At 53.6% G+C, this 57,546-nt stretch carries 53 protein-coding genes, 6 tRNA genes and 1 other RNA gene (2 of these 60 cut by a window edge); 38 read left to right on the top strand and 22 right to left on the bottom strand.

Annotated features, from left to right (window positions below):
- The 5 genes from cysT to pdxK all read left to right on the top strand — a co-directional run.
- Positions 1–110 carry the end of a sulfate/thiosulfate ABC transporter permease CysT gene (cysT, locus tag AC0TNG_RS10100; protein WP_004123378.1) on the top strand. 724 nt of this gene lie to the left of the window's left edge, so only the last 110 of its 834 coding nucleotides appear in the window; its start codon lies beyond the left edge, outside the window; its stop codon occupies positions 108–110.
- Positions 110–985 (top strand): sulfate/thiosulfate ABC transporter permease CysW, encoded by an 876-nt coding sequence (cysW, locus tag AC0TNG_RS10095; protein WP_024907608.1) that lies wholly within the window; start codon positions 110–112, stop codon positions 983–985. The genes cysT and cysW overlap by 1 nt, the downstream gene beginning before the upstream one ends.
- Positions 975–2,069, top strand: a complete 1,095-nt coding sequence (gene cysA / locus AC0TNG_RS10090) for a sulfate/thiosulfate ABC transporter ATP-binding protein CysA (RefSeq protein ID WP_008501607.1) — start codon at positions 975–977, stop codon at positions 2,067–2,069. The genes cysW and cysA overlap by 11 nt, the downstream gene beginning before the upstream one ends.
- Positions 2,070–2,186: 117 nt before the next feature.
- Positions 2,187–3,098, top strand: coding sequence for a cysteine synthase CysM (gene cysM, locus AC0TNG_RS10085; RefSeq protein ID WP_370883420.1), 912 nt, complete (start codon positions 2,187–2,189; stop codon positions 3,096–3,098).
- A 5-nt stretch (positions 3,099–3,103) separates the two neighbouring features.
- Positions 3,104–3,940, top strand: coding sequence for a pyridoxine/pyridoxal/pyridoxamine kinase (gene pdxK, locus AC0TNG_RS10080; RefSeq protein ID WP_417927651.1), 837 nt, complete (start codon positions 3,104–3,106; stop codon positions 3,938–3,940).
- A 44-nt stretch (positions 3,941–3,984) separates the two neighbouring features.
- Here pdxK and crr read toward each other — a convergent pair whose 3' ends face one another.
- The 5 genes from crr to cysZ form a co-directional block, all read right to left on the bottom strand.
- Positions 3,985–4,494 carry a PTS glucose transporter subunit IIA gene (gene crr / locus AC0TNG_RS10075; RefSeq protein ID WP_003861316.1) on the bottom strand — a complete coding sequence of 170 codons (510 nt, stop codon included), beginning with the start codon at positions 4,492–4,494 and terminating at the stop codon, positions 3,985–3,987.
- 40 nt (positions 4,495–4,534) lie between these two features.
- Positions 4,535–6,262 (bottom strand): phosphoenolpyruvate-protein phosphotransferase PtsI, encoded by a 1,728-nt coding sequence (ptsI, locus tag AC0TNG_RS10070; protein WP_032646702.1) that lies wholly within the window; start codon positions 6,260–6,262, stop codon positions 4,535–4,537.
- A gap of 44 nt (positions 6,263–6,306) precedes the next feature.
- On the bottom strand, positions 6,307–6,564 hold the full coding sequence (gene ptsH / locus AC0TNG_RS10065) for a phosphocarrier protein Hpr (RefSeq protein WP_000487600.1): 258 nt from the start codon (positions 6,562–6,564) through the stop codon (positions 6,307–6,309).
- 317 nt (positions 6,565–6,881) lie between these two features.
- Complete coding sequence (gene cysK / locus AC0TNG_RS10060) at positions 6,882–7,853, bottom strand: cysteine synthase A (protein ID WP_014884739.1); 972 nt, start codon at positions 7,851–7,853, stop codon at positions 6,882–6,884.
- 163 nt (positions 7,854–8,016) lie between these two features.
- The gene (gene cysZ / locus AC0TNG_RS10055; RefSeq protein WP_473713442.1) at positions 8,017–8,778 is read right to left on the bottom strand and encodes a sulfate transporter CysZ; all 762 of its coding nucleotides are present in this window, start codon (positions 8,776–8,778) and stop codon (positions 8,017–8,019) included.
- A 230-nt stretch (positions 8,779–9,008) separates the two neighbouring features.
- Here cysZ and zipA point away from each other — a divergent pair, with 230 nt between their 5' ends.
- The 3 genes from zipA (at position 9,009) to AC0TNG_RS10040 (ending at position 12,288) form a co-directional block, all read left to right on the top strand.
- Positions 9,009–9,986 carry a cell division protein ZipA gene (gene zipA, locus AC0TNG_RS10050; protein WP_032646698.1) on the top strand — a complete coding sequence of 326 codons (978 nt, stop codon included), beginning with the start codon at positions 9,009–9,011 and terminating at the stop codon, positions 9,984–9,986.
- A 69-nt stretch (positions 9,987–10,055) separates the two neighbouring features.
- Complete coding sequence (gene ligA / locus AC0TNG_RS10045; RefSeq protein ID WP_473713441.1) at positions 10,056–12,071, top strand: NAD-dependent DNA ligase LigA; 2,016 nt, start codon at positions 10,056–10,058, stop codon at positions 12,069–12,071.
- A gap of 1 nt (position 12,072) precedes the next feature.
- Positions 12,073–12,288 (top strand): DUF3820 family protein, encoded by a 216-nt coding sequence (locus AC0TNG_RS10040; protein ID WP_003861328.1) that lies wholly within the window; start codon positions 12,073–12,075, stop codon positions 12,286–12,288.
- On the opposite strand, the gene AC0TNG_RS10035 is transcribed toward AC0TNG_RS10040, so the two are convergent.
- Positions 12,285–13,280 (bottom strand): bile acid:sodium symporter family protein, encoded by a 996-nt coding sequence (locus tag AC0TNG_RS10035; protein WP_024907615.1) that lies wholly within the window; start codon positions 13,278–13,280, stop codon positions 12,285–12,287. The two genes, AC0TNG_RS10040 and AC0TNG_RS10035, sit on opposite strands and share 4 nt — an antisense overlap.
- Positions 13,281–13,369: 89 nt before the next feature.
- Here AC0TNG_RS10035 and AC0TNG_RS10030 point away from each other — a divergent pair, with 89 nt between their 5' ends.
- Entirely contained in the window at positions 13,370–14,305 is a 936-nt protein-coding gene (locus AC0TNG_RS10030; protein WP_024907616.1) for a LysR family transcriptional regulator, read from the top strand.
- On the opposite strand, the gene AC0TNG_RS10025 is transcribed toward AC0TNG_RS10030, so the two are convergent.
- A complete protein-coding gene (locus tag AC0TNG_RS10025; protein ID WP_024907617.1) occupies positions 14,302–14,640 on the bottom strand; it encodes a FlxA-like family protein in 339 nt (112 codons plus the stop codon). The genes AC0TNG_RS10030 and AC0TNG_RS10025 overlap by 4 nt on opposite strands.
- A gap of 207 nt (positions 14,641–14,847) precedes the next feature.
- On the opposite strand from AC0TNG_RS10025, the gene xapA reads away from it, so the two are divergent.
- From xapA to AC0TNG_RS10010, 3 genes are all read left to right on the top strand, one after another.
- Positions 14,848–15,672 carry a xanthosine phosphorylase gene (gene xapA, locus AC0TNG_RS10020; protein WP_024907618.1) on the top strand — a complete coding sequence of 275 codons (825 nt, stop codon included), beginning with the start codon at positions 14,848–14,850 and terminating at the stop codon, positions 15,670–15,672.
- A gap of 51 nt (positions 15,673–15,723) precedes the next feature.
- A complete protein-coding gene (locus tag AC0TNG_RS10015) occupies positions 15,724–16,980 on the top strand; it encodes a nucleoside permease (protein WP_024907619.1) in 1,257 nt (418 codons plus the stop codon).
- Between the two features lie 67 nt (positions 16,981–17,047).
- Positions 17,048–17,938, top strand: a complete 891-nt coding sequence (locus tag AC0TNG_RS10010; protein ID WP_061714688.1) for a LysR family transcriptional regulator — start codon at positions 17,048–17,050, stop codon at positions 17,936–17,938.
- A 47-nt stretch (positions 17,939–17,985) separates the two neighbouring features.
- On the opposite strand, the gene AC0TNG_RS10005 is transcribed toward AC0TNG_RS10010, so the two are convergent.
- From AC0TNG_RS10005 to AC0TNG_RS09985, 5 genes are all read right to left on the bottom strand, one after another.
- A non-coding RNA gene (locus AC0TNG_RS10005) (RtT sRNA) lies at positions 17,986–18,116 on the bottom strand.
- 24 nt (positions 18,117–18,140) lie between these two features.
- Positions 18,141–18,216, bottom strand: a tRNA-Lys gene (locus AC0TNG_RS10000).
- A 4-nt stretch (positions 18,217–18,220) separates the two neighbouring features.
- A tRNA-Val gene (locus AC0TNG_RS09995) sits at positions 18,221–18,296 on the bottom strand.
- Positions 18,297–18,325: 29 nt separating this feature from the next.
- Positions 18,326–18,401 (bottom strand) — tRNA-Val (locus AC0TNG_RS09990).
- Between the two features lie 41 nt (positions 18,402–18,442).
- Positions 18,443–18,518 (bottom strand) — tRNA-Val (locus AC0TNG_RS09985).
- 258 nt (positions 18,519–18,776) lie between these two features.
- On the opposite strand from AC0TNG_RS09985, the gene gltX reads away from it, so the two are divergent.
- Positions 18,777–20,192: a glutamate--tRNA ligase gene (gene gltX, locus AC0TNG_RS09980; RefSeq protein ID WP_024907621.1), complete on the top strand. Its 1,416-nt coding sequence runs from the start codon at positions 18,777–18,779 to the stop codon at positions 20,190–20,192.
- 38 nt (positions 20,193–20,230) lie between these two features.
- Here gltX and AC0TNG_RS09975 read toward each other — a convergent pair whose 3' ends face one another.
- Complete coding sequence (locus AC0TNG_RS09975; RefSeq protein ID WP_032645222.1) at positions 20,231–20,623, bottom strand: YfeC-like transcriptional regulator; 393 nt, start codon at positions 20,621–20,623, stop codon at positions 20,231–20,233.
- 1 nt (position 20,624) lies between these two features.
- Positions 20,625–20,987, bottom strand: a complete 363-nt coding sequence (locus AC0TNG_RS09970) for a YfeC-like transcriptional regulator (protein ID WP_024907623.1) — start codon at positions 20,985–20,987, stop codon at positions 20,625–20,627.
- A 217-nt stretch (positions 20,988–21,204) separates the two neighbouring features.
- Between AC0TNG_RS09970 and AC0TNG_RS09965 the strand changes: the two genes are divergently transcribed.
- The 3 genes from AC0TNG_RS09965 to AC0TNG_RS09955 all read left to right on the top strand — a co-directional run bounded on the left by AC0TNG_RS09965 (position 21,205) and on the right by AC0TNG_RS09955 (position 23,802).
- Positions 21,205–21,280: transfer RNA gene (locus AC0TNG_RS09965), tRNA-Ala, on the top strand.
- A 41-nt stretch (positions 21,281–21,321) separates the two neighbouring features.
- Positions 21,322–21,397, top strand: a tRNA-Ala gene (locus AC0TNG_RS09960).
- Between the two features lie 215 nt (positions 21,398–21,612).
- Positions 21,613–23,802 (top strand): sensor domain-containing phosphodiesterase, encoded by a 2,190-nt coding sequence (locus tag AC0TNG_RS09955; protein WP_473713440.1) that lies wholly within the window; start codon positions 21,613–21,615, stop codon positions 23,800–23,802.
- Positions 23,803–23,847: 45 nt separating this feature from the next.
- On the opposite strand, the gene AC0TNG_RS09950 is transcribed toward AC0TNG_RS09955, so the two are convergent.
- A complete protein-coding gene (locus AC0TNG_RS09950; RefSeq protein ID WP_024907625.1) occupies positions 23,848–25,035 on the bottom strand; it encodes a NupC/NupG family nucleoside CNT transporter in 1,188 nt (395 codons plus the stop codon).
- Between the two features lie 348 nt (positions 25,036–25,383).
- Between AC0TNG_RS09950 and AC0TNG_RS09945 the strand changes: the two genes are divergently transcribed.
- The gene (locus AC0TNG_RS09945) at positions 25,384–26,622 is read left to right on the top strand and encodes an Nramp family divalent metal transporter (RefSeq protein WP_024907626.1); all 1,239 of its coding nucleotides are present in this window, start codon (positions 25,384–25,386) and stop codon (positions 26,620–26,622) included.
- Between the two features lie 33 nt (positions 26,623–26,655).
- On the opposite strand, the gene AC0TNG_RS09940 is transcribed toward AC0TNG_RS09945, so the two are convergent.
- The gene (locus tag AC0TNG_RS09940; protein WP_024907627.1) at positions 26,656–27,006 is read right to left on the bottom strand and encodes a DUF2502 domain-containing protein; all 351 of its coding nucleotides are present in this window, start codon (positions 27,004–27,006) and stop codon (positions 26,656–26,658) included.
- A 127-nt stretch (positions 27,007–27,133) separates the two neighbouring features.
- Positions 27,134–28,132: an L-glyceraldehyde 3-phosphate reductase gene (mgrA, locus tag AC0TNG_RS09935; RefSeq protein WP_473713439.1), complete on the bottom strand. Its 999-nt coding sequence runs from the start codon at positions 28,130–28,132 to the stop codon at positions 27,134–27,136.
- 187 nt (positions 28,133–28,319) lie between these two features.
- Between mgrA and ipdC the strand changes: the two genes are divergently transcribed.
- Positions 28,320–29,978 carry an indolepyruvate decarboxylase gene (ipdC, locus tag AC0TNG_RS09930; protein ID WP_048990061.1) on the top strand — a complete coding sequence of 553 codons (1,659 nt, stop codon included), beginning with the start codon at positions 28,320–28,322 and terminating at the stop codon, positions 29,976–29,978.
- Here the strand turns inward: ipdC and AC0TNG_RS09925 are convergent, their stop codons facing one another.
- On the bottom strand, positions 29,979–31,214 hold the full coding sequence (locus AC0TNG_RS09925; RefSeq protein ID WP_048990063.1) for an ion channel protein: 1,236 nt from the start codon (positions 31,212–31,214) through the stop codon (positions 29,979–29,981).
- 205 nt (positions 31,215–31,419) lie between these two features.
- Between AC0TNG_RS09925 and glk the strand changes: the two genes are divergently transcribed.
- Complete coding sequence (gene glk, locus AC0TNG_RS09920; RefSeq protein ID WP_048029635.1) at positions 31,420–32,385, top strand: glucokinase; 966 nt, start codon at positions 31,420–31,422, stop codon at positions 32,383–32,385.
- Positions 32,386–32,420: 35 nt separating this feature from the next.
- Here glk and AC0TNG_RS09915 read toward each other — a convergent pair whose 3' ends face one another.
- Positions 32,421–33,152: a LytR/AlgR family response regulator transcription factor gene (locus AC0TNG_RS09915; RefSeq protein ID WP_048990067.1), complete on the bottom strand. Its 732-nt coding sequence runs from the start codon at positions 33,150–33,152 to the stop codon at positions 32,421–32,423.
- A 3-nt stretch (positions 33,153–33,155) separates the two neighbouring features.
- A complete protein-coding gene (locus tag AC0TNG_RS09910) occupies positions 33,156–34,862 on the bottom strand; it encodes a LytS/YhcK type 5TM receptor domain-containing protein (RefSeq protein WP_267215125.1) in 1,707 nt (568 codons plus the stop codon).
- Positions 34,863–35,248: 386 nt separating this feature from the next.
- Here AC0TNG_RS09910 and alaC point away from each other — a divergent pair, with 386 nt between their 5' ends.
- Positions 35,249–36,487, top strand: a complete 1,239-nt coding sequence (gene alaC / locus AC0TNG_RS09905) for an alanine transaminase (protein ID WP_023308710.1) — start codon at positions 35,249–35,251, stop codon at positions 36,485–36,487.
- A 52-nt stretch (positions 36,488–36,539) separates the two neighbouring features.
- Here the strand turns inward: alaC and ypdK are convergent, their stop codons facing one another.
- Both ypdK and lpxP read right to left on the bottom strand, forming a co-directional pair.
- Positions 36,540–36,611 carry a membrane protein YpdK gene (ypdK, locus tag AC0TNG_RS09900; protein WP_099458937.1) on the bottom strand — a complete coding sequence of 24 codons (72 nt, stop codon included), beginning with the start codon at positions 36,609–36,611 and terminating at the stop codon, positions 36,540–36,542.
- Between the two features lie 358 nt (positions 36,612–36,969).
- Positions 36,970–37,890: a kdo(2)-lipid IV(A) palmitoleoyltransferase gene (lpxP, locus tag AC0TNG_RS09895; RefSeq protein ID WP_024907634.1), complete on the bottom strand. Its 921-nt coding sequence runs from the start codon at positions 37,888–37,890 to the stop codon at positions 36,970–36,972.
- Between the two features lie 12 nt (positions 37,891–37,902).
- Between lpxP and AC0TNG_RS09890 the strand changes: the two genes are divergently transcribed.
- The 18 genes from AC0TNG_RS09890 to AC0TNG_RS09805 form a co-directional block, all read left to right on the top strand.
- Entirely contained in the window at positions 37,903–38,040 is a 138-nt protein-coding gene (locus AC0TNG_RS09890; protein WP_159427010.1) for a hypothetical protein, read from the top strand.
- Positions 38,041–38,681: 641 nt separating this feature from the next.
- Positions 38,682–39,179: a type VI secretion system contractile sheath small subunit gene (gene tssB, locus AC0TNG_RS09885; RefSeq protein ID WP_090420038.1), complete on the top strand. Its 498-nt coding sequence runs from the start codon at positions 38,682–38,684 to the stop codon at positions 39,177–39,179.
- A gap of 32 nt (positions 39,180–39,211) precedes the next feature.
- Entirely contained in the window at positions 39,212–40,756 is a 1,545-nt protein-coding gene (gene tssC, locus AC0TNG_RS09880) for a type VI secretion system contractile sheath large subunit (RefSeq protein WP_248165307.1), read from the top strand.
- Between the two features lie 18 nt (positions 40,757–40,774).
- Positions 40,775–42,112 carry a type VI secretion system baseplate subunit TssK gene (gene tssK, locus AC0TNG_RS09875; protein ID WP_090420035.1) on the top strand — a complete coding sequence of 446 codons (1,338 nt, stop codon included), beginning with the start codon at positions 40,775–40,777 and terminating at the stop codon, positions 42,110–42,112.
- A complete protein-coding gene (tssL, locus tag AC0TNG_RS09870; RefSeq protein ID WP_473713438.1) occupies positions 42,109–42,762 on the top strand; it encodes a type VI secretion system protein TssL, short form in 654 nt (217 codons plus the stop codon). Before tssK ends, tssL begins: the two co-directional genes overlap by 4 nt.
- A 3-nt stretch (positions 42,763–42,765) precedes the next feature.
- Positions 42,766–44,490, top strand: coding sequence for an OmpA family protein (locus tag AC0TNG_RS09865; protein WP_473713437.1), 1,725 nt, complete (start codon positions 42,766–42,768; stop codon positions 44,488–44,490).
- A 4-nt stretch (positions 44,491–44,494) separates the two neighbouring features.
- Complete coding sequence (gene hcp / locus AC0TNG_RS09860; RefSeq protein WP_023325816.1) at positions 44,495–44,986, top strand: type VI secretion system effector Hcp; 492 nt, start codon at positions 44,495–44,497, stop codon at positions 44,984–44,986.
- 158 nt (positions 44,987–45,144) lie between these two features.
- Positions 45,145–47,778: a type VI secretion system ATPase TssH gene (gene tssH, locus AC0TNG_RS09855; protein ID WP_473713436.1), complete on the top strand. Its 2,634-nt coding sequence runs from the start codon at positions 45,145–45,147 to the stop codon at positions 47,776–47,778.
- 25 nt (positions 47,779–47,803) lie between these two features.
- A complete protein-coding gene (locus AC0TNG_RS09850; RefSeq protein WP_473713435.1) occupies positions 47,804–48,445 on the top strand; it encodes a hypothetical protein in 642 nt (213 codons plus the stop codon).
- Between the two features lie 291 nt (positions 48,446–48,736).
- Entirely contained in the window at positions 48,737–51,259 is a 2,523-nt protein-coding gene (locus tag AC0TNG_RS09845) for a type VI secretion system Vgr family protein (RefSeq protein WP_417927643.1), read from the top strand.
- On the top strand, positions 51,256–52,839 hold the full coding sequence (locus tag AC0TNG_RS09840; RefSeq protein WP_417927642.1) for a T6SS phospholipase effector Tle1-like catalytic domain-containing protein: 1,584 nt from the start codon (positions 51,256–51,258) through the stop codon (positions 52,837–52,839). The genes AC0TNG_RS09845 and AC0TNG_RS09840 overlap by 4 nt, the downstream gene beginning before the upstream one ends.
- The gene (locus tag AC0TNG_RS09835) at positions 52,836–53,483 is read left to right on the top strand and encodes a DUF2931 family protein (RefSeq protein WP_048990081.1); all 648 of its coding nucleotides are present in this window, start codon (positions 52,836–52,838) and stop codon (positions 53,481–53,483) included. Before AC0TNG_RS09840 ends, AC0TNG_RS09835 begins: the two co-directional genes overlap by 4 nt.
- A 69-nt stretch (positions 53,484–53,552) precedes the next feature.
- Positions 53,553–53,912 (top strand): DUF2931 family protein, encoded by a 360-nt coding sequence (locus tag AC0TNG_RS09830; protein ID WP_275042135.1) that lies wholly within the window; start codon positions 53,553–53,555, stop codon positions 53,910–53,912.
- Between the two features lie 13 nt (positions 53,913–53,925).
- The gene (locus tag AC0TNG_RS09825; protein ID WP_275042136.1) at positions 53,926–54,198 is read left to right on the top strand and encodes a DUF2931 family protein; all 273 of its coding nucleotides are present in this window, start codon (positions 53,926–53,928) and stop codon (positions 54,196–54,198) included.
- A 132-nt stretch (positions 54,199–54,330) separates the two neighbouring features.
- Positions 54,331–54,744 (top strand): hypothetical protein, encoded by a 414-nt coding sequence (locus AC0TNG_RS09820; RefSeq protein ID WP_049127391.1) that lies wholly within the window; start codon positions 54,331–54,333, stop codon positions 54,742–54,744.
- A 90-nt stretch (positions 54,745–54,834) separates the two neighbouring features.
- The gene (locus AC0TNG_RS09815) at positions 54,835–55,101 is read left to right on the top strand and encodes a PAAR domain-containing protein (protein WP_075201561.1); all 267 of its coding nucleotides are present in this window, start codon (positions 54,835–54,837) and stop codon (positions 55,099–55,101) included.
- 3 nt (positions 55,102–55,104) lie between these two features.
- Complete coding sequence (locus tag AC0TNG_RS09810) at positions 55,105–56,259, top strand: hypothetical protein (protein WP_417927641.1); 1,155 nt, start codon at positions 55,105–55,107, stop codon at positions 56,257–56,259.
- Positions 56,246–57,546: the start of an ImcF-related family protein gene (locus AC0TNG_RS09805; RefSeq protein ID WP_473713434.1), read on the top strand. It continues 2,119 nt past the right edge of the window; only the first 1,301 of its 3,420 coding nucleotides appear in the window; the start codon lies at positions 56,246–56,248; the stop codon falls past the right edge of the window. The genes AC0TNG_RS09810 and AC0TNG_RS09805 overlap by 14 nt, the downstream gene beginning before the upstream one ends.

Raw genomic sequence — 57,546 nt, 5'->3', positions numbered from 1 at the left:
ATCCGGCGGCGAGCGCAATTGCCTCGGTGATCCTGGCGGCCTCGCTGCTGCTGCTGTACTCAATTAACACTCTGCAAAGTCGCTTTGGTCGACGAGTGGTAGGTCACTGATGGCGGAAGTTACGCAATTGAAGCGATACGATGCACCCCGCATCAACTGGGGTAAATGGTTTCTGATTGGGGCGGGCGTGCTGGTTTCCGCCCTCATTCTCGTCGTGCCGACGGTTTATATCTTCGTTCAGGCGTTCAGCAAGGGCCTGATGCCCGCGCTGGAAAACCTGGCAGACCCGGATATGCTGCATGCCATCTGGTTGACCGTAATGATTGCGTTGATCTCCGTGCCGGTGAACCTCGTGTTCGGGACTCTGCTGGCCTGGCTGGTGACGCGCTTTAACTTCCCGGGACGTCAGCTGCTGCTGACCCTGCTGGATATTCCTTTCGCCGTATCGCCGGTGGTGGCGGGTCTGGTGTACCTGCTCTTTTACGGCTCCAACGGCCCGCTTGGCGGCTGGCTGGATGCGCATAACCTGCAGATCATGTTCGCCTGGCCGGGTATGGTGCTGGTCACCATCTTCGTGACCTGTCCATTTGTGGTGCGCGAGCTGGTGCCGGTGATGTTAAGCCAGGGGAGCAACGAAGACGAAGCGGCGGTGCTGCTGGGGGCGTCGGGCTGGCAGATGTTCCGCCGCGTGACGCTGCCGAACATTCGCTGGGCGCTGCTTTACGGAGTGGTGCTGACCAACGCCCGCGCGATTGGTGAGTTCGGTGCCGTTTCCGTTGTTTCCGGTTCCATTCGCGGTGAAACCCTGTCGCTGCCGCTACAGATTGAATTGCTGCAGCAGGACTACAACACCATCGGCGCGTTTACTGCCGCAGCGTTGCTGACGCTGATGGCGATTTTGACCCTGTTTTTGAAGAGTGTGGTGCAGTGGCGTTTAGAAAATCAGGAAAAACGTCAGCATCAGGAGGGAAATCATGAGCATTGAGATTGCCAATATTAAGAAGTCTTTTGGTCGCACCCAGGTGCTGAATGATATCTCGCTGGATATCCCTTCCGGACAAATGGTGGCGCTGCTGGGGCCGTCTGGCTCGGGTAAAACTACGCTGCTGCGTATTATCGCCGGGCTTGAGCATCAGACCAGCGGGCATATCCGTTTTCACGGCACCGACGTGAGCCGCCTGCATGCCCGCGATCGTAAAGTAGGTTTTGTGTTCCAGCATTACGCGCTGTTCCGCCACATGACCGTGTTCGACAACATCGCGTTTGGCCTGACCGTGCTGCCGCGTCGCGAGCGCCCGGATGCGGCAACCATTAAGGCGAAGGTGACCAAACTGCTGGAGATGGTGCAGCTGGCTCATCTGGCGGATCGTTTCCCGGCCCAGCTGTCCGGCGGGCAGAAACAGCGCGTGGCGCTGGCGCGTGCGCTGGCCGTTGAGCCGCAAATTCTGCTGCTGGATGAACCTTTCGGCGCGCTGGATGCACAGGTGCGTAAAGAGCTGCGCCGCTGGCTGCGTCAGCTCCATGAAGAGCTGAAATTCACCAGCGTCTTCGTAACCCATGACCAGGAAGAGGCGATGGAAGTCGCGGATCGCGTGGTGGTCATGAGCCAGGGCAACATTGAGCAGGTTGACGAACCGGAGCAGCTCTGGCGCGAACCGGCGACCCGCTTCGTGCTGGAGTTTATGGGCGAGGTAAACCGTCTTCAGGGTACTATTCGCGGTGGGCAGTTCCACGTGGGCGCGCACCGCTGGCCGCTGGGCTATACCTCCGCGCATCAGGGACCGGTCGATCTGTTCCTGCGTCCGTGGGAAGTGGACGTGAGCCGCCGAACCAGCCTGGATTCACCGCTGCCGGTGCAGGTGCTGGAAGCTAGCCCTAAAGGTCACTACACCCAATTGGTGGTACAGCCCCTGGGCTGGTATACCGAGCCGCTGACCGTGGTCATGCGCGACGACGTGCCGCCGCACCGAGGAGAGCGCCTGTTTGTCGGTCTGCAGCACGCCCGTATTTATCACGGCAAGGAGCGCATCGAGACGCGCGAGGATATTGCTCTGGCGGAGTCAGCCTGATAGGTTATTAGGATGTTTATCGCCCGGTGGCGCTGCGCTTACCGGGCCTACAGTTATCACTGCGTCTTGTAGGCCGGGATCGCTGCGCGCGCCCGGCTTTTTTATTGAGTAAAAAACGTGAATACACTCGAAAACACCATCGGCAACACGCCTCTGGTCAAGCTTCAGCGCATGGGGCCAGACAACGGCAGCGAAATCTGGGTCAAACTCGAAGGCAATAACCCGGCGGGGTCGGTGAAAGACCGCGCGGCGCTGTCGATGATTGTCCAGGCCGAAAAGCGCGGCGAGATTAAGCCGGGCGACGTGCTGATTGAAGCCACCAGCGGTAACACGGGTATCGCGCTGGCGATGATTGCGGCGCTGAAAGGCTATCGCATGAAGCTGCTGATGCCGGACAACATGAGCCAGGAGCGCCGCGCCGCGATGCGTGCCTACGGAGCCGAGCTGATTCTGGTGACCAAAGAGCAGGGGATGGAAGGCGCGCGCGACCTGGCATTAGAAATGGCCGAGCGCGGCGAAGGTAAACTGCTCGATCAGTTTAATAACCCGGACAACCCGTACGCGCACTACACCACCACCGGTCCGGAAATCTGGCAGCAAACCGACGGGCGGATCACTCATTTTGTCTCCAGCATGGGTACCACTGGCACTATTACCGGGGTATCGCGCTTTCTGCGCGAGAAGGATAAAGCCGTCACCATTGTCGGCCTGCAGCCGGAAGAGGGGAGCAGCATTCCGGGCATTCGCCGCTGGCCTGCGGAGTATATGCCCGGCATCTTTAATGCGCAGCTTGTGGACCAGGTGCTGGATCTTCACCAGCGCGAGGCGGAAAATACCATGCGTGAGCTGGCCGTGCGCGAAGGCATCTTCTGCGGCGTCAGCTCGGGCGGCGCGGTAGCGGGTGCGATTCGGGTAGCAAAGGCAAATCCGGGCGCGGTGGTGGTGGCGATTATTTGCGATCGCGGCGATCGCTATCTGTCTACCGGCGTCTTTGGTGAAGAGAGTTATTCGCAGGGGGCGGGGATTTAAGCGTCATGGAGATGATTCTATTCCGGGATAATACCCGGGCGCAGCAAACCGATATTGTCGCCGTGCAGTCGCAGGTGGTTTACGGCAGCGTGGGGAACAGCATTGCGGTACCGAATATTCGAACCCACAGGCTGAACGTCACCGCCGTGCCAACGGTACTGTTTAGCAACACGCCGCACTACGACACGTTTTATGGTGGGGTGATCCCCGACGAGTGGTTCAGCGGCTACCTGAAGGCGCTGGAAGAGCGCGAGATCCTGCGCGAGCTTAAAGCGGTCACCACCGGCTATATGGGCAGTGCCAGCCAGATCGTCCTGCTGGCGCAGTGGTTGAAGGGGGTCAAAGCGCAGCATCCTGACCTGCTGGTGCTGGTCGACCCGGTTATCGGCGATATCGACAGCGGAATGTACGTGAAGCCCGAGATCCCCGAAGCGTATCGGGAGCACCTGCTGCCGCTGGCGCAGGGGATCACGCCAAACGTCTTTGAACTGGAAGTGTTAAGCGGCAAACCGTGCCGTACGCCGGAAAGCGCCATCGCGGCGGCACAGGGATTGCTCTCTGACAGCCTGAAATGGGTGGCGATCACCAGCGCGCCGGTCGCTGACGACCCGCAAAACATCCACGTGGTGCTGGTGACGAATGAAGGCGTGACCGTCAGCGCGCATCCGCGGGTAGAAACCGATCTGAAAGGGACGGGAGACCTGTTCTGTTCAGAGCTGGTGAGCGGCATTGTTGAGGGGAAAACCGTTGCCGATGCCATTCGCATGGCCGGCGATCGGGTGACGGACGTGATGCTTTATACCCAGTCGAAAGGCTACGACGAGCTCATTCTTCCCGCATAAACAAAAATGGCGCCCGAAGGCGCCATTTTTCTGTGCGGCAAGAATTACTTCTTGATGCGGATAACCGGGGTTTCACCCACGGTGACGCTGCCAGACAGTTTGATCAGTTCTTTGATTTCGTCCATGTTGGAGATAACAACCGGTGTCAGGGTAGACTTGGCTTTTTCTTCCAGCAGTGGCAGATCGAATTCAATCACCGGGTCGCCAACTTTCACACGCTGGCCTTCTTCCGCGATACGTTTGAAGCCTTCGCCTTTCAGTTCAACGGTGTCGATACCGAAGTGAACGAACAGTTCGATACCGCTATCAGATTCGATAGAGAACGCATGGTTGGTTTCAAAAATTTTACCGATGGTGCCGTCAACTGGAGCAACCATTTTGTTGCCAGTTGGTTTGATAGCGATGCCATCACCAACGATTTTCTCAGCAAACACTACATCCGGCACGTCTTCGATGTTGACGATCTCGCCGGAGAGCGGAGCAACAATCTCAATAGTTCCGGAGTCTTTTTTATCATCAGAAACCAGAGATTTCAGTTTATCGAACAAACCCATGATCTTCTCCTAAGCAGTAAATTGGGCCGCATCTCGTGGATTAGCAGATTGTTTTTTCTTCAATGAACTTGTTAACCAGCGTCATTAACTCGTCCGTTGTCGGTTGAGCAAGAGCCTGCTCTGCTAATACCTTCGCATCTTCGAAGTTCGTGTTACGGATAATCTTCTTAATGCGCGGGATGGAAATGGCGCTCATAGAGAATTCGTCCAGACCCATACCCAGCAACAGAAGTGTAGCACGTTCGTCGCCTGCAAGCTCACCACACATGCCAGTCCATTTACCTTCTGCATGAGAAGCATCAATAACTTGCTTGATCAAGTTCAGTACGGACGGTGACATTGGCTGGTAGAGATGTGAAATCATATCATTACCACGGTCAACTGCCAGGGTGTACTGCGTTAAATCATTGGTACCGATACTAAAGAAATCAACTTCTTTGGCTAAATGACGCGCAATGGTCGCCGCCGCCGGTGTTTCCACCATCACGCCGATCTCGATTGACTCGTCAAACGCTTTACCTTCGTCACGCAGTTCCTGTTTGTAGATTTCGATCTCTTTCTTCAGTGCACGCACTTCTTCAACAGAGATGATCATCGGGAACATGATGCGCAGTTTACCGAAAGCAGAGGCGCGCAGGATCGCACGAACCTGGTCACGCAGGATCTCTTTACGATCCATCGCGATACGCACGGCACGCCAGCCCAGGAACGGGTTCTCTTCTTTCGGGAAGTTCATGTACGGCAACTCTTTGTCGCCACCGATGTCCATGGTACGGACGATAACCGCCTGAGAGCCACACGCTTCAGCCACGGCTTTGTAAGCAGCAAACTGCTCTTCTTCCGTTGGCAGCGCGTCGCGGTCCATGAACAGGAATTCTGTACGATAGAGACCGACACCTTCCGCACCGTTGCGCTCAGCGCCATCAACGTCGCGGACGGTACCGATGTTTGCGCACACTTCAACCTGATGGCCGTCCAGGGTGATGGCTGGCAGGTCTTTCAGCTTAGCGAGTTCCGCTTTTTCAGTCGCAACCTGCTCCTGAACCGCGCGCAGTTTGTCGATCTCTTCATTGGTTGGGTTGACGTAAACCAGATTGTTTACGGCATCCAGAATCAGATAGTCGCCATTTTTCACCTGAGAGGTGACGCTACCGGTACCCACGATGGCAGGCAGTTCCAGAGAACGCGCCATGATAGAGGTGTGGGAGGTACGGCCGCCCGCGTCGGTGATGAAACCGAGGACCTTTTTCAGGTTCAGCTGTGCGGTTTCAGACGGGGTGAGGTCAGCGGCAACCAGGATCACTTCATCCTGAATCGCGCTCAGGTCGATGATGGCCAGGCCCAAGATGTTGCGCAGCAGGCGCTTACCGATATCACGTACGTCAGCCGCACGCTCTTTCAGGTATTCATCATCCAGTTCTTCCAGGGCAGTTGCCTGACCTTCGATAACTTCATGCGCAGCCGCGTCGGCCGTCATGCCTTTATCTTTAATCAGGGCTATGATTTCCTGCTCCAGCTCCTCATCTTCGAGCAGCATGATGTGCCCTTCGAAGATGGCTTCTTTTTCTTCACCGAAAGTTTCGCCAGCTTTAGTTTTGATTGCTTCCAGTTGCGCAGATGCCTTGGCACGACCGCTCAGAAAACGTTCAACTTCCTGATCAACCTTGTCGGCAGAAATTTTTTTCCGGTCGATGACGATCTCGTCTTCTTTCAGCAGCAGTGCCTTGCCGAAAGCGATACCCGGGGATGCTAAAATGCCTGAAATCATAACCCTACCTTACTTGTGACTGATATTTAAAAGAACCCGGAAACTTACTCGAGCTCAGCCATCAGTTTAACCAGATGCTCAACTGCTTTCTGCTCGTCTTCACCTTCTGCAGAGATGGTGACAACGGTGCCCTGAGTCAGGCCCAGAGTCTGCAGTTTGAACAGGCTTTTTGCGCTCGCGCTTTTGCCGTTGGAAGTCACAGTGATTTCAGAAGTGAAGCCTTTTGCTTCTTTAACAAACTGAGCAGCAGGGCGGGTGTGCAGACCGTTCGGAGCGGTAATGGTAACTTCTTGCTGGAACATTGTATTTCCCCAACTTATAGGTTTAGTGTTGTGGAACTAAAGTCTAGCCTGGCGACTGAACTTTAGCCTGTATTGTTAGCGCTGACGTTTCGATCGTCATTAAACATTATGCAGCGAAAGCAAGACTTGAACCAAATCATAAAATCGATTCAGCAAGGCTATTTCGTTTGCCGATTAATTTCACGCATCAAAATAATTGCTGGTTTAAATACCAGACCCTTCGGGGTGAAGCAATGCCAGGAGGGGTAAAAGTTTGAAGCAGGCCACAAAAAAGCACCTGAAAAGGTGCTTTTTTACGCGTTATTAACATGCTGGCACTACTGTTGCAGCTCTTTTTCGGTAAACAGATCGGCAAACAGTGCGGTGCTCAAGTAACGCTCACCCGAGGACGGAAGGATAACCACAATATTCTTGTTGGTAAAGGCTTCATCTTCCTGAAGCTTGAGCGCTGCCGCAACGGCCGCACCGGAAGAGATACCCGCCAGAATGCCTTCCTCATCCATCAGGCGACGCGCGGTAGAGATGGCTTCTTCGTTAGTGATGGTGACCACTTTATCAATAAGCTTCAGATCCAGGTTGCCCGGAATGAAGCCTGCGCCAATACCCTGAATTTTGTGCGGGCCGGGTTTGAGCTCTTCACCCGCCAGTGCCTGGGTGATAACCGGTGAGTCGGTTGGCTCAACGGCAACGGTGATCAGGTCTTTTTTACCCTTTGTGCCTTTAATATAGCGCGACACGCCGGTCAGCGTACCGCCGGTACCCACGCCGGAGATAAAGACGTCAACCTGGCCGTCGGTATCTTCCCAGATTTCCGGACCGGTGGTCTTCTCGTGAATTTCCGGGTTAGCCGGGTTGCTGAACTGCTGCAGCAGGAGATATTTAGCCGGATCGCTGGCCACAATCTCTTCGGCTTTCTGAATGGCGCCCTTCATGCCCTTCGCGCCTTCGGTCAGCACCAGGTTCGCGCCCAGCGCTTTGAGCAGCTTACGACGCTCGATGCTCATGGTTTCTGGCATGGTCAGCGTTAGCTTGTAGCCGCGCGCGGCAGCCACATAGGCCAGGGCGATACCGGTATTGCCGCTGGTCGGTTCCACCAGCTCAACGCCCGGCTTCAGTACGCCACGTTTTTCAGCATCCCAAATCATGTTTGCACCGATACGGCATTTTACGCTGAAGCTCGGGTTACGTGATTCGACCTTCGCCAGAATGCGTCCATTACCGATACGGTTCAGTCGAACCAGGGGCGTATGACCGATAGTCAGCGAGTTGTCTTCATAAATCTTACTCATGGCCTGTCCTTAACTGTATGAAATTGGGATACCGACCCAGCATACCTGTTGAGCAGGTAGGGGGAAGTAAGGAATTCGCATATCTATATACTGCAAGGAAATAATGGGGATCAGTATGGAATAAGGGGCGGCATAAGCCACCCCTGCTTTACACATTTTTGCATTATTTCCATAACGCGTGCTTAGCACGGTAGCCGTCGACCCACATCGCCGTCGCGCCGCAGACGGCGACGGGCATGATGAACAGATTCAGGAAGGGAATCATGGTGAACAGGCTGGTCAGCGCGCCAAACTGCATATTGGCGACCTTCTGGCTGCGCAGGGCGGTGCGCATCGTTTTAAACGGCACCTTGTGGTTATCGAACGGATAATCACAGTACTGGATGGCCAGCATCCAGGCGCTGAACAGGAACCACAGCACGGGTGCCACCGTCTGGCCAATGCCTGGCACAAAGTAGAGGATAAGCAGCACAACCGCGCGGGGCAGGTACCAGGCAAACTTCTGCCATTCACGCTTCATAATGCGAGGGAGGTCTTTCATGATCCCCCATATGCCCGTGTCCGGCGGCGTCGCGCCGGTAAGCCGCGCTTCCAGCTGTTCCGCCAGCAGACCGTTAAACGGTGCGGCTATCCAGTTCGCAATCGTCGAGAAGAAATAGCCAAACACCAGCAGCACGGAAATCACCGCCACCGGCCAGAGCAGGTAGTTCAGCCACTGCAGCCAGTCCGGCACATGGCTCATCATGGACGGGATCCAGCTCTCCAGCTTGGTGAACAGCCACCAGAACGCGCCGCCCATCAGAATAATGTTGATCAACAGTGGGAGAATGACGAAGCGTCGAATCCCCGGCAGGGAGACCAGTTTCCAGCCCTGAGAAAAATACCAGACGCCGCTGCGCGGGGGAGAAGAAGATGTTGAAACCATAGCCAGGCTGTACTCCTTTTTACACAACCAGTGGAATTGCCCGCCTATATTATCCACTTACGGAGCAATGACCAGTTCGGAAATGTTCGAAAAACCAGCAAAAAGCACGATTTCCTTCATCTTTATGCTGTGAATGCTCTGCACACACTTGCACTTGACGTAAACGGCAAATACTCTTAGTGAGTAAATGTTTGCCGTGGTGGCAAGGTGTTAGAACAACAGAGAATATAATGATGCAGGATTTGCGTCTGATATTAATCATTGTTGGCGCGATCGCCATAATCGCTTTACTGGTACATGGTTTCTGGACCAGCCGTAAAGAGCGTTCCTCGATGTTTCGCGATCGCCCACTGAAGCGCATGAAGTCCAGTCGTGATGACGATGACAGTGAAGATGACATCGACGGCAGCGACGACGACGGCGTGGGTGAAGTTCGTGTTCATCGGGTCAATACTGCGCCCGGCGCAGGCCATGGGGAGCAAGAAGCACCTCGTCCTTCGCAGCACCAGTATCAACCGCCGTATGCTTCCGCACAGCCGCGCCAGCCAGCGCAGCAGCCTGTGGAAGAGCCGGTGCGCCAGCCGCCGCAACAGCCTGTCTATCAGCAGCCTGCCCAGCCGGTTCAACAGCAACCGGTGCAGCAGCCCGTGCAACAACAGCCTGCTCAGCCGGTACAACAACCGCAGCAGCCTGTTCATGTACAGCCTGCGCCTCAGCCCGCTCCGGCACCGCACGTTGAGCCTGAGCCCGTTGTAGAGCCAGAGCCGGTTGTTGAAAAACCGCAGCGTAAAGAAGCGGTGATCATTATGAACGTGGCCGCGCATCACGGTAGCCATCTCAACGGTGACGTTCTGCTTAACAGTATTCAACAGGCAGGCTTCAAGTTTGGCGATATGAACATTTTCCATCGTCACCTGAGTCCTGACGGTAGCGGCCCGGCGCTGTTCAGCCTGGCCAACATGGTTAACCCTGGCACCTTTGATCCGGAAATGACCGGTGATTTCGTGACCCCGGGTGTGACTATCTTTATGCAGGTGCCGTCCTACGGCGACGAACTGCAAAACTTTAAGCTGATGCTACAGTCTGCCCAGCATATCGCTGACGAAGTCGGCGGTGTGGTGCTCGACGATCAGCGTCGAATGATGACCCCGCAGAAACTGCGCGAGTATCAGGACCGCATCCGCGAAGTTAAGGAAGCCAACGCGTAATCGCCGCGTTGACTTCAACTCCTCCTCAACCCCCGCCTGTCGGGGGTTTTTTCTCATTGATGGTGCGATATGGACTCAATCGAACAACAACTCACTGAACTGCGAACCACGCTTCGCCATCATGAATACCTCTATCATGTTATGGACGCACCGGAAGTTCCGGATGCGGAGTATGACCGCCTGATGCGCGAGCTGCGCGAATTAGAGGCGCAGCATCCTGACCTCATCACACCAGATTCTCCCACCCAGCGCGTCGGCGCTGAGCCGCTGGGGGCTTTTAGCCAGGTGCGTCATGAAGTGCCGATGCTGTCGCTGGATAACGTCTTCGATGAAGAGAGCTTCCTCGCGTTTAACAAGCGCGTGCAGGATCGCCTGAAAAGCAGCGACTCCCTCACCTGGTGCTGCGAGCTGAAGCTGGATGGCCTGGCAGTCAGCCTTCTCTACGAAAACGGCGTGCTGGTGCGTGCCGCGACGCGTGGCGACGGCACGACGGGTGAAGACATCACCACCAACGTGCGTACCATCCGCGCGATCCCGCTGAAGCTGCAGGGCGACAACATTCCTGCGCGTCTGGAAGTGCGCGGCGAAGTGTTCCTGCCCCAGGCGGGCTTCGAGAAAATTAACGAAGAGGCGCGTCGCACCGGTGGGAAGGTGTTTGCTAACCCGCGTAATGCGGCGGCGGGCTCTCTGCGCCAGCTTGACCCGCGTATCACCGCGAAGCGACCGCTTACTTTCTTCTGCTACGGCGTCGGTATTCTGGAGGGCGGCGAGCTGCCGGATACCCATCTCGGGCGTCTGCTGCAGTTTAAAGCGTGGGGCCTGCCGGTGAGCAACCGCGTTCAGCTCTGCGACTCGCCGGAAGCGGTACTGGCGTTCTACCACAAAGTGGAAGAGGACCGTCCGACGCTCGGGTTTGATATTGATGGCGTGGTCATCAAGGTGAACTCACTGGCGCTGCAGGAGCAGCTGGGCTTTGTGGCGCGCGCGCCGCGCTGGGCGGTGGCGTTTAAGTTCCCGGCTCAGGAGCAGATGACCTTCGTTCGCGACGTAGAGTTCCAGGTCGGCCGTACGGGCGCCATTACCCCGGTTGCCCGTCTGGAGCCTGTGCAGGTTGCGGGCGTGCTGGTGAGTAACGCCACGCTGCATAACGCCGATGAAATCGACCGCCTGGGCCTGCGCATTGGTGACAAAGTGGTGATTCGCCGCGCGGGGGACGTGATCCCGCAGGTGGTTAACGTTGTGGAGTCAGAACGTCCTGATGATACGCGCGAGATTGTCTTCCCGACCCATTGCCCGGTGTGTGGATCTGACGTAGAGCGTGTGGAAGGTGAAGCGGTGACGCGCTGTACGGGGGGCTTAATCTGTGGCGCACAGCGTAAAGAGTCACTGAAGCACTTCGTCTCCCGTCGGGCGATGGACGTCGACGGCATGGGCGATAAAATTATCGATCAGCTGGTTGAGAAAGAGTATGTCCACACGCCAGCGGATCTCTTCAAACTGACGGCGGGCAAACTGACCGGTCTGGATCGCATGGGGCCGAAGTCAGCCCAGAACGTGGTTAACGCGCTGGAAGCCGCCAAAGAGACCACCTTCGCCCGTTTCCTGTACGCGCTGGGCATTCGTGAAGTGGGTGAAGCAACCGCAGCAGGTCTGGCAGCATACTTTGGTACGCTGGAGGCGCTGGAAAAGGCGAGCATCGAGGAGCTGCAGAAAGTTCCGGATGTCGGCATCGTTGTCGCCACGCACGTCTTTAACTTCTTCGCCGAAGAGAGCAACCGCGAAGTCATCGGCAAACTGCTGGAAGAGGGCATCAGGTGGCCTGCACCGGTAGTGGTCAACGCCGAAGAGATCGACAGCCCGTTCGCCGGTAAAACGGTGGTGCTGACCGGCAGCCTGAGCCAGCTTTCACGCGACGATGCAAAAGCGCGTCTGGTGGCGCTGGGGGCAAAAGTGGCGGGCAGCGTGTCGAAGAAAACCGACCTGGTGATCGCCGGGGAAGCGGCGGGTTCGAAGCTGGCGAAAGCCCAGGAGCTCGGCATTGAGGTTATCGACGAAGCGGAAATGATGCGTCTGTTAGGAGAGTAACGTGGAGAAAGAGCAGCTCGTTGAGATCGCCAATACCGAGATGCCGTTCGGTAAATACAAGGGCCGCAGGCTGATCGATTTGCCGGAGGAGTATCTGCTGTGGTTTGCCCGCAAGGATGAATTCCCGGCAGGGCGACTGGGCGAGCTGATGGCTATCACGTTACTGATCAAAACCGAGGGGCTGACCCAGCTGGTGCAGCCCCTGAAACGTCCTTAAGCCTTCGCTGCGCGGGTCTCTTCCTGCGCCAGCTTTTCGGTCTGGCGTTTGTAGCGACGCGCCAGCACCGCGCAGACCATCAGCTGGATCTGATGGAAAATCATCAGCGGCAGCACCATCATCCCAATCACCGAGGTCGGGAACAGAATGTTGGCCATCGGGATACCGTTAGCCAGACTCTTCTTCGAACCGCAGAACACAATCGTAATTTCATCCGCTTTGTTGAAGCCGCACTTGCGTGCCACAAAGACGTTTACCGCTATTACAATCGCCAGCAGGACAATGCTGACCACCACGATAAACAGCAGCGAGCCTGCCCCCACCTTGTGCCAGATCCCGTTCACGACCGCTTCGCTGAAGGCGGAGTAAACCACCAGCAGAATCGAGGTCTGGTCGGTTTTTGAGATCCACTTTTTATGCTTCGCCACAAATGCGCCGGTCCACGGACGGGAGAGATGGCCCAGGACAAACGGCAGCAGCAGCTGCAGACAGATTTTGCCCACCTGCTCAAGGTTACCTTCCGCACCGTGCATGTTCATCAGCAGGCCCACCAGCAGCGGAGAGACGAAAATCCCTAACAGGCTGGATGCGGATGCCGAGCAGACCGCGGCCGCCACGTTGCCGCCTGCCAGCGAGGTAAAAGCGATGGCGGACTGCACGGTGGCCGGCAGAATACAGAGATACAGGAAGCCGGTGTAGAGTGCCGGGTCAACATTAACCGGTGCCCACCAGGCAAACAGCACCCCGAGGATCGGGAACAGAATAAAGGTGCTACACATCACCCACAGATGCAGTCGCCAGTGTCCGCCGCCTGCGATAATGGCTTCGCGGGAGAGTTTGGCGCCGTGCATAAAGAACAGCAGGGCGATGGCCGCCGTGGTCAAGCCTTCAAAGAATGGGACGAAACCGCCGCGAGCCGGGAAAAACGAGGCCAGTAAAACGGTAACCACCAGGGTAAGCGTGAACGGATCAAGGATACGAAAAAGTTTCATAATCTCTCCTGAAAACAGATGTCGCTATTGTGCTTTCTTCCGTTTGAGAAATAAAATTGATTTATTGCATCCATTCATGAATTAAATAGATGAATTATTCATTACGTCAGCTTCGTGTTTTTGTCACCGTGGCGCAGGCTCGTAGTTTTAGCCGGGCAGGGGAGATGATTGGCCTGAGCCAGTCGGCGGTCAGCCACAGCGTGAAAGAGCTGGAGAATCAGACCGGGGTGAAGTTGCTTGACCGCACCACGCGCGAAGTGGTGTTGACCGAAGCAGGTCAGCAGCTGGCCCTGCGCCTCGAGCGGCTGCTGGATGAGCTGAACAGCACGCTCAGAGACGTGGGGAGGCTGGGGCAGCAGCTTTCGGGTACCGTGCGGGTCGCGGCCAGCCAGACGATCTCTGCGCACCTTATTCCGCAGTGTATAGCCGAGGGCAGTCATCGCTACCCGGACATTGATTTTGTCCTGCATGACAGGCCGCAACAGTGGGTGCTGGAGAGCATCCGTCAGGGAGATGTGGATTTTGGTATTGTTATCGATCCCGGTCAGGTGAGCGATCTGGCGTGCGAAAGCATACTTTCGGAGCCCTTTTTGCTGCTCTGTCGTGACGACGATCCGCTGGCCACATTGCCGGAAGTCAGCTGGCAGTCCCTGCAGGGCGCGAACCTGGTTTTACAGGATTATGCCTCGGGCAGCCGTCCGCTGATTGATTCCGCGCTGGTGAATCAGGGCGTAAAGGCAACGATTGTCCAGGAGATTGGTCACCCGGCGACGCTGTTTCCGATGGTGGAAGCCGGGATTGGCATCAGCGTGTTGCCAGCCCTGGCGCTTCCCCTGCCGCAGGGAAGCCGGCTGGCCGTCAAGCGATTAACGCCCGTTGTCGAGCGAAAGCTGATGCTGGTGCGGCGAAAAAATCGTTCACTCTCGGGGGCGGCGCAGGCTATCTGGGAAGTGGTGCGTATCCAGGCACAACGATTAACCGAAGCCCGCATACGCGACCCACTGTTTAACGCATCAGAAGATTAGATGTAGATATCGATCTGATTTTTGTCTGACGGGCTGTTCACCCCTTCAACTTTGCCCAGCTTTTGATCCTGCTTCTTCTGGGCCTCTTCAGCCTGCTGGCGCTGCAGTGCGGCGAGCTGCGCCTGCAGCACTTTGATCTGGGTCTGAATAAGTTCCTGCTGCTTCTTCTTCTCATCCGTGCTGACGGGGCTGTTCGCCAGCTCTTTTAACTGCTGGGTCAGCTTTTTGATCTTGTCGAGAATGCGGGTGATTTGCGCAGAGATATCGTTACTGCTCGAAGTGCCACTCGCGCCGCTGGTTTGAATCTGTTGGGTTGAAGCCTGAATGGTCGTCATACTTTTTCCTCGCGTTATAAAACAGAGGTATCGGCACCGACGGGATTAGCTTGAGCAAAACTGCCATATCTGGCAGGGAGTTGCATCGATACACAATCAGTATTGATGGTGCGGTGAAAGTGTATTGGAGGTCACCAGCAGGCTGCGGATATAAGACGTAAGTCATGCGATCCCCGCTATCGCGATTTTCATCCTTAAGGAGCCTCTATGACCCTCTCGAATAACCCGTGGTACTGCGCCGATATCATTCGCGCCGCTAAGCCGAACTTCACGCCTCGCGTGGCGTTTATTCTCGGCTCTGGCCTGGGTGCACTTGCCGACCAGATTGATGACGCCGTTTCCCTGAGCTACGAAAAGCTGCCGGGCTTCCCGGTGAGCACCGTGCATGGCCATGCCGGCGAGCTGGTGCTCGGGCATCTGGCCGGGGTGCCGGTTGCCTGCATGAAGGGGCGCGGCCATTTCTATGAAGGGCGCGGGATGACCATCATGACCGATGCGATCCGCACCTTTACGCTGCTGGGGTGCGAGCTGCTGTTTAGCACCAATGCAGCGGGTTCGCTGCGCCCAGAGGTTCAGCCAGGAAGCCTGGTTGCCCTGAGCGACCATATCAACACCATGCCGGGTACGCCGATGGTGGGGCTGAACGATGAGCGCTTTGGCGATCGTTTCTTCTCTCTGGCCAATGCTTACGACGCGGATTACCGTGCCGTTCTGCAAACCGTGGCAACGAAAGAAGGATTCCCGCTCCATGAAGGGGTGTTTGTCTCTTATCCTGGCCCGAACTTTGAGACGGCGGCCGAGATCCGCATGATGCAGATTATCGGCGGCGATGTGGTGGGGATGTCCGTGGTGCCGGAAGTGATTTCCGCGCGCCACTGCGGCCTGAAGGTCGTGGCTGTTTCTGCAATTACCAATCTCGCCGAAGGGCTGGGGGAGGTCAAACTCTCGCATGAGCAAACCCTCGCTGCTGCCGAGCTCTCCCGCCAGAACTTTATCAATCTTATCTGCGGTTTTCTTCGCCATATTGCCTGAGTAAAACAATAAAGTGGCCCGCCAGGGCCACACTGCTATAAGGAATGGGTTATGAACATCACGACTCGCTTAAAGCTGATGTCCTTTATGCAATATTTTATCTGGGGGAGCTGGCTGGTAACCCTCGGCGCTTACATGATTAACACCCTACACTTTACCGGCTCCGACGTGGGCATGGTGTACAGCTCCAAAGGACTTGCCGCGATTGTTATGCCCTCGCTGGTGGGAATTATTGCCGACAAATGGCTGCGGGCAGACCGTGCTTACGTGATTTGCCACCTCGTCTGCGCCGTCGCGCTCTGCTATGCCGCACAGGTCAATGAGCCCGGCCTGATGTTCTGGGTCATGCTGGTGAATGCGATGGCCTTCATGCCCACGATTGCGCTGTCGAATACGATTTCTTACTCCTGTCTTGAACAGGCAGGGCTGGATACGGTGAGCCATTTTCCGCGAGTACGGGTGTATGGCACCGTGGGCTTTATTGCCGCGATGTGGGCCATAAGCCTGATGGGGGCGGAGCTGAGCAACGTGCAGCTCTATATTGCGGCTGCCGCGTCCCTGCTGCTGGCGCTCTATTCTCTGACATTGCCAGCCATTCCAGTTGCACAGGCGAAAACCTCTCAGTCGCTGGCAAGCAAGCTGGGCCTCAATGCGTTTATCCTGTTTAAACAGCCCCGCATGGCGGTGTTCTTTTTATTCGCGATGCTGCTGGGCGCCGTGCTGCAGATAACCAACACGTTTGGCAGCCCCTTCCTGCATGATTTTGCGCGTAATCCGGCGTATGCCGATAGCTTTATCGTCAACTATCCGTCCATCCTGCTCTCCGTTTCGCAAATGTCTGAGGTGTTCTTCATTCTGACCATTCCGTACTTCCTCGGACGCTTTGGCATTAAAGCCGTCATGCTGATGAGCATGGTGGCCTGGATGCTGCGGTTCGGTCTATTTGCCTTTGGCGATCCGTCCGCGACGGGCTTCGTGCTGCTCATGCTCTCAATGATTGTCTACGGCTGCGCGTTCGACTTCTTCAATATTTCCGGCTCGGTATTTGTTGAACAGGAGGTCAGCGCCGATATCCGCGCCAGCGCGCAAGGGTTGTTTATGACGACCGTTAACGGTATCGGGGCATATTTCGGTTCGGTATTGAGCGGTATGGCCGTTGATTATTTCTCGGTGGACGGGGTGAAGGACTGGCAGACGATCTGGCTGGTATTTGCGGCCTATGCCCTGGCGCTCGCGGTAGTGTTTTATTTCAGCTTTAACTATCGCCACACCTGCAAAAACAGCGGGATGCGCACAGTTGCGCACTAAATTTCCCCTCCGGACGCGGAAAGGCTTTAAGGTAGGCGCATAAGTGTTATCGCCAGGATATGTTTTGATGGAACGCGTCTATCGGACCGATCTCAAGCTGCTGCGCTATTTTCTGGCCGTGGCGGAGGAACTGCATTTTGGACGGGCTGCGGCCCGTCTCAACATGTCTCAGCCGCCGTTAAGCCTCCATATTAAAGAGCTGGAAAGCCAGCTGGGCACGTTATTGTTTATTCGCCACTCGCGGAGCGTCGCGTTGACGCATGCCGGTAAAGTGCTGATGGAAGAGTCACGACGGCTGCTGGCCAGCGCAAACCAGGCTCTGGCTCGCGTCGAGCAAATTGGCCGGGGGGAAGCAGGGCGCATTGAGCTGGGGATTGTGGGCACCGCCATGTGGAGTGAGGTGCGCACGGTTATGCGCGCTTTTTTGAAAGAACATCCGAATGTTGATGTCGTTTTTCGCGAGAAATCCCCGGTCATGCAGATGGCGCTGCTTGAGCGCCGGGAGCTGGATGTCGGGATCTGGCGAATGGCAACGGAACCTACCGCGGGGTTTACCAGCGTGCGGTTGCGTGAGGCGGCTTTTCTGGTGGCGATGCCGGAAGATCACCGGCTGGTCAGGGAACCTTCTATTGCGCTCGCAGAATTGCAGGATGAGTATTTTGTCACGATGCCGTCGGCCCATTCTGACTGGGCATTTTTACATCGTGTCTGCCAGCAGGCCGGTTTTTCGCCGATGATTGTGCGCGAAGCCGTTGAACCGCAAACGGTGCTGGCGATGATCAGCATGGGCATGGGAATTACGCTCGCCGCAGACAGCTACGCACAAATGCAGTGGCCGGGCGTGGTGTTCCGTCCGCTGAAAGAGCGGATACCGGCAGATTTATATGTGGTGTATGACGAGAAGCAGGCGACGCCAGCGGTGAAGACGTTAATTGCGACGTTGACGGCTGGGAAGTAGACAAATCGCAGATAGTAAAAAAGCGCCTTTAGGGCGCTTTTTTACATTGGTGGGTCGTGCAGGATGACTCGCTTCGCTCGCCCTTCGGGCCGTCGCCGTAAACGGCTCCGGTGCCTCACTGCGTTCGGCTCGAACCTGCAGCAGGTTCGAATCATCCAAATCACAGATAGCAAAAAAGCGCCTTTAGGGCGCTTTTTTACATTGGTGGGTCGTGCAGGATTCGAACCTGCGACCAATTGATTAAAAGTCAACTGCTCTACCAACTGAGCTAACGACCCGAAATGGTGGGCGATGACGGGCTCGAACCGCCGACCCCCTCCGTGTAAAGGAGATGCTCTACCAACTGAGCTAATCGCCCATTTCGGAACTGCTGCGATAAGGTGAGAATGGTGGGCGATGACGGGCTCGAACCGCCGACCCCCTCCGTGTAAAGGAGATGCTCTACCAACTGAGCTAATCGCCCAACCTCAATTCTTATCTACACTGCGAGTCTACCGAAGTAGATGGTGGGTGATGACGGGCTCGAACCGCCGACCCCCTCCGTGTAAAGGAGATGCTCTACCAACTGAGCTAATCACCCCCGCTGTGTGGAGTCGCATTATAGGGAGAGTTGAAAATGAGTCAACGCATTTTCTAAAGTTTTTATTCGTTCGTCGTAAAATTAAACAAAACGATCGCGAAACGGGCTGTGGCGCATGATTTCTAAACAAAAATCGCAAACCCGGTCATGATAAAGGGATCAACATTGAGGATTCCCCCCACAGTGATAGAATATTGCCCATCGTTTTTTCCCCAGGATTTGCCGATTGCCGGCATCTTTATAACGTAAGGCCATTTCATGAAAATCAAAACTCGCTTCGCGCCGAGCCCGACAGGCTATCTGCACGTCGGTGGTGCACGTACCGCTCTCTATTCCTGGCTTTTCGCACGCCACAACAAAGGTGAGTTCGTGCTGCGTATTGAAGACACCGATCTTGAGCGCTCCACGCCGGAAGCAATTGAAGCCATTATGGATGGGATGAACTGGCTGAACCTGGAATGGGACGAAGGCCCGTATTTCCAGACCAAACGCTTTGACCGCTATAACGCCGTCATTGATGAGATGCTGGTCGCGGGCACGGCGTATAAGTGCTACTGCTCCAAAGAGCGTCTGGATGCGCTGCGTGAAGAGCAGATGGCGAACGGTGAGAAGCCGCGTTATGACGGCCGCTGCCGCCACGACCACAGCGAGCATGCTGCTGATGAGCCTTGCGTCGTGCGTTTTGCTAACCCGCAGGATGGCTCGGTGATCTTTGACGACCAGATCCGTGGCCCGATCGAATTCAGCAACCAGGAGCTGGACGATCTGATCATCCGTCGCACCGATGGTTCCCCAACCTACAACTTCTGTGTTGTGGTTGACGACTGGGATATGGAAATTACCCACGTTGTGCGCGGTGAAGACCACATCAACAACACGCCACGTCAGATCAACATCCTGAAGGCGCTGAACGCGCCGGTGCCTGTTTATGCGCACGTCTCCATGATCAACGGTGATGACGGCAAAAAACTGTCTAAACGTCACGGTGCGGTGAGCGTCATGCAGTATCGTGACGACGGTTATCTGCCGGAAGCGCTGCTGAACTATCTGGTGCGCCTGGGCTGGGCCCACGGTGATCAGGAGATCTTCAGCCGCGAAGAGATGATCGAACTGTTCTCTCTGAGCTCTGTGAGCAAATCAGCGAGCGCATTTAATACCGACAAGCTCCTGTGGCTGAACCATCACTACATCAATACCATGCCGCCAGAATATGTGGCGACGTATCTGCAGTGGCACATTGAGCAGGCAAATATTGATACCCGCACTGGCCCTGAGCTGGCGGATCTGGTGAAACTGCTCGGCGAGCGCTGCAAAACCCTGAAAGAGATTGCCGAAAGCTGCCGCTACTTCTATGAAGAGTTTGATGCGTTCGACGCGGACGCCGCGAAGAAACACCTCCGTCCGGTTGCGCGTCAGCCGCTGGAAGTGGTGCGTGATAAGCTGGCTGCCCTCACCGAGTGGACCGCTGAGAATGTGCATCACGCCATTCAGGCGACGGCAGACGAGCTGGAAGTCGGCATGGGTAAAGTCGGTATGCCACTGCGCGTCGCGGTGACCGGTGCGGGTCAGTCTCCGGCGCTGGATGTAACGGTTCATGCCATCGGCAAGTCGCGCAGCGTGGCGCGCATTAACAAGGCGCTGGACTTCATCGCTGAACGTGAAAATCAGCAGTAATCACGTCTACAAAAACGGCAGGGTAACCTGCCGTTTTTTTATGCCTCTTTTTCCGCGATACCCAGACGTGTAAGAAAACCGTGTATACCCTCGCGTTTCAATAAAGCGTCCAGACGCTTCTGCTCTGACGGAGTCATACTCTCCAGCGTCTCAATAATGCCCGGAGACAGGTTTGAAGAGGGTCCATTATAGGCAGACGTGGCCTCAGCGAGATGGTAAACCGCCTGACGGTTACGGATCGCCGGGAGGCTTATAATATGTTCCTTCACGCGCGCATCAACATGAATGAGCCGAGCCCGACCCCCCTTTACGCCGTTGAGTCCTTCCGTTTTCCACCCCTGCTGGCGTATCCAGCGATTAACCGTTTGTCTGGCAACGCCTAAACACTCCGCCAGCTCTTCCGTGGTCATTTTGCTACGTAATTTTTTCATATCAGTTCTGATCGCGAATCCCTAAACGTTGCAACAATCCGGTAATCCCTTCCCGCATTAACAGCGATGTCATCTGCTTCTGCTCTTCCGGCGTCATTTCATTGGCCAGCGTGAGGAGTAGGGTGTGAAGCGAACCGTCAAGGCTGGTGCCTTCTGGCAGTTCAGACGTTTCACTTGCCCGACGTGCGCTGCGGATAAAGTCACGGACTTTTTCGTTCACATGCACCAGGCGCGCTTTCCCGCCCTGGACGCCTGGCTTTGGTGATGTAATCCAACCCTCTTTGCGTACCCATTTATTGATGGTCTGGCGGCTATAGCCAGTGAGGAGGGCTAACTCTTCTGGCGTCATTCGTTCCTTGATCATGCAATTTCCTGAATATCTGTGGGGTTAATTAACGGCTCATTTTATAGCACCGTTTTACGTGAAAACGTGACAGGCTTAACTCCTGACTGCGAGCAGGCTCGCAAAGTGATTCATTTGCATGATTTTTCGGCGATTGAATGGCTTGAATTGATTTTGCCGTTGACACTCCGCAGCGGAATTCATATTATGCCGCCCGTCAACATGACAGCTTTACGATGGGGCTATAGCTCAGCTGGGAGAGCGCTTGCATGGCATGCAAGAGGTCAGCGGTTCGATCCCGCTTAGCTCCACCAAACTCTGAACCCAACAGAGTGCGGTTAGTAAAGTAACATGTGGGGCTATAGCTCAGCTGGGAGAGCGCTTGCATGGCATGCAAGAGGTCAGCGGTTCGATCCCGCTTAGCTCCACCAAAATTGTAAACCCTCGTCAAAAGACGAGGGTTTTTTTTATGTGTTTGTAACACCCTCTCCCGTATTTTGTTATCAAAAAGAAGGTATTCTCGTACCTCACCTCAATCGACATCAATAAAGCAGTCTATAAATAGACTTGAACTTGATTCGTGCAATTAATAAACCTATTATCCACCCGGTCAATGATTCGAACGGATAATATACTCATCAGCTTAATGAATAGAAAAACGTACAATAATGTAAAGATATTTATAATTGCCCTGACACTTTGTCTGATTGCGGTACCTGTCTCCCGTTATCTCTCCCCCCGAGCAATGGTTAATGGTCACGACGTTTATTTAGCATGGCTACCGCTAAGCGTTATGCTGGCAGTAATTCTGCTATTTGGGCGCAGGGCAATTCTTCCCATTGTGTTAGGTTTTACTGTCACTAATTTATTTTATGTTAATTTAGCACCGCTACAATATTCAGTTTTACTGTTCTGTCAGACCTTTGCGCTGTTTGCGGCGTGCGGCCTGCTGCGCCTCATGCTGGGCAAGCGCTGGCGTCACAGCATCCCTAACAAGCACATCGGGCTACGTATATTCTGGCTCGGTTTTATTGTGCCATTAGGTATTAAACTGTCGATGTATATGGCAGGCTATTTGTTTGATTTTCCGGTGACTATTTCCACCTTTTTCGGCGAAGGAACGGTAATTTATAACGTTGTGGATATACAAAGCCTGATATGTGCGGCATTGATTTTTACCATGATGTTCTATTACCCATTAAGAATGATAATTAATCCTCGTTATGCCATGACCTTCTGGCGGCGAAGCGTGAAGCCCGTGTTTAATCACAAGAATCTATTATTTATTTTTGTCTGGCTGATGCTTTTAGGCTTCATTCTCATCATTTTATGTGGTCCTTTTGAATCACCGGTCATTGCGGGCTACTTGATGCCGCTGATTTTTATTCTTTTTACCTTAGCGATAAGCCGCCTGACCTATGCGCTTATCTCTCTGCTGTGGGCTGCATCCGCGCTCCTGCTGTTGACCTACAACTACAACTTCCTTAACGGAGTGGAATCGGGCCATTCGCTCTCTTTTATCCTGTCCGTGCTTATCTCTTTTGCTATCTGTCTGCTTTACATGTCACGAATTTACCAGCGCAGCGAGTGGCTGAAACGGGGCTGGCAGGGCAGGGCGCTGACCGATCCGCTGACCGGTTTGCCCAATATTCGTGCGCTGGAGGATTACCTCGAGATTCATCCGGATGCCAAAGTGTGCATTCTGCGTATGGACAACCTGGAGTTTTTGAGCCGCCACTACGGGATTATCATGCGGGTCCACTGCAAACGTACGATCGCCACGTCGCTACAGCCGCTTTTGCAGAAAGATGAGACGCTCTTCCAGCTTCCGGGAAGCGAACTGGTGCTGGTATTACTGGGGCCGGGAACCGCCGAGCGTCTCCAGCATATGGTCGATCGGCTGAACAGCCGTAAGATTTTCTGGAACAACACCGGGCTGGATATTGAATTTGGCGCGTCCTGGGGAATGGTCGAAAACGGCGAAAAGCTGCATCACACGCTGGGACAGCTGAGCTGGCTGGCAGAGCAGGCCTGCGGAGAGCAAAACGTTCTCGCGCTCACAAATAGCCTTGAGGCGGCATCAGGCCAAACGACAGAGCGTGTCCTGATGCTGGCGCGAATTAAGCATGCCCTTGAGGCGGGGCAGTTCCATTTATACGCGCAACCGATCCAGAAAGCGGACGGGAGCGGGTATTACGAAATCCTGGCGCGTATGGAGAGCGAGGGCGAGATCTTCACCCCTGACCGCTTTATTCCGCTGATTGCCCAGTTCAACCTCAGCCATCGGTTTGATATGTGCGTCATGGAAAAATTACTGGTGTGGCTGCGCGATCACCCTGCAACGCAGGCTGGCGCCCGTTTTTCCGTCAATCTGATGCCGCTCACGCTGATGCAAAAAGAGGTGGCGAACGAGATTTGCGCGCTCTTTGAACGCTACGGCGTTGCGCCGCAGGCCGTCGTGATTGAGATCACCGAAGAGCAGGCCTTCTCAAACTCTGGCTGCAGCATCCACAATATTCAGCAGCTGCGGGATTACGGTTTCCGGATTGCCATTGATGATTTTGGTACTGGCTACGCCAACTACGAGCGTCTCAGACGTCTGCAGGCAGATATCATTAAAATTGACGGCTGTTTTGTTAAAGACATTTGTACCGACGATATGGATGCGATGATCGTGCAGTCGATGTGTAATCTGGCGAAGACGAAATCGCTGTGCGTTGTAGCGGAATATGTAGAAACACCCGAGCAGCGGGAGATGCTGCTTCGCTTCGGCGTGGATTACCTGCAGGGCTACCTGATAGGCAAACCTAAACCGTTGGATGAATTGCGGGCATAAAAAAACCGGGAGCCAGCTCCCGGTTTTTTGTTTAACGGTAAAACGTTAGAGTACCAGCGCCGCGATGGAAGCAGACAGGACGCTCACCAGCGTAGAGCCGTAAACCAGCTTCAGGCCAAAGCGAGAAACCACGTTACCCTGTTCTTCGTTCAGACCTTTAATCGCACCCGCGATAATCCCGATGGACGAGAAGTTAGCGAAGGAGACCAGGAACACGGAGAGAATGCCTTCCGCGCGCGGAGAAAGCGTGCTGGCAATTTTCTGCAGATCCATCATCGCAACGAATTCGTTAGAAACCAGCTTGGTTGCCATGATACTGCCCACCTGCAGCGCTTCGTGAGCCGGAACACCCATCACCCATGCAACTGGGTAGAAGATGTAACCCAGAATGCCCTGGAAGGAGATACCCAGCACCGCGGCGAACAGGGCGTTCAGGCCAGAAATCAGCGCAATGAAGCCGATCAGCATGGCGGCAACGATAATCGCCACTTTGAAACCGGCCAGAATGTACTCACCCAGCATTTCGAAGAAGCTCTGGCCTTCGTGCAGGTTTGACATCTGGATGTTCTCTTCGCTGGCGTCAACGCGGTACGGGTTGATCAGCGACAGAACGATAAAGGTGCTAAACATGTTCAGAACCAGCGCCGCAACAACATACTTTGGCTCCAGCATGGTCATATACGCGCCCACGATAGACATGGAAACGGTAGACATTGCGGTTGCCGCCATGGTGTACATGCGGTTGCGGGACATTTTGCCGAGAATATCTTTATACGCGATGAAGTTCTCAGACTGACCGAGGATCAGGGAACTGACGGCGTTAAAGGATTCCAGCTTGCCCATGCCGTTCACTTTGGATAACAGGAAGCCAATTCCACGAATAATGAACGGCAGAACGCGGATGTGCTGCAGAATACCGATCAGTGCGGAGATGAAGACGATTGGGCAGAGAACCTTCAGGAAGAAGAACGCCAGACCTTCGTCGTTCATTTTACCGAAGACAAAGTTGGTCCCTTCATTGGCGAATCCGAGCAGTTTTTCGAACATTTCGGAGAAGCCTTTTACGAAGCCGAGGCCTACGTTGGAGTTCAGGAAGAACCACGCAAGTAAAACTTCAATGACCAGCAGCTGGACAACATAACGGATACGAATTTTTTTGCGGTCTGTGCTGACCAGCAATGCAAGTGCAGTAACGACAACAAGTGCCAGGACAAAATGAAGGACGCGGTCCATATTTGCTCCAAATATGAGGCAGGTTTAATTTTCGTGCACATTCTATGTAACAAGCGAAAAGAAAACGAGATCGAGGGCACACTATAGTTACATCCTGTGACGAGTCTCAAAAATAGTGATCCACAATACATTTTTGTTATGTTAGGTAAATGAGTGAAAAGTTAAGTTTGTGTGCTAGTCTTCACAAAAGCGCGCGCGATTTCAGTTTCTGTTAGATCGCCCCACTTACCCGCCCGTCTATCGTTCAAAGCTATCAGAGAAATCACTGTAAACTTCACAAATGAACTTGATAATCATTCTCATTTTGATAGCATTAAACATAGCAAAGGCTATATTTCAGAGGCAGAAATGACAAACAGTCGCGTAGAGGGTAGCAGTGGCAGAGCCGCGCGCAAGTTGCGGTTCGCATTAATGGGACCTGCGTTCATCGCTGCCATTGGCTATATCGATCCAGGTAACTTTGCGACCAATATTCAGGCCGGGGCCAGCTTCGGCTATAAGCTGCTGTGGGTGGTCGTCTGGGCTAACCTGATGGCGATGCTGATTCAGATGCTCTCTGCAAAGCTGGGGATTGCCACGGGCAAAAACCTGGCGGAGCAAATTCGCGACCATTATCCGCGTCCGGCCGTCTGGCTCTACTGGATCCAGGCGGAAATCATCGCTATGGCCACTGACCTCGCTGAGTTTATCGGCGCAGCGATCGGCTTTAAGCTGATTCTGGGCGTGTCGCTGTTGCAGGGGGCGGTACTCACCGGGATTGCCACGTTCCTGATCCTGATGCTACAGCGTCGGGGTCAAAAGCCGCTGGAGAAGGTCATTGGCGGTCTGCTGCTGTTTGTCGCGGCGGCCTATATCGTCGAGCTGATTTTCTCACAGCCGAATCTGGCGCAGCTCGCTAAAGGTATGGCGATCCCAAGCCTGCCAACCTCGGAAGCGGTGTTCCTGGCCGCCGGGGTATTAGGGGCGACCATCATGCCGCATGTGATTTACCTGCACTCCTCGCTGACGCAGCATCTCCACGGTGGGACGCGCAAAGAGCGTTACTCCGCCACCAAATGGGACGTGGCGATCGCCATGACCATCGCCGGGTTTGTCAATCTGGCGATGATGGCTACCGCAGCTGCCGCTTTCCACTTTAACGGTCACACCGGTATTGCCGATCTCGACCAGGCGTATCTCACGCTGGAGCCGCTACTGAGCCATGCTGCCGCCACGATATTTGGTCTTAGCCTGGTGGCTGCCGGTCTTTCTTCCACGGTGGTGGGCACGCTGGCAGGCCAGGTGGTGATGCAGGGGTTTGTCCGGTTCCATATTCCGCTGTGGGTGCGTCGCTCCGTCACCATGCTGCCGTCATTTGTGGTGATTCTGATGGGGCTCGACCCAACGCGAATTCTGGTCATGAGCCAGGTGCTGCTAAGCTTTGGCATCGCACTGGCGCTGGTGCCGCTGCTGATCTTTACCAGCGACAAAAACCTGATGGGCGAACTGGTCAACTCAACGCTGGTGAAACGGACCGGGTGGGCCATCGTGGTGGTGGTGGTGGCGCTGAACCTGTGGCTGCTGATTGGTACAGCGTTGGGACTCTAAAAGAAAAAGGAGCCGTGAGGCTCCTTTTTGCTATTAGTCGTCATGACCGTGGTGGCCATGTCCGTGACCTTTGCCGCGACCCCAGCCGCCGCGACGGTCATCACGATCGTTCCACCCTTCACGGTAGCCGCGCTCGTAGGCGCTGTCTTTATACCAGCCGCGGTGTCTGCCGTTATCATGTTTCCACCAGCGGTCTCCGCGCCACTCATAGTGACGGTTCCAGTAGTCACGGTCGCGCCAGTAGCCACCGTCCCAGTATCTGCCGTAGTCATCACGATCGCCAATTTGTAATTTTACTGATGGCAACAGGGTGATTTCGCCCGCAGTGGCGATCAGCGGGGCTGAAGCCAGTAATACCGCTGCAAGAATCAGTGACCTGAACATACTCTTTCTCCTTCACGATCGGGGCCTTTGTGGGGCCTGTTAACGCAATTTTACGAGTTGGTAAAGCCTCGTTTCATCGCCTCAACTCCGAATTCCTGAGGGAGAGCACTTTTTGCTAAAAGTGGTTCTATTTTGAGCTGATCAGAATGCCTTCTATACGGGACAGTTCTTCCTCAGAGAAATGGCGGTTTGCCAGCATGCCCACGGCGTCATCAATCTGCGCCGCTTTACTTGCCCCAATCAGCACCGAGGTTACTTCCTCATGGCGCAATACCCAGGCCAGCGCCATCTGGGACAACTTCTGGCCGCGCTCTTCCGCCATGGCGTTCAGCTTTCTAACCTTCTCCAGCTTCTCTTCGGTTATCTGGTCAGGGTTAAGGAACTGACTGCCGCTTGCCGCGCGTGAGTCTGCCGGAATGCCGTTCAGATAGCGGTTGGTCAGTTGCCCGCCGGCCAGGGGCGAGAAGGGAATACAGCCAACCCCTTTTTCCTGCAGCACGTTCAGCAGTCCCGCTTCCGGCGCACGTTCAAAGAGGGAGTATTTCGGCTGGTGGATCAGACAGGGCGTACCGAGGTCATTAAGGATATCAATCGCCTGGCGAGCCAGAACAGCCGGGTAGTTGGATAACCCGACATACAGAGCTTTTCCCTGGCGCACCACATGGTCAAGCGCTTTCATGGTTTCCTGCAGCGGCGTTTCCGGATCTGGCCGGTGATGATAGAAGATATCCACATACTCCAGCCCCATGCGCTTCAGGCTTTGATCGAGGCTTGCCAGCAGATATTTGCGTGATCCCCAGTCGCCGTAAGGCCCCTCCCACATGGTATAACCCGCTTTGGTGGAGACGATCAGCTCGTCGCGCCAGGGCAGGAAATCCTCCTGCAAAATACGGCCGAAATTACGTTCCGCGGATCCGGGCGGCGGGCCATAGTTGTTGGCAAGGTCGAAATGCGTAATGCCCAGATCGAACGCACGCTGTAAAAGTTGACGGCTGTTTTCGATAAGGGTGGTGTCACCAAAGTTATGCCACAGCCCAAGCGAGATGGCGGGCAACTTGAGCCCGCTTTGCCCGCAGCGGCGATACTCCATTGTCCCGTAACGATTTTTATCCGGCTGATAACCCATTTTCGTAACCTCTGGCGCTGAAGTAAAAAATCAGTGTATGCGTTTACATTTACGTGAAAAAAAGCAGCATAGCGCAGCCTTTTTTGTAAAGCATTCTTTCCATGGTCTTCTTATCGCCAATTCTGGACAGCCATCACGCTTATTTAATACTCAAGGTGAGGTCAAAACATTAGAAGGATACCTGTTTATGCGTACCCCATACTGCGTCGCCGATTACCTGCTGGACCGTCTTACAGATTGTGGAGCCGATCATCTGTTTGGCGTGCCGGGCGACTATAACCTGCAGTTTCTCGACCATGTGATAGACAGCCCGGATATCTGTTGGGTGGGCTGTGCCAACGAGTTAAACGCCTCTTATGCCGCGGACGGATATGCCCGATGTAAGGGCTTCGCCGCGCTGCTGACGACATTTGGCGTAGGAGAGTTAAGCGCCATGAACGGCATTGCGGGCAGCTACGCCGAGCACGTTCCGGTCTTGCATATTGTGGGTGCGCCGGGTACGGCGTCACAGCAAAGAGGTGAGCTGCTGCACCATACGCTGGGCGACGGTGAGTTTCGTCATTTTTACCATATGAGCGAACCGATCACCGCTGCACAGGCGATCCTGACCGAACAAAACGCCTGTTATGAAATCGACCGGGTATTAACGACCATGCTCCGGGAACGTCGTCCCGGCTATCTGATGCTGCCCGCCGACGTGGCTAAAAAGGCCGCCACACCGCCTGTAAACGCTCTCACTCTCCGGCACGCGCATGCCGATAGCGCCTGTCTGAAAGCGTTCCGGGATGCCGCAGAAAACAGGCTTGCCAGGAGCAAGCGTACTGCGCTGCTGGCCGATTTCCTTGTCCTGCGCCATGGCCTGAAGCATGCGCTACAGAAATGGGTAAAAGACGTGCCGATGGCACACGCCACCATGCTGATGGGCAAAGGGATATTCGACGAGCGTCACGCCGGTTTTTACGGCACGTACAGCGGTTCGGCGAGCGCTGGCGCGGTAAAAGAGGCGATTGAAGGGGCGGATACCGTGCTGTGCATCGGCACACGTTTTACCGACACCCTGACCGCCGGTTTCACGCATCAGCTTACCCCGGCACAGACGATAGAAGTTCAGCCTCATGCCTCACGCGTCGGTGATATCTGGTTTACCGGCATCCCCATGCTCCAGGCAATCGAAACGCTGGTGGAGCTGTGTAAACAGCACGTACACGATACGCCGGTACCGGCCTCTCAAAGCTCGATGGCCTACCCGCAGCCGGATGGCTCGCTGACGCAGGCGAATTTCTGGCAAACGTTGCAGACGTTTATCCGCCCGGGGGACATCATTCTTGCGGATCAGGGCACCTCGGCCTTCGGCGCGATCGACCTTCGTCTGCCGGCTGACGTGAATTTTATCGTCCAGCCGCTGTGGGGATCGATCGGCTATACGCTGGCGGCGGCATTTGGCGCGCAAACGGCCTGCCCGAACCGGCGCGTGATTGTGCTGACGGGGGATGGCGCGGCGCAGCTCACTATTCAGGAGCTAGGCTCGATGCTGCGGGATAAACAGCACCCCATCATTCTGGTTCTGAACAACGAAGGGTACACGGTAGAAAGGGCGATCCACGGGCCTGAGCAGCGGTATAACGACATTGCGCTATGGAACTGGACGCAAATCCCGCAGGCACTGAGCCTTGATCCTCAGGCCCAGTGCTGGCGGGTCAGTGAAGCGGAGCAGCTGGCGGACGTCCTTGAAAAAGTAGCGCACCACGAGCGGCTCTCGCTGATTGAGGTGATGCTGCCGAAAGCAGATATCCCACCGCTGCTGGGGGCGCTTACCAAAGCGCTGGAAGCGCGCAATAACGCCTGACTACTTGTCGTTTCGCCAGGCCATCATCATCGGTTTGCCCGCCAGCAGGAGCCAGGCGGGCAACATCACGATACAAAGCAGAGGGAAAAGCGTCGAATCCGGTACGACTACCGCCGCCATGAACAGGCTGAGCCACGCGTCGCGCGTGACCACCAGAACCAGTCCCAGAATAGAGCATGAGACGGTAATCGCCGCCGGCACCGCATCGACATGTTCGTGCAGCATCAGCCCCAGCGCGACGCCAACAAAGACCGCCGGGAAGATGCGTCCACCGCGGAAACCGCAGGCGGCCGCCACCACCAGCGCTGCCAGCTTGATTACGGCAAACAGCAGATAGTCGGAGACGCTAAATACCTGGCTGAAGGCCAGCTGCTGCATCTCGTCCAGACCTTTAAACAGCGTCACCGGCCCACCGATTGCCCCTAAAATACCGAGGATCAAACCGCCAGCCCCCAGAATTAACACCGGGTGTTTGAGTCTATGCATTAGCCGGTGCAGACGTGGAAGGCACCATACCGCCACCATCCCCAGCGCGATGGCGATAGCAACGACGATGGCGCCGCTGAAAATATCGGCGATTTGCATCTGGCCGTAGTGGGGGAGTGAGAGGGAAAAATGAGGATGGAAAAACAGGCTGGTGGTCAACGCCCCGGCGGCGGCGGCCATCAGCGGCGCAAAGAGTTTATCCCAGAGGGGGACGTCGTTATTGCTGCTGAGCGTCTGCGAAAAGATCAGTGCGGCAGCGACGGGTGTACCGAAAAGCGCTCCGATGGTGCCTGCGGAGGCGAGAATGGTCCAGTCCAGCGCGCCGACGCGGGGCAAAATGCGTGAACCGAGGAAAACCGCCAGGCCAATGTTGACCGCCATAATCGGATGCTCTGGTCCCAGGCTGACGCCACCGGCCAGACCGAGAATCAACGCGATAATCAGCCCCGGCAGTGCCGAAGGGGAAACCGGGGCACCAATCAGCGGTTCCTGTGCCGGGTCTGGTCCAGCATGGCCAGGACTGAAACGGATCACCAGGCCCACCGCAATACCGGTCAACGTTAGCATCACAACGATCCAGGCAGGAGAATCCGCGGTGACCCCCAGTCCTGCAGGAAGCGCGTTCCATAATAGTGTTTGCAGCACCGACGCGACTTTCATCACGACAATGAGCACCAGGCTTGAAACCACGCCAATGATTAGCGCCGGAATAGCCAGCAACAGCATGGTTCTGGCTCGCGGGTGGAGCATGATGATTTCCTTGTACAAAACGGTATTACGTTACTTTGCACATTAAGCTTTATGGCAATAGTGCAAAAGGTGCTGAAACGGTAAAGTTATTCTGTGACGAAGATCGATAATCCATGGGCATTCACCTTACGGCCGTTGTTGTTATCACGCCTTGAATTTACAGTGTCCCAAAGATTTATTCTGACTTTAGCGGAGCAGTAGAAGAATGACAAAGTATGCTTTGGTAGGTGATGTGGGCGGCACAAACGCGCGCCTCGCATTATGCGATGTAAGTAGCGGTGAAATTTCCCGGGCGAAAACCTACTCAGGGCTGGATTATCCAAGCCTTGAGGCCGTTGTCCGCGTCTATCTGGACGAGCATCAGGTTAGCGTTGAAGATGGCTGCATCGCCATTGCCTGCCCGATAACCGGCGACTGGGTCGCAATGACCAACCATACCTGGGCATTCTCCATCGCCGAGATGAAAAAAAACCTCGGCTTTGCGCATCTTGAAATCATCAATGACTTCACCGCGGTGTCCATGGCGATCCCGATGCTGAAGCCGGAGCATCTGATCCAGTTTGGCGGCGCTGAACCTGTCGAAGGTAAGCCGATTGCGGTTTACGGGGCCGGTACCGGCCTGGGCGTTTCACATCTGGTGCACGTTGCTCAGCGCTGGGTGAGCCTGCCGGGTGAAGGCGGCCACGTAGACTTTGCGCCAAACAGCGAAGAAGAGGGCATTATCCTCGAAGAATTACGCGCTGAGATCGGCCACGTCTCCGCCGAGCGCGTCCTTTCGGGGCCGGGGCTGGTGAACCTGTACCGTGCGATTGTGAAATCTGACGGTCGTCTGCCGGAAAACCTGCAGCCGAAAGACGTCACCGAACGCGCGCTGGCGGACAGCTGCATTGACTGCCGTCGTGCCCTGTCGCTGTTCTGCGTGATTATGGGACGCTTCGGCGGCAACCTGGCGCTGACGCTGGGCACCTTCGGTGGGGTCTATATTGCGGGCGGGATCGTACCGCGCTTCCTCGACTTCTTTAAAGCCTCGGGCTTCCGCGGCGGGTTTGAGGATAAAGGGCGCTTCAGAAGCTACGTGCAGGACATTCCGGTTTATCTGATCGTGCATGATAATCCAGGCCTGCTGGGGTCGGGTGCCCACCTGCGTCAGGTTCTCGGTCAAATTCTCTGATGCATGGCCCTCTCCCGCGGGAGAGGGCTTTTTCTTTACAGGTGCATCAGCTGGCGGAACTCTTTCACCTTGCTGCGGCTCACCGGCACCTGAAAATCCAGATCCTTCAGGCGCAAAATGTAGGTGTTGTTAAACCACGGTTCGATTTCGCGGATCTTGTTTAAATTCACGCAGAACGACCGGTGGCAACGGAAAAAGTGCGACGCAGGCAGCTTGTTGCAAAACTCGGTGATGTTCATCGCCATCACGTAAGATTCCCGCCGCGTATAAACAAACGTCATCTTTTCATGGGCTTCGGCATAGTAGATATCATTGACCGGCGTCACGATGATGCGCTCATCTTTGACCAGATTAATGGTGTCGTTTTCCCGTACCGTTGGGGTGGCGCTAGCGGGGGCGGTCTGCTGCTGCCATGCGGCCTCCAGCTTTTGCAGCATGCTGACAATCCGCGACTCCTGGTAAGGCTTAAGGATATAGTCAAACGCCTCCAGCTCGAAGGCCTCAACGGCGTGCTCTTTCCAGGCGGTAACGAAAACGATAAACGGCTTATGGGCAAACTGATTGATGTTTTGCGCCAGCAATACGCCATCCAGCGACGGAATGTTGATATCCAGGAAGATGGCGTCGACCCGGTTATGCTGCAAAAACTTCAGCACGTCCAGACCATCATCAAACGTACCCACAATCTCCATCTGGCTGTGGGTGTTGATAAGCCAGGTGAGCTCCTGTTGAGCCAGGAATTCATCTTCTACGATGATAACTTTCATGGGTTACTCCACCTGGGGTAACAGTGATGTTGTCGAATGAACGGGAGAGCGCTCATTCGGGACGTAAAAAGCAATTTCGGTGCCCGGCTCAAGACGCTGAATATGCAGTCCGTCGCCGTAAAGCAGCTTGACCCGGTGGTGCACGTTCAGCAGGCCGATTTTATTTCCGGGCATCTCGTTAGACTCCACGCGCTCAATGACTTTTGGGTCAATCCCGTGGCCGGTATCGCGCACGGCAATGCGTACCCGGTTACCGCTTTCGGTGATGCTGATGGTGACCACCCCTTTGCCTTTACAGGGCTGAATGCCGTGAACAATCGCGTTTTCGACCAGCGGCTGGATAAGCAGGCTCGGAATCACGCAGTTGACCTCTTCATCAATATCGTAAATGACCGTGAGCTTGTCACCAAAGCGCGCCTGTTCAATGGCGATGTAGTCCTTGATCTGATACAGCTCTTTTTTGATGTCGATCTGCTCGTCATCTTTCAGCTCGATGTTGTAGCGCAGATAGCGGGACAGGTTAAAAATCAGCTGGCGCGCGGTGTCCGGATTAAGACGAATGGACGAGGAGATCGCGTTCAGCGCGTTAAACAGGAAATGGGGATTGATTTTGCTCTGCAGCGCGCGCAGCTCTGCCTTATTTGCCATCTCACGCAGCTGTTCTGCACGGGAGACTTCCAGCTGGGTGGAGATAATCTGCGACAGGCCAATCGCCATCTCCTGGAGCGAGGAGGTGATCTGATGCGCGTGACAGTAATAAATTTTCAGGGTGCCCGTCACGACGCCTTTCTCCCACAGCGGGATCACCAGCATCGAGTGGATTTCCGGCGTTCGGTGGGCTTCATCATTGTTTTTAATGATGATTTTACCGTAGTTGATCGCCTGTCTGGTGGTTGGGCTGATGGTGTCATCGTTGTCGCGATAGTTGTGTTCCCCGACGCCAACGTAGGCCAGCACGTGGTCAATGTTGGTGATGGCGACGGCGTCAGCGTGGATGTCGTGGCGGATAATTTCGCAGACCTGACGCAACGACTCCGCGTTAACGTGGCGGAAAAGCGGTAGCGTTTTGTTGGCGATATCCAGCGCCAGCTTGGCCTGACGGGCGGCGCTGGCCTCTTTTTCCCCTTCAACGCTTTGCACCAGCAGCACGATAAAACCGATGCACACGCTGCCCAGGATCATCGGAATCCCGATTTTCGAGACGATATCCAGCCCCAGCGCGGTGGTCGGGGCCCAGACGACGACCAGGATCATGGTCAGCGTTTCGCATACCATGCCTGCGACGATCCCTGCGCGCCAGCGCTGTTTTTTCGGGATTTTGCGGCTGATCCAGCCGGAGAGCATCCCGGCGATAATGCTGGTAATAAAGCAGGGCACCGCCGTTACGCCGCCGATATCAATCAGGTAGCGATGGGTTCCGGCAATCACGCCGGTGATAACGCCCACCCACGGGCCAAACAAAATTCCGCCGGACATCACGGCGATAATGCGTACGTTAACAAGCGAGCCCTCTACCGGCACGCCTGACCAGGTGCTGAACAAGGCGAACAGCGAAAAGATGGCGGTAACGGCCAGCAGCTCTTTTGGCGAGTGGGCGGATTTGTGCAACAGCTCGCGAAACAGGCGAATGCGGATGAGGAAGAACAGGCAAATCAGCATTAATGCCGCACGGTCAAAAACCGCCAGCAGCATAGTGAATATTTCGTGCACGAGTAGACCTGGGAAAACGGGAAAGAACCATGATAAAAAACCTGACGCGTATTGACCAGCTATCCGTCAGGTTTATCAAATGAGGAAAAACCATAATTCTTAAAGGGGATTGTCCGGCGGTCACGGACACGGCCTGATTTTTTATAGCCAGCGTATCGTCAGGTAACTGTTTTGATATCATCCTGTTAAATAACGGCTATCAGAAAGCCAACCCTGAAACAGGGGCTTCCGCTTTTTAGCACTGCCGGGTTCCGGTTTTCAGGCGATCGCTTTTTTTTCATTTCCCTCTCGACAGCATGATTTTTTTCAGGTTATTTTCTAAGCATGCCACATCGGTGGCAGCGTCGCTCGGACGGTCCGGGCGCTAACGTTAATCTGAGGAATCTATGGCTGAATTCAGTCCTGAACGCCGTTTTACGCGTATCGATCGTCTCCCCCCTTATGTTTTCAACATCACTGCTGAACTGAAAATGGCTGCGCGTCGGCGCGGCGAAGACATTATCGATTTCAGCATGGGTAACCCTGACGGCCCAACGCCACCGCATATCGTTGAAAAGCTCTGCACGGTTGCCCAGCGTCCGGATACGCACGGCTACTCGACCTCTCGCGGTATTCCCAGATTGCGTCGCGCGATCTCGCGCTGGTATCAGGATCGCTATCAGGTTGATATCGATCCGGAAAGTGAAGCGATTGTTACCATCGGCTCGAAAGAGGGGCTGGCACACCTGATGTTGGCCACGCTGGATCATGGTGATACGGTGCTGGTGCCTAATCCAAGCTACCCGATCCACATTTACGGCGCGGTGATTGCCGGGGCGCAGGTCCGTTCCGTTCCGCTGGTGGAAGGTGTTGATTTCTTTAACGAACTTGAGCGTGCGATTCGCGAAAGTTATCCGAAACCGAAGATGATGATCCTCGGTTTCCCGTCGAACCCAACGGCCCAGTGCGTGGAGCTCGATTTCTTCGAGAAAGTCGTCGCCCTGGCTAAACGTTATGACGTGCTGGTGGTTCACGATTTAGCCTACGCTGACATCGTCTATGACGGCTGGAAAGCCCCTTCCATTATGCAGGTCCCGGGGGCGCGTGACGTGGCGGTAGAGTTCTTTACGCTGTCAAAAAGCTACAACATGGCGGGCTGGCGTATTGGCTTTATGGTGGGTAACAAAACGCTGGTGAGTGCCCTGGCGCGCATTAAGAGTTACCACGACTACGGTACCTTCACGCCGCTACAGGTCGCGGCTATCGCTGCCCTGGAAGGCGACCAGCAGTGCGTTCACGAGATTGCCGCCCAGTATAAGCGCCGCCGTGACGTGCTGGTAAAGGGCTTGCATGAAGCGGGCTGGATGGTGGAAATGCCGAAGGCGTCCATGTACGTCTGGGCGAAAATTCCGGAGCCTTACGCGGCGATGGGCTCGCTGGAGTTTGCCAAAAAGCTGCTGCAGGATGCGAAGGTGTGCGTATCACCGGGCATTGGCTTTGGTGATTACGGCGACACCCATGTGCGATTTGCCCTGATTGAAAACAGCGATCGTATCCGTCAGGCGGTGAGGGGCATCAAGAGTATGTTCCGGGCCGACGGTCTTCTCACTTCAAAGAGCGTCGCTGAACATCCCGCGTCGTCATGACATAAAAAAACAGGAGCCGATGGCTCCTGTTTTTTTGACCGCATGTTCTTCACTAGATCATCAGGGCAAAGGTTCCGGCCCAGACTAAAACAATCACCGAAATGCCCATAAAGAAATATTTCACGTTTCATCGCTCCGCGTATCTTGTGGTACGCATTTAAAAACAGAGTCCACCTGATTATAGAGAACTGAAATCCGGTCAAAACGGAAATGAGAATTTTCCCGTTACGCCGCTCACTCCAGCTCAGAATTCTGTGCTTTCCTGTTGCCAGACGGCGCTAATGTACGCCTAAAAATGAGGGGTGACAAGAGGGATTTTTTTAAATAATTTCCGTTACTTACGAGTGTCGTGGAACGGCGACAGTTTGATTTCGCATCGCAATAAATTCACTTTGGGCGACGCAATGAAAGACGATTTCTCAACGGGATGACAGGTGATTGAAAAGGTTAGTTTCTTAGCGAAACTAACCTTCCTAAAAGACTTAAATATAGAGCGAGGCTTCGCCAAGAGGGCGGGTTTTGAAACGACGATGCATCCACAGATACTGCTCTGGCGCACGCATGATTTCAGTTTCGATGACTTTATTGATAAACGCTGCGGCTTCGCACTCGTTTTCCGGATAGTTAGCCATTTCAGGGGAGATGTGCAGACGATAGCCTGACTTATCTGCTTTTCTCACCATCGTTACGGTCAGCATGGAGGCGCCCGACAGACGCGAAATGACAAAGGTGCCGTTAGTCGTCGCAACGTCTTTCACCGCAAAGAAGGGCGCAAAGCTGCTGCCTTTACGTCCATAATCCTGATCGGGTGCAAACCAGACGGCTTCACCTTTCTTCAGAGCACCGACCATACCGCGCAGGTTATTACGGCTGATCATCGCCTTATTGGAACGCATGCGGCCACGCGTCTGGACCCACTCCATCAGCGCACTGTTGTGGGGTCGATAGGTCGCCATCATTGGCTGGCAAAGGCCCATCACGCGGCCACCCAGTTCCAGCGACATAAAGTGAACGCCGACGACCATCACGCCGCGTTTTTGCATCTGCGCGCGTTTAAGGTTATCCAGTCCTTCTACATCAAACCACTTACGGACACGCTCATCCGGCCAGAACCAGGCCATGCCGGTTTCAAGCAGCGCCATGCCGATAGACTTAAAGTTTTCAGCGATGAGCTTCTCGCGCTCTTCGGCATTGTACTGCGGAAAGCAAAGCTCAATATTTTTCCGTGCGATGGATTCGCGACGTTTCAGGAAAACGCGGGAAGCGCTGCCCAGTTTCGATCCCAGCAAACGCAGAACAGGGTACGGAAGTTGAACCAGCAGCCAGAGAACGCCAAGACCAAACCATGTAAACCAGTAACGCGGGTGTAAAAACGCGCGTTGAAATTTGGATTGAGACAAAATAGTAAAACCTATGTGAAGCCTGTAAAGGTAGCGCAGAGTTTGCGATACGACGTGCCGATAAGACCGTTCTTCAAGGTGATGGTTGCAGGCTTTACCGAACTTTACGGCGTTGCCTGGCCACTGCTGATTTGGGCGGGCGGCGTAATGTAGCACCGTTATACGATATGTGCTATTACTCGTTTTTGATTAAAAAAGCAGCAGTTTGGAAGGTGCTTGATTTTACAGATTTTATAATCACTCGCATGCAAGAGTATGCCGTCTGCCCTATCCGGGAAGAGAGAGCATCTTCTGATGAGGGTGTGTGGATAAAAGAGCAGCGTACTTATTCGTGACCGATTACGCACTTGTGAAGTTTATTTATCGCTTCAACATTCGCGAATAGGAAAATTCCATGTGAAAATTCTCATGTATTATTTATGCAACCAATAATTCAGTTTGTATCCATTACTGAAAAGCATTCTGTTTTATTGCGCTGCAATAATATATTGCCCTCAATTCATGATTTTTGGTCTCAACATTTTGATGCAAATCAATATAACGTATTTTTCCTGGCGTCTATCTGTATGCGATCATTTTTTCGATACAAATATTCGGTTTGCATACCAAAAGCAGTGTCTTTTTCTGAGATGGCAGAGTAATTCGCCATAATGTTTTAGTGGAAAATTCTTAAGAAATTTCTTATCTCAGATAAAAGATCTGTGTATTTGATTTTGATTCGATCATTATTCTATTATTGCGCATCAAGAACGATACCGTGAAGTTGGCATAGCAAAACAAAAAGGGGTGATGAGATGGCTGACAGTTTTCAGAATGAGGTGCCTAAGGCACGTATTAACCTGAAGCTTGACCTGCATACTGGCGGGGCAAGCAAGAAAATGGAATTACCATTGAAATTACTGGTTACAGGTGATTTCAGTAATGGGCGGGAGTCTTCTTCAATATCTGAGCGTGAAAAGGTTAATATCACGAAAAATAATTTTGATAGCGTTCTTTCCGAATATTCCCCAAAAGTTAATCTGGCCGTTAAAAATACGCTGTCTGACGATGGTGGTGAAGACAACATTCAGCTGACTTTCCAGAGCATGAAAGATTTCACGCCAGAGCAGGTGGCAGCCCAAATTCCACAGCTGAAGGCGATGCTGGCGATGCGTAACTTGCTCCGCGATCTGAAAGCCAACCTGCTGGATAACCAGACTTTCCGAAAAGAGCTGGAGAAAATCGTTCTTGACCAGTCACTTAGTGCTGAGTTGCGTAATGAACTATCCGCACTGGCTTCAAAAAAACCTTAACCATCATGCTGTTTTAACGGATTAATCAAGGAATGCTCATGTCTGTACAAAATAATACTGCTGGCGGGGAAAGCGTGGTGCTGGAACGCCCTGGTGTGGGTGGGGTATACGCCTCACTGTTTGAGAAAATCAATCTGAACCCTGTCTCCGAGCTGAGCGCGCTGGATATCTGGCAAGATGCGCAGGCGATGTCGGATGCGACCGCTGACGAGCGTCTCACCGCAGGTATGCAGGTCTTTCTGGAATGCCTGACCAAGGCAGGCTCGAAAGTCGAAAAACTGGATAAAAGCCTGATCGATCACCACATCGCTGAGCTCGATTACCAGATAAGCCGCCAGCTCGACGCCGTTATGCACCATGAAGATTTTCAGGCGGTTGAGAGTCTGTGGCGCGGCGTGAAGTCGCTGGTTGATAAAACGGATTTTCGCCAGAACGTGAAAATTGAGCTTCTGAGCATGTCTAAAGAAGACCTGCGCCAGGACTTTGAAGACAGCCCGGAAATCATCCAGAGTGGTCTGTATAAACACGCCTATATTGATGAATATGATACCCCGGGCGGCGAGCCGATTGCGGCGCTGATTTCCGCTTATGAGTTCGATGCTTCAGCTCAGGATGTCGCTCTGCTGCGCAACATCTCTAAAGTATCCGCGGCTGCGCATATGCCGTTTATCGGCTCGGCAGGACCGAAATTCTTCCTCAAGGAGTCCATGGAAGACGTCGCGGCGATTAAAGATATTGGTAACTATTTTGACCGCGCAGAGTACATCAAGTGGAAATCGTTCCGCGATACGGACGACGCTCGCTACATCGGTCTGGTGATGCCGCGCGTACTGGGACGTTTACCGTACGGCCCGGATACCGTTCCGGTTCGCAGCTTTAACTATGTTGAAGAAGTCAAAGGTCCGGATCACGACAAATACCTGTGGACGAATGCGTCGTTTGCCTTCGCGTCCAACATGGTGCGTAGCTTTATCAATAATGGCTGGTGCGTACAAATCCGTGGCCCACAGGCCGGCGGTGCGGTTCAGGATCTGCCTATCCATCTTTATGACCTGGGTACCGGCAATCAGGTAAAAATCCCGTCTGAGGTCATGATCCCTGAAACGCGTGAGTTCGAGTTCGCGAATCTGGGCTTTATTCCTTTGTCCTACTATAAAAACCGCGACTACGCCTGCTTCTTCTCAGCCAACTCCGCCCAGAAACCGGCGCTGTATGATACCGCAGATGCAACGGCCAACAGCCGCATCAACGCCCGCCTGCCGTACATCTTCTTGCTGTCGCGTATTGCCCACTACCTGAAGCTGATTCAGCGCGAGAACATCGGTACCACCAAGGATCGCCGACTTCTGGAGCTGGAGCTGAACACCTGGGTCCGCAGTCTGGTGACCGAAATGACCGATCCGGGCGACGAACTGCAGGCATCTCATCCGCTGCGTGATGCAAAAGTGGTGGTGGAAGATATTGAGGATAACCCGGGCTTCTTCCGCGTGAAGTTGTATGCGATCCCGCACTTCCAGGTGGAAGGGATGGACGTAAACCTGTCGCTGGTTTCCCAGATGCCGAAAGCGAAATCGTAAGGCGAGGGGTGATCAGGGATGAAAATTTACCGCCCACTTTGGGAGGATGGGGCCGCTCTGGCCCCGCAACAGTTCCAGCAGCAGGTCCGCTGGAGTGAGCACGTTGCCAGCATGGTCGCCCGGATGGGTATTTCTCATCCCTGGGGCGTGGTTGCGGCAGAATTTGATGATGCTGCACTTGCGCTCTCGCGTCTGAATGCCATCCGTCTGGTCGTAAGTTTCCAGGATGGCACGATTGTTGATACGGATCTGGCGGATAATATTCCGCCGGTCTGTGATTTGTCTGCCGCAAACGGCTCAGAGGCTGTTGAGGTGGTTGCCGCATTGCCGCTGCTGAGCGCCAGTGGTGGCAACCTCGATAACGGACAGGACAGTGAACGCCCGCGTCGCTGGAAAGCCGAACGTGTGGTGGTGCAGGAACTGGCTGGTCATGAAAGCGGGGAGTTGGCCATTTTGCGTCATGCGCTGACCCTGCGTTTGTCCAGCCAGGAAAATACGGCATACCTGACCTGTCCGGTGACCCGCCTGGTGCGTAATGCTCAGGGGCAGTGGAGCCGGGACCCGGCTTTCATTCCGCCGATGCTTTCCCTTTCTGCAAGCCCGTCGCTGGCCACCGAACTGGGTGACCTGCTGGTTCGTCTGCAGGCCCGCCGCCGTCGCCTGATGGCTATGCGCCGTGAAAGCAATGAGCGGATGGCAGACTTTGCTGTCGCGGATGTCTCCCTGTTCTGGCTGCTGAATGCGCTGAACAGCGCCGAGCCGGTGTTAACGGAACTTCTGCAGACGCCTGATCGTCACCCGGAACTCCTGTACCGCGAACTGACTCGTCTTGCCGGCAGCCTGCTGACATTCTCCCTGGAACATGACGCCGGGGACATTCCTGCTTATCAGCACGATGCACCGGAACGGGTATTCCCGCCTTTGCTGGCATTGCTGGACAAGCTCTTTGAAGCGAGCCTGCCGTCGCGGGTCGTAAGAATCCACCTCGAGCATCAGGACCAGATCTGGAAAGGTGCCCTGCACGACGCGCGTCTGCGCGAAGGGGCGGACTTCTACCTCTCAGTACGTTCTTCCATGCCGAACCATGAGCTTCAGACAAAATTCCCGCAGTTGTGTAAAGCGGGCAGCTTTGATGATGTTTCGGATGTGGTGAATGTAGCGCTGAGTGGGATGCTGATTAAGCCTTTGACGCATGTTCCGGCCGCTATCCCGTTGCGCCTTGAGAATCAGTATTTCTCGCTGGATCTGAGCAGTGAGGCGGCTCGCGCCATGCTTGAGATGGGCTGTTGCACCTTCTATACCCCGCGCTCGCTGGGGGATGTTGATCTCGAACTCTTTGCGGTGCTGCGTACATGAATAAATCTGAACTCAGCCAGATAGAACGTATTTTCTACCCGGGCTGGCTGATGGCCAGCCAGATACGGGGCGGTCAGGAAGTCCGTGAAGGGGAAGGGCTATACCGGAGGGCCTGCCGTCTGGTGCAAGAGGCGAAAGCGGCGCTCACTGAGGCTGGTTACAGCGACATCAGCCGTGACCATATGGTGTATACCCTGTGTGCACTGCTTGATGAGAGCGTGATGAACCGGGGAACCACCGATGCTGGCTACCTGACCTGGCGCCGTGACCCGCTGCAGGCACACTTCTTTGGTACCCTCAACGCAGGTGAAGAGCTGTGGGAAAGGATCCGTAACCTGCTGAAAGAAACAGCCCCTGATACCGCCGTCCTGACCTGTATGTACCGGGCTCTGCAACTGGGGTTCGTGGGACAGTATCGCGCTCAGGATGATGAGCGTAGGGAAGATATTGTTCGCGCTCTCGCAGAGCGGGTGCCCGCCTTCACATTGGCACAAGATGCCCCCATTGTTGCCCGCGCATCGCGTCTGCGCAGCGGCCGTCGCTGGTACTGGCTGAGCTGGGTTGTGGCCGCTGTCGCCCTGGCAGCGCTCTGGTTCTTCCTTTCGTCTTCGCTTACCGAACTGGTAAGCCAGATCGTCAGGCCGGGGTAAGCGATGCGGGATATGTACCGAAGTCTGTTAACTGCCCTGGGTGCCATTCTGGCGCTGTGGCTCGTTCTGGGATTCTGGCCACTGTCCACGGGCAGCCGTGTAGCACTCGGTCTTCTGGTTGCTCTGGCGGCCGGAGTTATTTTCTGGTGCCAGCGTCGGGGTTCTCTGGCGAGGGCAACCGCTGTTCGTGAGATCGTGGATGAAAGCCTGCCGCCGGAAGATTTTCAGGGGGCGGTTATCTTTGTCTGTGGTGATAACGCTCCACTCTTTGTGTCCGGAACCCGTTACCGGGAAACCCGGCAGGGCTGGTATCTGTGGGTAAAGGATGCAGAGCAACTACCGCTCTTTGCACAGCACCTGAGTTTGGTGCGCCCGGCTCTGGTGTCGCAAATCTCGGTCATGCTGGCGGTTGTGCCTGAGCAGCACATATCCAGCGATGATTTTACCCAGTCTCTTCGGGGCTGGCAGCGTGCTGTCGTCCAGTGTCGCGCGGCATTCGGCACGCTCCCTCCATTATGGACCGTAACCTGGGTGTCACCACCGGCGGCGTATGCGGAAGCCGATCCTGTCTGGTTTACCACGGTAAGCCAGCGGAGCGGTATTCAGGTCTATCAGCCTGGTCAGGGCAATGTGTCACTGACGGAGTGGGCCCGGGATACTGGGTCAGACGGACGTTTTTCCCGTCTGAGTCAGATCCTGTGGCTGGACAGTCTGCTTGCCTGGCAGAAGAGCGCGGTGAATGACTTGTTGTCGGTACGGCGGGGTGAGTTACCCGTGATGAAGCCCTGTGTGCAGGGCATGTGCATGGTGCGAGTGAACGGTATCGCGGGCAATCTCTGGCAACAGCACATTACCTCTGTGACGGCGCTGCCGCCGGATGCGGCCGTGACCACAGAGCCACTGCCGCTACCTGAACTGCTTCTGCCGGCGTTACCACGCCGACATGGTATTAGCCGTCGGAAGGTATTCTGGGGTTATGCCGGGCTACTCGGGGGCATTTTCCTTGCGTTGGCGATGCTGGCGTCCTGGATGAACAATCAGCGTCTCATCCGTAACGTTGGCGATCATCTTGCACTGTATCACCAACTGAGCGGTAAGCCTGTTGAACCGAAACTGCACGCGCAGCAGCGTCTACGGGCTGATAGTGCGTTGCTCGACGACTGGCTGCGTCGTGGGGAACCACTACGTTATCGCCTGGGACTATATCAGGGGCTGCGCCTGGTTCCGCTCGTTGAGGCCGCTCTCAGCGACTGGGCACCTCCGCCACCGCCTCCACCAGTCATTAAGAAAATCATCCAGGGACCGAAAACCATTCGCCTCGACAGCATGTCGCTGTTCGATTCCGGCAAGTTCGTGCTGAAAGCGGGTTCCACCAGGATGCTGGTGAATTCACTGGTTGGCATCAAAGCGAAACCGGGCTGGCTGATTGTCGTCTCCGGGCATACCGATAACACGGGCAATCCGCAGCTGAACCAGACGCTGTCTCTGAAACGCGCCGAAGCGGTGCGCAACTGGATGCGTGACACCGGCGACGTGCCCGAAAGCTGTTTTGCGGTGCAGGGCTATGGCGAAAGCCGTCCTGTCGCAACCAACGACACCCTGGAAGGGCGTGCGCTCAACCGCCGTGTCGAAATCAGTCTGGTACCGCAGGCGAACGCCTGTCAGATACCCGGCAAACACCCGGCGCCATCGCAGGATGATGGCGCTTCACTACACAATGGAGAGTAATTCCATGGCAATTCCTGTTTATCTTTGGCTGAAGGACGACGGCGGCGCGGACATCAAAGGGTCTGTTGACGTTCAGGATCGTGAAGGCAGCATCGAAGTGGTTGCACAGGAGCATAACCTGTACATCCCAACCGACAACAACACCGGCAAGCTGACCGGCACCCGCATCCACACGCCGTTCCTGTTCACGAAGGAAATCGATTCCTCCAGCCCGTATCTGTACAAGGCGGTGACAACCGGTCAGACCCTGAAATCCGCTGAGTTCAAGTGGTACAAAATCAACGACGCGGGCCAGGAAGTGGAGTACTTCAACACCAAACTGGAAAACGTGAAGGTAGTGAAAGTGAATCCTGAAATGTATGACATCAAGGATCCTTCTAAAGAGAAGCACAACCACCTTGAACGCGTTGAACTGCGTTACGAAAAAATCACCTGGACCTACAAAGACGGCAACATCATTCATTCCGATTCCTGGAACGAACGCGCCACGGCGTAATCCTGATGCGGGCAGGTTTTCCTGTCCGCAGTTTTTTGCTGAGTGCCTGAGATGCGGGTACTCAGCAAAGAAAAAACAATCTGCCTGCCTGACCTTATGCGCTTTGGTGAACAGCGAGGGGCGGTAGCGTGTCCAGGAACCGACAAAGAGAGAATCTCATGGAAAATCCAGCCATCCTGTTACGTCGTCTGAACCCTTACTGTGCCCGAGCGATGGAAGGCGCAGCTTCGCTCTGTCAGACCCGTGCGCATGCCGAAATTCTGCCGGAGCACTGGCTGCTGAAGCTGCTGGAGCAGGGGGAAGGTGACCTGACGGTGTTGGCGCGTCGCTATGAATGGGATATGGATGGCATCTGGCAGGATTTGCTTGGCTGGCTCGACAGACAACCTCGCTCCGTGCGCCATCGGCCCCAGCTCTCTGATGACATCCAGACTCTGATGCAGCAAGCCTGGCTACTGGCCTCACTCAATGGTGAAGAGCACATTCGCAGCGTCCATCTGCTGATGGCGCTGGTGGAAAAACCAAAACTGGCACGTTGTGACGGCCTTTGGCCGTTGTTAACGCTTGCTCAGAGCCAGCTGGAACGTCTGCGACCTTTGCTGGATGCGCAATCGGATGAGCGTCCGGAAATGCAGCGCGAAGCCGAGCTGGCACAGAACCATGGTGGTGAGGTGGAGTTTGTCGGGCGTCCGGCTGGTGCGGAAATGAAAGAGGGGGAACTGAGTCCTGCGCTGCAGAACGCGCTGGATAAATTCACCCTCGACGTCACCGCCAAAGCGAAGGAAGGGAAGATCGATCCGGTGTTTGGCCGTGACACAGAAATCCGCCAGATGGTGGATATCCTCTCTCGTCGCCGCAAAAACAACCCGATTCTGGTCGGCGAGCCGGGCGTGGGGAAAACCGCACTGGTTGAAGGTCTGGCATTGCGTATTGCCGAGGGTAATGTGCCTGAATCCCTAAAAACGGTCACTCTGCGTACCCTTGACCTGGGCCTGCTGCAGGCCGGTGCAGGCGTGAAAGGCGAGTTCGAACAGCGGCTGAAAAACGTCATCGATGCGGTGCAGCACTCCCCGTCCCCGGTCCTGCTATTTATTGATGAAGCGCATACCATCATCGGCGCGGGCAACCAGGCGGGGGGCGCCGATGCAGCGAACCTTCTGAAACCGGCGCTGGCGCGTGGTGAACTGCGTACCATTGCGGCCACTACCTGGAGCGAGTACAAGCAGTACTTCGAACGCGACGCGGCCCTGGAGCGTCGTTTCCAGATGGTAAAAGTCGATGAGCCTGACGACGACACCGCCTGCCTGATGCTCCGTGGTTTGAAATCCCGTTACGCCGAGCACCATCACGTGCACATTACCGACGATGCGGTGCGCGCTGCTGTTACGCTTTCCCGCCGCTATCTGACGGGCCGCCAGTTGCCGGATAAGGCGGTTGATCTGCTCGACACCGCCGCAGCGCGCGTCCGCATGAGCCTCGACACGGTGCCGGAACAGCTGACCTGCATTCGCGCGAAGATTACCTCTCTTGAAATAGAGAAGCAGGCGCTGCTGGAAGATATTGCTGTCGGCAATCAGAGCCATGGTGAACGCCTGACCGTCATTGAGCAGGAAGAGAGCGCTCTCATCGTTGCTCTCGACGAGCTTGAAACGCAGTACGGGCAGGAACTGAAACTCACCGAACAACTGCTGGAAAGCCGCCAGGACATCTCCCGTCAAAGCGAGACGCGCGCGCTGCAGCAGGAACTGAACGGCATGCAGCACAGCAACCCGCTGCTCTCGCTGGATGTGGACGTACGCACCGTTGCCAATGTGATTGCTGACTGGACAGGCGTTCCGCTGTCATCGCTGATGAAAGATGAGCAGACCGAATTGCTGGCCCTCGAAAATGAAATGGGTAAACGTGTGGTCGGGCAGGATGTAGCGCTCGAGGCCATCGCCCAGCGTTTGCGTGCGGCAAAAACGGGTCTCACCTCCGAGAATGGCCCGCAGGGCGTATTCCTGCTGGTGGGACCGAGCGGGGTGGGGAAAACCGAAACCGCGCTTGCGCTGGCCGATGTCATGTACGGCGGTGAGAAGTCACTCATTACGATTAACCTCTCAGAATACCAGGAGCCGCATACGGTTTCCCAACTGAAGGGCTCACCTCCGGGTTACGTCGGTTATGGCCAGGGAGGGATCCTGACCGAAGCCGTGCGCAAGCGCCCGTATAGTGTGGTTTTGCTCGATGAAGTCGAAAAAGCCCACCGCGACGTGATGAACCTGTTCTATCAGGTCTTTGACCGCGGCTTTATGCGCGACGGCGAAGGACGTGAAATCGACTTCCGCAACACCGTCATTCTGATGACCTCGAATCTCGGCAGCGACCACCTGATGCAGCTGCTTGACGAACAGCCGGAGGCCAGCGAAGGCGATCTTCACGAGCTGCTGCGTCCGATACTGCGCGATCACTTCCAGCCAGCGCTGCTGGCCCGCTTCCAGACCGTGATTTACCGCCCCCTCTCGGAAGCAGCCATGCGTACCATCGTGGAAATGAAACTCTCACAGGTCAGCAAGCGCCTGCATCGACACTACGGCCTGAGCACGCAGATTGATGAAAGTCTTTATGATGCGCTGACCTCAGCCTGCCTGCTGCCAGATACCGGTGCGCGTAACGTCGACAGCCTGCTCAATCAGCAAATTCTGCCGGTGCTGAGCCAGCAGCTGCTCACGCACATGGCCGCGAAGCAGAATCCACACAGCCTGACGCTGGGCTGGGATGACGAAGAAGGGATTGTGCTGGCGTTTGATTAACTGGTTTATCTAAAGGGTAGCAATTATGGACAGCGCAAAAGAGATTGCCAGAGATATGCTTGAGGCCATTCATATCGATGGGTCTGGGTTTATCGGTGCTGTGGCGAAAGGTGTTATTTCCTTACCCGTCAGCCTTGCCTATCTTGGCTATGATTTTATAGATACGGAACACCGCAGAGAGAATCAGGATGATAAATTTCGGTTAGCAGCACTGGTTAAAAAAGTAACTTTTAACGATGAGGTTATTTATAAGGTTATTAAACCATTTATAGATGATTTTGTTTCTCATGTAGACACGCATAAAATTTCACATTTTTCAAGAAATATATCTGGAAGTGTTATGGGTAAAATGATGTTCTCGCAGTTTACGGGGGTTAACCTCGGAAGGGCGATTATATCTCAAGGAGTTGGTGCCTTTTTTTCTGGTTCTATTGCTGGTGGTGTATTGGGAGTTGGTGCTGAAGCATCAAGATCTATTTATACATCGCGGTACTTGCGTGAAAGAAACCCCATAATGTATGAGAAACTAAACAGCATGGGTGATTTTGATCTTTTTTATTATCTTGTTGAGGACATTGTTAGGCCTTATGAGACGGCTTGTGAAATTGAAAAGATAAATCCTGAAGAGTTTAATAATGTCTGCGAATACTTCTTTGGAGGTTTATGAATATAAAAGATTTTATACTTATCATTGTTTCACGGATCATAGCCAGTATCGGGATGACGCTAGGAACTATCAGTATGATTTACTCTTTCTACTGTTTCTTTTTTTCAGCCGATCCTTACCGATTTATTCTGGGTGGGGCAGGTATAGTAGCCTTTTTCATAGGTTATGGACTTTATAAATTCGCCTTGAAATATATTTATGATGAATGGAAGTATTATAGATAATATTTATCATGTTTGTTGAGTTTGGTTCTATTTAATATCATTCTAACCCAGGACAGGAATTATAGAAATGGAAAATACATTTAAAATGACAGAGGGTATCCTTAATCGCTATAAACTGGATATTCCTTCCTGCCCTTATCCATTGGATGTGGAACGTTTTGATGGTTTAGAACAAATGAGTGCTCTCTATCATTACACCATTCGTTTTACCAGTTCACATCCAGATCTTACGGCTGAAATGATGTTAAGTAAAACCGCTACGCTGAGCATGGGGGTGGGGAAACTATTAGATTCTGTTGTCGGTAAAATTGTTCATGGTGTGGTGACAAATTTCCGACGCCTGGCCGGTTCACGCGATCAGGTTACGTATGAAATTATTCTGGAACCTTTTATATCCTTACTGGATAAGCAGTTTCGTACTCACCGTTTCTTCGTCAACAAATCAGTGCCGGAAGTGGTAGAGCAAATTCTTGGCGAGCATGGTTTGAAGGGGTGGGAATATGAATTCAAGCTTAAACAAACCTACCCAAAACGGGAACAGATAAATCAGTACCAGGAAAGTGACCTCGCGTTTATCGAGCGTCTGCTGGCTGAGGTGGGGATTTTTTACTTCTTCACCCTGCAACCGGATACCCAGACTGAAGTGGTGCACTTTGCGGATAAGCAGAGCGCCTGGACATTCGGTAAAAAACTGCCACTTAATAGCCCTTCGGGCACCAATGACAATGCTGTTGACTCGGTGTGGGATATCCACGTCTGGCACAACGTGGTTGAACGTTCGGTCACCGCCAGCGACTATAACCATCGCGAAGCGCAGAATATTCTGACGTCCGTCCCGGCAGACATGACTCAGGGCGAAGGTGACGGTATCACTTATGGTGATGTGTATCACTATCGTCCGCGTCACCTCGAGCGGGGTGACAAAATTACCCCTGCAACCGAAACCGGTAACTTCTGGGCTCGTCTGGAGCATGAACGTTTTTTGTCCGCCCAGACTACAGTGACCGGCAGCAGTACGGACCATACCCTGGGCCCGGCGCAGGTTCTTACCATTACCGAAACCGCTATCTTGCCGACACTACCCCGTGAAACGGAGAATGGTGTTGTTATTATCCGCACTGGCTACTACGGCAGCCGTAAGAATGCCTTGAAAGTGACATGGGTAGCGATGCCGTACTACGAGAACCGATGCTGGCGTCCAGCCGCGAAAAAGCGCCCGGTGGTCAGCGGCACCCTGATGGCCCGCGTGACCAGTGCCAAAGATAACGACATCTACGCCTGGCAGGATGCATCCGGCATGTACCGGGTGAAGTTTGATGCCGACCGTGATGATAAAAAGCAGGGCATGGAAAGCATGCCAGTGCGCTTTGCCAAGCCTTATGGTGGGGACAAATACGGATTCCACTTCCCGTTGATCCAGGGTACTGAAGTCGCCATTGCCTTCCATGAAGGCGATCCGGATCGGCCGTATATTGCCCATGCCATGCACGACTCCCGCCACGTTGACCACGTCACTGAAGCCAACAGCACGCGCAATGTTATCCGCACAGCTGGCCTGAACAAGCTGCGGATGGAGGACAAGCGCGGCGAAGAGCATGTCAAGCTCAGTACAGAGTATGGTGGAAAGACCCAACTCAACTTAGGCCACAATGTAGATGCTTCCCGCACTCTTCGTGGCGAAGGTGCTGAGTTACGCACCGATAAATGGGTGGCCGTTCGTGGCGGAGCTGGTGTATTTATTAGTGCGGACAAACAACCATCTGCCAGTGACAAAATGCTTTCCATGAAAGAGGCTGTAGCGCAGCTTGAAAATGCGTTAAGTATTGCCAGAAGCCTTTCAGATGCGGCAGAAAGTGCTCAGGCGTATCCGGCGGATATCCAGAGCCAGAAAATGCTGACGGATGCATTGATGGAACTGGCGCAGCCGGGGATGGTATTGAATGCACCGCAAGGCGTTAGCATCAGCAGCCCGGAAGGTGTACGCGTTTCCTCGGGAAGTGCCAGCGTGGGGATCGTCGCGCAAAACAATGCAGATATCAGTGCGATGAAGCGCTTCACGGTGGCGGCAGGTGAAGCTATCAGTATGCTGGCCCGTCAGGCGGGTATGAAGCTGTTTGCGGCGAAGGGCAAAGTCGAAATCCAGGCGCAGGATGATGCGCTGGACGCAATAGCCAAGAAAGACGTTACGGTAACGAGCGCCGAAGGCAAAATTGAAATCACAGCAGCAACGGAACTGGTCGTTAACTGTGGTGGTGCCTATATCAAGTTAAGTGGCGGAAATATTGAGTTAGGTTGCACAGGGAATATCTTACTGAAATGTGCCAATGTTCAGAAAATGGGAGCAGCCTCGCTGAACACACCTGCTCATGAATTTCCAAAAGGGTATGGTGGAGTTTACTCTCTGGCTGACGAAGAAGGGAAAATCATCCCTCAGACTGAATATAAAGTAACGACAGCTGACGGGCAGGTATTCCATGGAATTTCAGATGCTAATGGCAAAACACTGCCAGTTTTTACCTCAATGCCCGGTAAATTAAAAATTGAGATCATTGGAACCGGCAATTCAGCTACAGGGAGTGAAGAAGCATGAGTGATTACCATGCATGGGAAGCCAGTGAGTGCGAGCATTTCACTGATGTTAATATTTCCGAGAAAACAGTTGTCTGCAAACGAAAACCCGTTCCGGGAATAATTATCACGATCGGGATGTTTTTTGATGGTACAGGGAATAATGCGTTTAATACCCAGAATCGCATCCTGGAGTCCTGTTCTCATCTTGACGTTGGAATGAAGCCAGAAGACGCTGAAGCCTGCGCCAAAAAGCTAGGGAAAAAACTTGATAATGCGGGGAGTTATATTGGCTATTATTCTAACATCCACTGGCTTAATACGCTTTACGCCACAAATGACGAAGTGATTGAGGGACAAACAGTTTATCAACGAGCAGTCTATGTACAGGGGATCGGTACCGATAAAGGTAATAGCGATAGCTCGATAAGTATGGGGACAGGCAGTTGGTTTTATGGCGTCGTTGATAAATCTGATGAAGGTGTTGGTCTTATTGCTGAACAAATTTCGAAATTCCTGGTTCTTAACCAAGGGCAAAATTTTGCAATTGAGAAAATCCAGTTTGATGTTTTTGGATTTAGTCGCGGTGCGGCGGCGGCTCGCCACTTTGTTAACCGTGTAAGAAATAACGATAAAGCTATACAGCAGGCCATAACGAAAGGGCTTGGTGGTCGAAATCAGCATGGGAAACCTGCAGGTGAGACCCGCTTTCTGGGGTTATTTGATACCGTGTGCGCAGTAGGTACAGTCAGTAATCTCTTTGATGTTCATAGTGGAGTGAATCCCGGCGTTGAGCTGGATCTGCCTCCAGATATTGCACAGAAAGTCTTTCAGATCACGGCAATGCATGAGTGCCGCTACAACTTTAGCCTTAACAGCATTAAGGAATCGTGGCCGGAACTGGCTCTGCCGGGAGCACATTCCGATATCGGCGGTGGCTATAATCCAAAGGAAAAGGAGTATCTTTTTCTGACCCAGCCCCAAAATGAAACTGTCAGTGAGAGTATCCCTCCTGAAGTGACCGATATCTACCGGCGTTCAGCGGCTGAAATACCTGACTTAAAGAGCCTGCCAGCGTTAAGTGCGATCATTCCGAGTGGTGAAGTAAAGACAGAAACCTGGTACGACTATCTTGTTAACGAGGATAAAAAACGTGGTGGCATCACACAAAAACGTGTAGGTGCGGCAGTCACTATTGAGAGGGTAGTGACTAATGACTGGAGTAAAGTTAGTTTACGGGTGATGCTGGATGCGGCTCAAGAAGCTGGAGGGATTTTTGAGGCTTACGACCCTTTATCACCAGATATGAAACTTCCTCCTGAGCTTGAGCCGTTGTGTCAAAAAGCAATTGACCAGGGAAAGACTGTAAGAGGTGGTGGTGTACCGACGCCTTTTATCTCAGCGGAATTAAAGTTGATTGGCAAATATATTCACTGCTCCGCTCACTGGAACCCTGTAGTTGTTAAAGAGGTCTGGCTGGATGGAGATAAAGTGAAAACTATTTATGGGGCAGTCAAATCGTCTGATTTACTTTGTTTTATCAATCGTCCTAACCCCGGTTGGATTCGTGCTGTCTGGAATATGCAAGGAAGAAAATCATGAAAATTATCGCCAGAATTATTTCGCTTTTATTACTTGCGAATTCTGCCAGTGCCTGTGCCAGTGAGAAAACTAACAGTCTCAAAACTCCCTGGGACAAGTGGTTCTTTGCTTTTACTACTCCAAAAGCTTTACCGGCACAGGTTACGCTATTGAAGTTGTTGGATGTTGATGGGTATGCGTCTACATATCGGACAATTGATCAGCCGCGTGGCATCAGTGTCGGAAAATGGAGCGAGCGGAATTCAGCGGGGAGTACGCAGTTTAATAAAGCCGACAGGTTGCCGCAAATAATGATGTTTTGCTGGGACTCAATTATTGATAAAAAAACATATCAATCAACTCTATTTTTCTCCCAAAATGCATGGGATAAAATGATCGCTCCTTATCCTGATGTTTTAGAACCTGGGAAAAGTGCATATCGGCAAACGATTTTAATAGGATTAGCGCCGGAAGGAAAAGTACGGGTTTGGTTAAGGCAATATGGCCATTCGGATATCCCATTAAATGATATCAAAATAACGACTGTTTCAGGTAAAGACCTTGATATGTGCAAAGGGGTTACAGGGCATCCTGATGGATATATTTACTATGGAGAAACTCCTGATTTTATTAAAGATAAAAAGTATCCTTATGGGAACTGGTAAATGCACAATAATATTTAGTTTTTCAATATATTGTATTCGTGTAGCCTGGGGCGTGCAGGGAGGAAAATCATGAAAACAATTAGCAGAATAACTCCGGTTTTATTTCTTGTGGGTTTTGCTAACGCCTGTGCCAGTGAACAACCTAAAAGTCTAAAAACACCATGGGATAAATGGTATTTCGCTTTTACTACCCCTAAAGATTTACCAGCACATGTTACATTGTTAAAACTGTTGGATGTTGATGGTTATGCATTGACGTATCGGACTATCGATCAGCCACAAGGGAGCAGTGTAGGTAAATGGAGTGAACGTAACTCTGCGGGCAATACACAATTTAATAAAGCCAACAGGTTGACACAGATAATGATATTCTGCTGGGATTCAATTATCGATAAAAAACATATCAGTCAACTTTATTTTTACGCATGATACATGGGCTAAAATGATTAGCCCTTACCCTGATGTCTTAGAACCTGGGAAAAATGCATACCGACAGACGATGCTGATAGGGTTGGCCCCGGAGGGGAAAGTACGAGTCTGGCTAAGACAATATGGCCATTCGGACATCTCATTGAATGATACAAAAATAACGACTGTTTCAGGTAAAGACCTTGACATGTGCAAAGGTGAAACGAACTTTCCTAATGGATATAAATATAGCGAGGGTATAATGAAATTTATAAATGGGAAAAAATATCCTTATGGGTCTTGGTGATCACTCACTAAAATAACCCCATTATTACGAACTCTACCTGCTGAGTGCCCATGCAGTTAATCCATAGTTGCCAATGCTATTTATCTTGGCTTGCACGAGGTTTGATCATGTTGTTCTAAAATAAGGTGAAATATGAAATGTAATATATTTAAGGTATTTTACGCTCTATTGATTGTGTTCGGGCTCACATCTTGTCTTCCTCCGATGTATGCGAATGGGTATAACCCTCCATCAAGTAGCGATGATACTGGGTATATAATACACCCCTTAACATTTAATGTTGGGGCCTTTATAAATCAATGTTGGCAATCAAAGTATTATACTAATGAATTGCATGATGAAATGCTGTCTGCCTATATTGCAGAGCATGAAAAAATGACAGGCTTGAAACCAGTTATAACCGACTATAAGCAGTATGTTGATTACAGCATTTGCAAAAAGCTTGTCTATAATTTTGTTAATCCAGGATACATTCCAAGCGTAAATAAGAGAGAAGAAAAATGGTATAAGAAACCGGAAGGGGGAACTTGGGAACTTGTAAAATAAATGTGCTATCGGATATGGATGCGCGTTATTTGGCTTTGATTTATTGGGTGAGATGCATGCATTGCATTAAAATTATTTAATAGGTCTCTTATGTCTAAAGGCTTTGTATTGATTGGTGATAAAACCACGCATGGCGGCCAGGTTATTTCTGCCTCATCAACAATGGTAGTAAATGGAAAAAACGTTGCCCTCGTGGGTGATAAGGTCAGTTGCCCAATAGTGGGGCATGGCATTAATGCCATTATTGAAGGATCGCCTGAATGGATCTCTGACGGTAAAGCCGTGGTTGTGGATGGTTGCCACTGTGAGTGCGGTTGTCAGGTGATCTCCAGTGCACCGGATTGTGTAATAGGATAAGTAATGAGCTGGGAGCGTCAGAAATCAATAATATCGACTAAGCCTGAAGAACCTTCATTCATCCTGTGGATGATGTTGGGAGTTTTCGCGCTGGTCGGTTGTGTACTGCTGTTTGTCCTGCATGCCAATAAACTGGCAGGGCCACTTCAAACATTTAATCTTTGGGCTGTCACCTCAGGCCCTGCAGTTGTCTGGTTTTTCTTTTTGTGTCTACGTGGCTGGATCTATAACAATGCTTTTGACAGACACGAATTTGAAACCAACGAGGCAGAGTATGCGCAACAACAGTGGATGGCGTGGTCTGGACGCAATATCGCAGTGTTACACAGCGGTGTAATGCTCCCTGCAAATCTGACACCGCAAAATTTTATTGCAGCCCCGCCCACGCTGGAGCAGAGCACATCTCTGACCCGACGAATTTGTCTGCAAGATCATGAGACACATTTTTCAGTTCTGTTGACCGGGTTAAGTCCTGTGCTGGCAAAGTTGCCTTTAGATTTGGTACCCGCTGTCACGCTACTGACAGATTTCCACGATGACATACAGGTATTGCAGGATGCATTTACGCAGGCCTGGCAGGCAGCTATTCTGGATCTCCCTGTTCCACAGTTGACGATTCTTACTTCAAAGACCTTCCTCTCACTGGATGAGCGAATTAAATCACCAACGCTGGAAGTGGATTTAATCCTTATTCACCAGACACGGGGACGGGACGCGTACAGTGATGCACTCGCAACCCTGTTGTTGACCTCCGATGATGTCGCTACAAAATATAATCTTTCGCTTAATGCCCGTCTTTTGCGGCCAATGGCTTTTGATATGGCGATTTCAGAAAAATCGCTGGATACATTTTTTTCAACACAAACTCAGGCCTGTGCCACCGCCAGTATTGTCGGCGACAGAGTGGAATGGGGTAAGGCATTTTCTGATTTGCTCGCAGCGACACAGGATTATGGCGGTCACTGGAAACCTGAACAACTCCACTGGCTGGAAAAATATGCCGGGCTCAGCGGCCCCTTTTCTCCATGGATAATAGCAGCAGTCGCCAGCGATATCGTGAACATACAAAAAGCAGACTGTCTGATGCTTTCTACAGATGGTGAGCAGAAATTTATTAATACCGTGCAAACAGGGAACAGAAACGATGACAACGGGTGATTCAGCATGGCGCGGAGGATGGGGAAAACTGGGGTTCTCTGCGCTTTTAGCGGGCGGGATTGCCTGGGGCATCTGGCACTATGGTGATCAGATGGGGCTGCATACCCCGTTACTTAAAGGGCTGGTCATTGCCGGAGCCCTGATTTTATTGATGCTGTTCCGTCACGGCAAAACCATTACGTTCGCCATTAAACAGGGCTGGCATCGTTTCCAGTCTAAGCGAAAAAATGTTCTGCCAGCCGATGAAGGCCGCGTTGAACAGACCGAGCCGCGTAACGTCACCGTCGATACCATCCGTGAAGCCATGCGTAACCTCTACGGTCGTCGCTGGGGGCGTAACACACGCATTCTGCTGATAACCGGTACCGTCGAAGAGGTGGAACAACTGACCCCAGGTTTCACGACTCAGCTCTGGCAGGAAGACCGCGGCACGCTGTTACTGTGGGGCGGAGACCCCAATACCCCGGCAGACAGTGCCTGGCTGAGCGCGCTGCGTAAACTGCGCCGCCGTCCGGTGGACGGGCTGGTGTGGGTCACATCGGCCTTTGACCAGCTCTCCGTCCCCGGACTGAAACTGCCGTCGCCGGTGCCGTCTGACAGTACCATGGATTCCCTGTCCCATGCCATCAGCGCCCGTATGGATGCGCTCGGCTGGAAGCTTCCCCTGTACGTCTGGTCCCTGCATCTGCGCGCCGGTCAGCCGGAAGGGCGGGTTGTGCAGGCGGCGGGGTGTCTGCTGCCTGACAGATGTACTGCGGAAGGTCTGGCTGAGCAACTGACTGCCCTGACGCCGGCGCTGACCTCACAGGGGCTGCAACAGACCTGCGATGACGTGAAACATAACTTCCTGCTGACACTTGCCGATCAGCTCATTTGTGAGCCGGAAAGCGTGACCGTACCGCTGTCGGTGATGCTCAATCCGTATCGCCCGCTGCCGCTGGCCGGTGTGGTGTTCAGTCAGCCTTCAGCCGGTGCAGAACGCGCTGTGCCGCACCACTGGGGCATGGATAAGCGCTGGGATGTTCTGCCTGAATCAGTCCGGACGCTTCCTGCCGGGCTGCGTCCTCGCAAGCCCGGTATTCCATGGCGCAAGGTAATGGCATTTGCTGCTGCGCTTACGATGGTGAGCTGGGCTATGTGGATGAGCATCGCGTATGTCACCAACCGCAGCCAGATTGTTGGTGCGAATGCCCAAGCCGCACTTGCCGCCAGACAGAATCAGCCGCTGGAGCTGCGCCTGCACGCGCTGTCTGAACTTCAGAAAACGCTGGCCCGTCTGCAGTACCG

This window comes from Enterobacter sp. PL_is514, from assembly GCF_055816715.1.
This window is presented reverse-complemented; position numbering and strand designations above follow the sequence as displayed.

Coding starts and splice junctions, on each gene's coding strand:
- AC0TNG_RS09825 (WP_275042136.1), top strand. CDS start 53,926: ATGATTAGCCCTTACCCTGATGTCTTAGAACCTGGGAAAAATGCATAC.
- ligA (WP_473713441.1), top strand. CDS start 10,056: ATGGACTCAATCGAACAACAACTCACTGAACTGCGAACCACGCTTCGC.
- crr (WP_003861316.1), bottom strand. CDS start 4,494: ATGGGTTTGTTCGATAAACTGAAATCTCTGGTTTCTGATGATAAAAAA.
- cysA (WP_008501607.1), top strand. CDS start 975: ATGAGCATTGAGATTGCCAATATTAAGAAGTCTTTTGGTCGCACCCAG.
- AC0TNG_RS10025 (WP_024907617.1), bottom strand. CDS start 14,640: ATGACGACCATTCAGGCTTCAACCCAACAGATTCAAACCAGCGGCGCG.
- pdxK (WP_417927651.1), top strand. CDS start 3,104: ATGGAGATGATTCTATTCCGGGATAATACCCGGGCGCAGCAAACCGAT.
- mgrA (WP_473713439.1), bottom strand. CDS start 28,132: ATGGGTTATCAGCCGGATAAAAATCGTTACGGGACAATGGAGTATCGC.
- AC0TNG_RS09950 (WP_024907625.1), bottom strand. CDS start 25,035: ATGGACCGCGTCCTTCATTTTGTCCTGGCACTTGTTGTCGTTACTGCA.
- AC0TNG_RS09945 (WP_024907626.1), top strand. CDS start 25,384: ATGACAAACAGTCGCGTAGAGGGTAGCAGTGGCAGAGCCGCGCGCAAG.
- tssC (WP_248165307.1), top strand. CDS start 39,212: ATGCTCATGTCTGTACAAAATAATACTGCTGGCGGGGAAAGCGTGGTG.
- AC0TNG_RS09820 (WP_049127391.1), top strand. CDS start 54,331: ATGAAATGTAATATATTTAAGGTATTTTACGCTCTATTGATTGTGTTC.
- cysK (WP_014884739.1), bottom strand. CDS start 7,853: ATGAGTAAGATTTATGAAGACAACTCGCTGACTATCGGTCATACGCCC.
- glk (WP_048029635.1), top strand. CDS start 31,420: ATGACAAAGTATGCTTTGGTAGGTGATGTGGGCGGCACAAACGCGCGC.
- AC0TNG_RS10030 (WP_024907616.1), top strand. CDS start 13,370: ATGAATTATTCATTACGTCAGCTTCGTGTTTTTGTCACCGTGGCGCAG.
- tssH (WP_473713436.1), top strand. CDS start 45,145: ATGGAAAATCCAGCCATCCTGTTACGTCGTCTGAACCCTTACTGTGCC.
- ptsI (WP_032646702.1), bottom strand. CDS start 6,262: ATGATTTCAGGCATTTTAGCATCCCCGGGTATCGCTTTCGGCAAGGCA.
- zipA (WP_032646698.1), top strand. CDS start 9,009: ATGATGCAGGATTTGCGTCTGATATTAATCATTGTTGGCGCGATCGCC.
- cysZ (WP_473713442.1), bottom strand. CDS start 8,778: ATGGTTTCAACATCTTCTTCTCCCCCGCGCAGCGGCGTCTGGTATTTT.
- tssL (WP_473713438.1), top strand. CDS start 42,109: ATGAATAAATCTGAACTCAGCCAGATAGAACGTATTTTCTACCCGGGC.
- ptsH (WP_000487600.1), bottom strand. CDS start 6,564: ATGTTCCAGCAAGAAGTTACCATTACCGCTCCGAACGGTCTGCACACC.
- AC0TNG_RS09845 (WP_417927643.1), top strand. CDS start 48,737: ATGGAAAATACATTTAAAATGACAGAGGGTATCCTTAATCGCTATAAA.
- gltX (WP_024907621.1), top strand. CDS start 18,777: ATGAAAATCAAAACTCGCTTCGCGCCGAGCCCGACAGGCTATCTGCAC.
- AC0TNG_RS09925 (WP_048990063.1), bottom strand. CDS start 31,214: ATGCTCCACCCGCGAGCCAGAACCATGCTGTTGCTGGCTATTCCGGCG.
- AC0TNG_RS09940 (WP_024907627.1), bottom strand. CDS start 27,006: ATGTTCAGGTCACTGATTCTTGCAGCGGTATTACTGGCTTCAGCCCCG.
- AC0TNG_RS09955 (WP_473713440.1), top strand. CDS start 21,613: ATGAATAGAAAAACGTACAATAATGTAAAGATATTTATAATTGCCCTG.
- AC0TNG_RS09830 (WP_275042135.1), top strand. CDS start 53,553: ATGAAAACAATTAGCAGAATAACTCCGGTTTTATTTCTTGTGGGTTTT.
- AC0TNG_RS09810 (WP_417927641.1), top strand. CDS start 55,105: ATGAGCTGGGAGCGTCAGAAATCAATAATATCGACTAAGCCTGAAGAA.
- AC0TNG_RS10015 (WP_024907619.1), top strand. CDS start 15,724: ATGAACATCACGACTCGCTTAAAGCTGATGTCCTTTATGCAATATTTT.
- AC0TNG_RS09975 (WP_032645222.1), bottom strand. CDS start 20,623: ATGAAAAAATTACGTAGCAAAATGACCACGGAAGAGCTGGCGGAGTGT.
- xapA (WP_024907618.1), top strand. CDS start 14,848: ATGACCCTCTCGAATAACCCGTGGTACTGCGCCGATATCATTCGCGCC.
- AC0TNG_RS09815 (WP_075201561.1), top strand. CDS start 54,835: ATGTCTAAAGGCTTTGTATTGATTGGTGATAAAACCACGCATGGCGGC.
- AC0TNG_RS10035 (WP_024907615.1), bottom strand. CDS start 13,280: ATGAAACTTTTTCGTATCCTTGATCCGTTCACGCTTACCCTGGTGGTT.
- AC0TNG_RS09840 (WP_417927642.1), top strand. CDS start 51,256: ATGAGTGATTACCATGCATGGGAAGCCAGTGAGTGCGAGCATTTCACT.
- ipdC (WP_048990061.1), top strand. CDS start 28,320: ATGCGTACCCCATACTGCGTCGCCGATTACCTGCTGGACCGTCTTACA.
- AC0TNG_RS10010 (WP_061714688.1), top strand. CDS start 17,048: ATGGAACGCGTCTATCGGACCGATCTCAAGCTGCTGCGCTATTTTCTG.
- tssB (WP_090420038.1), top strand. CDS start 38,682: ATGGCTGACAGTTTTCAGAATGAGGTGCCTAAGGCACGTATTAACCTG.
- alaC (WP_023308710.1), top strand. CDS start 35,249: ATGGCTGAATTCAGTCCTGAACGCCGTTTTACGCGTATCGATCGTCTC.
- AC0TNG_RS09915 (WP_048990067.1), bottom strand. CDS start 33,152: ATGAAAGTTATCATCGTAGAAGATGAATTCCTGGCTCAACAGGAGCTC.
- hcp (WP_023325816.1), top strand. CDS start 44,495: ATGGCAATTCCTGTTTATCTTTGGCTGAAGGACGACGGCGGCGCGGAC.
- AC0TNG_RS09970 (WP_024907623.1), bottom strand. CDS start 20,987: ATGATCAAGGAACGAATGACGCCAGAAGAGTTAGCCCTCCTCACTGGC.
- cysW (WP_024907608.1), top strand. CDS start 110: ATGGCGGAAGTTACGCAATTGAAGCGATACGATGCACCCCGCATCAAC.
- AC0TNG_RS09865 (WP_473713437.1), top strand. CDS start 42,766: ATGCGGGATATGTACCGAAGTCTGTTAACTGCCCTGGGTGCCATTCTG.
- tssK (WP_090420035.1), top strand. CDS start 40,775: ATGAAAATTTACCGCCCACTTTGGGAGGATGGGGCCGCTCTGGCCCCG.
- AC0TNG_RS09835 (WP_048990081.1), top strand. CDS start 52,836: ATGAAAATTATCGCCAGAATTATTTCGCTTTTATTACTTGCGAATTCT.
- AC0TNG_RS09850 (WP_473713435.1), top strand. CDS start 47,804: ATGGACAGCGCAAAAGAGATTGCCAGAGATATGCTTGAGGCCATTCAT.